Origin of the sequence: Halostagnicola sp. A-GB9-2, from assembly GCF_030068615.1 — an archaeon.
In the GTDB taxonomy this organism is placed as follows: domain Archaea; phylum Halobacteriota; class Halobacteria; order Halobacteriales; family Natrialbaceae; genus Halostagnicola.
In genome coordinates this window covers 1-54,653 of record NZ_JASJOC010000003.1, presented here as the reverse complement: position 1 = coordinate 54,653, position 54,653 = coordinate 1, and the positions used below count along the sequence as shown (strand labels likewise).

The following is a 54,653-nucleotide window of genomic DNA, read 5'->3' as shown; positions in this document are numbered from 1 at the left end:
GCAGCAATAGTTGATGCAACGACAGCTCGCCGCCACCCATGAGTCGTAATACCGAGCTCCGAGAGCGGCTCGTCTCGCACATAACACGCGTAGTAAATGGGAAACACAATAGTGAGAGCGAAGTTTCCGACCAGCAAGAACAGGAGAAGCGACTCAACCGAATCGCTTACCGACTGAAAATAGTAAATACCCCAAAGTGCGAACAATGAGAGAATTGCGACGAGGGTATCAGCGTCCGGTTCGAACCGGACATCTCTCACCGTTGCAATAGCAACTCCGACTCTCGTCTGTAGCGTCTTCGTGGAGAGAAGGCGGGCCATGGAAGTGAATATGGCCGCCATCTAATAAAAGATTAGCAACACGTCTACCACAGCCACGGCGCAATCATGTGAGGGCGACACCGATCGTGCCATCCTCGAGCGGACGAGTACAGAGTGCATCGGATCGCGAAAAAACGAGCCTGTACCGCGAGCCGAGTGGGCGAGCGAGCATTTCACAAAAGCGTGAAGCGTCTCCCGGACGTTTTTCGGAAGCCGTACAGCTCCCCGTCGTCAACGACGACCAATCGATCTTCAAGCACGAACAGCTCGCCCGAGCAACCGACCTCGGTCGGCAGGGACGCTGTCCAGGCCTCCTCGCCGTCGTGGTCGAGGGCGATCAGTCCGCAACGATCCATCCCTTCGGTCGTTCCCTGCACGTAGAGTCGGTCGCTGTCGGCGGCGACATCGCCACGGGTGGTGTAGGCCTCCGTCGTCCAGGAGCGCTCGCCGGTCGACGTATCGATCGCCGAGATCGTTCCACCGGCGTCGAAGGAGGCGGTCTCGCCGACAACGATCGGCTCGCTTGATGCACGCTCGAGCGCCAATCGCTCGCGGCGGTCACCCGAGTCGTCGATCAGCCACAGTTCGTCCTCGTCGTCCGACGTTTCGACCCCAACTAACGCGACGGATCCTGCCGCCTCGAGCCAGGAGGGTGTCGACGGAAGCGAGCGGTCGACGACCACCCCGCCCGCGGAATCGTAGCCGAGGAGGACGGAGGTTTCGGTGCCGTCGTTGTTGGTGTCCTCGTTATCGGCGTCGTCGTTGTCGTTGTTAGTGTCAGTATTGGCGTTGTCGTCGGGATCGCCGTCGTTGCCATCGGAGCTGTCGGTATCGACGGCGACGACCCACACAATCTCGCCACCAACCGCTACGGAGTCGATTTCGTCGAACGGTTCCGCCTCGAGATCGAGTACAAACCGTTCCTCGCCGCTATCCGAATCGAATCCGACCGCCCCGCCTTCGTGAACGCCGACGACGAGGTCGTCCGAAGCAGAGAGGGCGAGCGAGGGACCGTCCCAGTCGGTCGTCCACGCGGTTTCGGCGTCGTCGGTGCTGTTTCCCCCGGAATCGTCGTCGGAGGGGGACCGCTCGAGCGCCGCCACGGTTTCGTCCTCGAGCGAGAAGAAGACCCGCCCGTTCGCGATGCTCGGCACGCCGGTGTACTCGCTTCCCGCGTCGCCGCTCCAGACTGTCGAACCGCTCGAGTCGTAGGCCGTAACGTAAGCACCGTCGACATCCTCGAATCCGCCCGAAGCCGGCTCGCGACCGCTCCGATTGCGGATCCGGAAGAGGTGGGTCCCGTCCGAACGCCAGCGTTCGTTGCTCGAGGAGCCAAAGCCGACGTTGTGTCCCGTCGACTCCTGCCAGTCGAGGTCGCCGCCGCCCGGCTGATAGCCGCAGCCGGCGACGACGGCCGAGGTTCCCGCCGCGATCGCCCCCAATACCTGCCTCCGGGATCGAGTCGCCCGGTCGTCGCTCATCCGGTCACCCCCTCGCGCTCTATGTCGCGAAGGTGCTCGATTCGGTCACTCGTCTTCGGGTGCGTATCCGGGAAGATGTCGGTGCTAATCAGCTCCTTCGAGCCGAAGGCTCGGGACTCGAGCGGCGCGAGGTAGAGCGCTTCGGCCCCGCCGTCGAGGGATCTGAGGTCCTCGTCCGGGAGTTCCGGCATCGTCCCGTCGACCTTCTCGAGCGCACTCGCGAGGGCCGCCGGGGAGCCGGTGATGGTCGCGGCGGCCCTGTCGGCGGCGAACTCGCGCTGTCTCGAGAGGACGCGATAGAGGAGGACGCTCGCGAACCAGAACATCGCCGACACCGCGAGCGTCACGACCGCGCTGACGACGATGACGACGATGGCGACGGCGATCCCGCGACCGTCGCGGTTTCCGCCGGATGTGCCACCGCCGGATCCGAGCAGTCGAAAGAGGCCGTACAGCACGTAAAAGGCCGCGATCGCGAGGAAGTAGGTAATCGTCGGCAGGAGCCAGGCCGTCGTCATCAGATTCGCGTCTCGGTTCGAGAGGTGTGCGAGTTCGTGGGCCACGGTCGCCTCGAGTTCCTCCTCCGAAAGAAGCTCGAGGAGCCCGGTCGTCACGACGATGCACTCCGTTCCGCCGCCGGCGACCGCGAAGGCGTTGGGAACGTCGCTGTTGATGACCGCGACGTCCGGTTTCGGGACATCGGCCTGGGCCGCGAGTCGGGTCACCGTCGCGTGAAGCGTCGGATACGCCTCGGCGTCGACGCGGCTCGCGCCGACCGACTCGAGGACCGCTCTCGGCCCGTAGCGGTACTGGACGACGAGCCCGCCGAGAACGACGACCGTCAGCAAGATCGGGTCGACGTAGAACTCGCCGTGGTATGGGCGCTCGTTCGCCCACTCGAGCAAAGCGATTCCGACCGTGTTCGCGAGAAAGACGAACGTGTAGACGAACGCGAATGGGAGCAAGACGATCAAACAGAGCGCACAGAGCATCCGCAGACGTAACTCGCGGTCGGGCTCGAGACCGGTTTTGGGGGCGAACTGGAGAGACATGGCGAACTGGATCGAGGTCGTACCAGCTACTGGAACCGTCCGGGAAATAAACTTGTCTACGAATAGATGTGACGGGGTCGAACGGTCACGGCTGGTAACGGTACGCACTTTCCGGCTACTAGTTGTTTAAGGTGTACTCCTAAATACGAGTAGATTATCGAATAATTCAGACAATGACTAGCTACTCTCTGCGCCGTAGCGGTGAAAAGCGTGAACACTGACAAACAGAGCCACGCATCCGATGGGAGCCCGTTCCTGACCGATCGGGACAGCCTGCGGACCGTCCACCAGCGCACGACATCTTACATCGAATCACTCGTCGACGAAGCGGGTGCTGACGGCGTCGTCGTCGCGATGAGCGGCGGCGTCGACTCCACCCTGACCGCGACACTCGCGGCCGACGCGGTCGGAAGCGAACGGGTGCTCGCGCTCGGATTACCGTATCACAAGACTGAGCAAGCGGACATGACCGACGCTCGAGCGGCCGCCGAGGAACTCGAGATCGAGTTTCGAGAGATCCACCTCCGGTCGTTGATTGGTTCCTTCGATGAGACGGTCTCGCCCGCTCTCGAGCCGGATCAAGAGTCGATGTCCCGGCCGAACCAGCGCAATCACGCACTCGGGAACGTCGCCGCGCGGATGCGGATGGTATCGCTGTACTACGCGGCGAATCGCCAGTCACGAATCGTTCTCGGAACGGCGAACCGCTCGGAGTCGTTGCTTGGTTACTTTACCAAGTACGGTGACGGCGCTGCCGACTGTTATCCGGTCGGCGACCTCTACAAAACGGAGGTCCGCGCGCTCGCGAGTTACCTCGACGTTCCGGACGAGATCATCGACAAAGAGCCGACGGCCGGGTTCTACGTCGGACAAACGGATGCGGACGAACTTGGCGCTCCCTACGCCGTCATCGACCCGCTGCTGGAGCGCGTCGTCGATCAGGGACAGTTACTCGAGACTGCCGTCGACGAGATGGGTATCGAGCGAGCGACCGCCGAAGAAGTCCTGTCGATGCACGAGGCGTCCGAGCACAAACGCACTGTTCCACCGATGCCCGGAATCGGCGAGCGAACCGAACGGTAGCAAGAAATCGGTTTTGCCAGCGAGCTTAGTCGCTTCCGACCTGATACAGGTCGGTGTTTCGCCAGTAGAACAGCCCCCAGGCCGTCACGAATCCCGCGATCATCCCGAACAACTCGCGAACGAGTTGCCCCAATCCGGCGTCGAGCGTGAACGCGATGACGAACCCAGACGAAACGATCGCACCCAGCAGAATGAAAAACACGTCGCCGAAGATGCTCGCTTTCGAACTCTCCCAGTAGTGTGCACGGTCGTCGTCGTACCAGACGCTGATGTAGATGACGACGACCGACATCGCGGCGATCAGCGTCACGACGAAGTACTCCGGCGGAAGTCCGATCCGCTCGAGGACGAGAATGTTGAAGAAATTCGAGAGAATCGCCATTCCGAACAACCCGATCAACAGCCAACCCCACTGTGGAAGCCGCTCCTTGTCCATACTCGAGAACGTTACCACGATAAAATAATCCTGCCGTTCTCGCGGTTATGTGAAACCGGATTATTCGGCACAGCAGGCGTCTTTTTCGGGTGCGGCTTCCTCGACGCCGTTACCGTCGGCCGCGACCGGTTCCTCGAGTCGGTAGAGACTCTGGCGGGCGTCGGCGAAGTAGATGTCCTCGTCGACGATGCCGATCCCCTCGAGGCGCTCGAGCGCGTAGCGGACCGTCCGGGCAGAGAGCATCGACTCCTGAACGATCTGTTTCTGGGTCAGCGGACCATCGTACTCGAGCACCTTGAAAACGAGTTTGGCACTCGGCGGCAGATCTTCGATTTCCTCTCCGTCGGTCTCTTCCATACTACGATTTGAAAGCACCCAGAGGCTTAAAAGTTGAGCCTTGCTCCCGGAACCAGAGAGTAAGTATACGAGATGGATGCCGCGAAAATTTTGCTTTCAGGCCCTCATACGCCCAACACAGACCTAATTGACTGGTCAGTCAGGGTTGAGCGTGAGATGCAGGTACGGGGAGGAAGTCGTCGACCGAAGGATCGACCGCCCCATCGTCGCCGGCCGATCGTCGACAAATTGGCGCATCAAAAAGCGATGGATAGCCCCGGAACGAGAGCGAGCCATGGACCGTACCCAGTTTGCAACCGTCGAACCGAATGCTCACAAACCAGATTGCCCGCATTCCCGCCAATGCGAACGGCTTTTCACCGACGGCGACAGAGTGCGTCTCATGTCGACGGAATCGATTAGCGACCGATACGAGCACATCCGCTCGATCAGCGTGACGGCGCTGTCGGCCTTGCTCGGGGTCGCAGCCGCGTTCGCCTGTCTCTACCTCTACGGGACGGGAGAAGGCGGGGCAGAAAATCAAGAGGCGCTGTTGGTCGTCCTCGGAGCGATCATTATCCAGTTCCCGCTTATACAGGTGTCTGGCATCTACAACGAGGACGAGTTCGGGTTCAAACACTACCTGTTCATCGGGTTCATGACCTTCGCGTTGTGGTTCGTGACGTGGGGTATCCTGCTCACGACGGAGGTCACGATCTAACGATGGCAGACGATAGCATCGCCGTCGTAGACCTGGACCGATGTCAGCCGGATCGGTGTAACTACGAGTGCAAGAACTACTGTCCGCCGAACCGGACGGGCAAGGAATGTATCACCCTTCGCGGCGAGGAACCCGATCAGGGTCAGCCCGAACAGGTCCGTATCTCCGAAGAGATCTGTCTCGGCGAAACCTGTGGTATCTGCGTCGAGAAGTGTCCCTTCGACGCCATCGAGATCATTAATCTCCCACAGGAACTCGAGGACGATCCGATCCACCGCTACGGGGAAAACGCCTTCTCGCTGTACGGGCTTCCCGCCCCTCAGGAGGGACAGGTCACCGGTATCCTCGGTCCGAACGGGATCGGGAAAACGACCGCCGTCCGCATCCTCGCGGGCGAACTCGAACCGAACCTGGGTCGGTACAACGAGTCCCCAGGTTGGGAGGAGGTTCTCGACGCCTACCGCGGCACCGAACTGCAGGACTACATCGCGGACGTCCGCGACGGCAACGTAACCGTCTCGCAAAAACCCCAATACGTCGACCAGATCCCCGAGCAGTTCGACGGCAACACGCGAGAGTTGCTCGAGCGCACCGACGAACGGGGTGCGCTTGACTACCTCGTCGAACGACTCTCGATCGGCCCGGTCATGGATCAGGCGATCGAGGACCTCTCGGGCGGCGAACTCCAGCGGGTCGCCATCGCGGCCACGCTCGCTCGAGACACCGATTTCTACTTCCTCGACGAAGTCACGCCGTACCTCGATATCGGTCAGCGAGTTACCGCTGCACGACTCACCCGCGAACTCGCCGAGGAGGAGGGCAAATCCGTACTGGTCGTCGAACACGACCTCGCGATTTTGGATCTGCTCTGTGACACCCTCCACGTCGCCTACGGTGAGCCCGGGGCCTACGGTGTCATCACGACGCCAAAATCCGTCCGAAACGGGATCAACGAGTACCTCTCGGGCTACCTCGAGAACGAAAACATGCGGATCCGTCCCGACCAGATCGAGTTCGAAGAACACGCGCCGCGGAACGCGACCCACCGCGACCCGCTCGTCGAGTATCCGGACATGACGAAGTCCTACGGCGACGGCGAGTTCGAACTCACGGTCGAAGGCGGCAAGATCATGGAAGGTGAAGTGCTCGGCATCGTCGGCCCGAACGGGATCGGTAAGTCGACGTTCGCCCAGTTGCTGACCGGCGATCTCGAGCCGACGACCGGGGATGCTGACCTGGATCTGGACATCTCCTACAAACCCCAGTACGTCACCATCGACCAGCACATGCGCGTCGACGTGTTCCTCTCGTCGATCACCGACCAGTTCGGCTCCTCGTACTGGAACACTGAAATCGCCCAGCCCCTGCAACTCGAGCGCATCATGGAACAGAACCTCTCGGATCTCTCGGGCGGTGAACGCCAGCGGGTCGCCATCGCGGCCTGTCTCTCCGACTCCGCGGATCTGTACCTGCTCGACGAGCCATCCGCACACCTCGACGTCGAACAGCGGGTCCAGGCGACAAGCGCGATCCGCCGCCACGCCGAGATGCAGGACGCGACCGTGCTCGTGATCGACCACGACACCTACGTGATCGACCTGCTCGCGGATCGCCTGATGGTCTTCGACGGCGAACCCGCCATCGAGGGCCGCGCCGGGACCCCACAGCCGATGCGCCAAGGCATGAACGACTTCCTCGAGAACCTCGACATCACGTTCCGCCGCGACGAACGGACGTCGCGGCCGCGTATCAACAAACCCGACTCGCAGTTAGATCGCGAGCAGAAACGCGAAGGCGAGTACTACTACTCGGTCTGATCGGCGGCGGTCGACTTGTTTTGGCTCGAGCTGTCGACGACTGGAATATTCATTCTATAGTGGACAAGTTTTTGATGGGTGAGTTTAGTTTCCCGCTTTCAGTTGCCGACTCGGTCAACGGAAGACTGGTTGCGGTCCTCGGAATTACCCTCACGCTCGTCGCGACTATACTTGCAGACTCCGCCGGGCTATCGACGATGGTGCTCGCACTCGGAATCGGTCTGACGATCGCTGGAGCGGTCTGTCTCGCGATCGACTCGTCCGTAATCATCCGTTATTCCGGCGCGTTCGTCTCACTCGTCGCGGCGCAGTTGCTCACCTTCTCCGGAGTCGTTCGTCTCCTGGGTATCCTCGGACTGCTGACGGTCGCTGGCGTCGCTGTGTTCAGTCGGCTCGAGTGAGCCCGCGGCAGCAGCTAGTCTCGAGGATCGGCTACCGAATACGCGACGAGAAAACCGACTAGCGCGAGGAGGAGGCCTGGAATCGCGTACGCGATCGCAGCACTCGAGACGACGACACTTCCTGTCACGCCAAACACTGCACCAGCCGCAGCAGCGACGACGCCGACGAGAATGAACGCGAGCGCGATCGAGACGGTCACGGCGTCGGAATCGCCCTCCTCGACGGGGTCGGGACGTTCCCGCGGATCGACGAGACGCCACGTTGGCCCGGTTTCGGTCTTCTCGAAACGACCGCCCAAGGAGGACTCGAGCAACGAGTTCACTGTCCGGCCCGCCACGCGAGCGGAGCTCGTCCAGAGCCCGTCCCAGCCGGTCGTGTCGTCGTCCTCGAGATCCGCCCGCGTGACGAACACGGATTCGCCGACAAGGTGGCTTACGGAGGCGGCGTCGTAGCCGACGTCTTCGACGATCCGGGCCAAGAGAAACTCCTCGGACCACGGAATCGGCTTCTCGAGCGCGAACGAGGTCGTTCGACCGTGGGGAAGCGCGACCTCGAGACGGACCGTCGTCTCGTCGACCGTCTCGAGGTCTGTTACGCGACCCTCGACGTAGCCCTCCGGCGTCGACATGACGTCGATGCGGCCGAGTTCGTCCCCGAGGTCGCCCCCGTCCGCCGCCTCGGGATCCTCGAGCGGGTTCGGATCGGTGCTCCACCGGCTGGAGTCGGATTCAGTCTCGGTCGAAATTTCGTCGTCTAGCGAGCCGTCGTCCGAGCGGTCGCCCTCGGCTTCGACCTCGATTTCGATCTCCCGCTCGTCGCCGGTCATCGACGCTCACCGGGGTCGACCCCGAGACAGTCGCTACTCACGGCCGCGTCGACCCTCCCGCTCTGCGAGAGACTGGCAGGTATCACGACAGTAGTGTCGAGCGTTCGTAGGACGCTCGAGCCTAAATCCTTGTTCCCTCCGACTGTGGTCTTTGTCTCTCCAGCGGAGGGAAGACGGCTTTCGAGTCGGCCGAGGCTACTCAAGCGTGGCTCGAACGACGCCGAACAGTCCGTCGCCGTGGCCGTCGCGGACGCGTTCGGTTTCGCCGTGCAATTCGGTCTCGGTGGGTTCCTCCACAGACTCGTCGAACACCGTCTGAACCCGTTCTCGAACGACGAATTCCGCGTTCTCGAGCGCACCGCAGACTTCCTCTCCGGTGACGAACTGCGCGTCAGCGTAGAACGGGCCCTCATCCTTGTTCTCCTGGTAAACCTGCCCTAGCGGGCTCGAGCGGTCGAGAAACGCGATCACGAGTTCCCCGTCGGCCGCGAGCACGCGACGGGTCTCTCCAAGCGTATCCTCGATATCGTCGAGGAAACACCAGACGGTGACAAAGAGGATCCGATCGAACGCGTCGTCGCACAGAGGGAGCCGTTCGGCGACGCCTCGAACCGGATCGACGCCGCGATCTCGGGCCTCGAGAAGCGGGTTCCTCGCCGGGTCGATTCCGACCGGAATCTCGAGCGGGTCGGCAAAACGGCCGGTTCCGACACCGACCTCGAGGGTGGTCGGGTCGGCGGGATCGGTTTCGCTGGTTACGTGGGGCGTGTCTTCGGAGAGCACCTGCTCGAGTGCGGCCAGTTCCGCTCGGTACGCGTCTCGGTTCGTCTCGAACCAGGCGTCGTACTCGGCGGTGAGCGTTTCGAAGGGGGCTGTGGCGGGCATCGGTTCAAGAAAGAACGGCAAGAAAGAAAAACGAAGTGTTCGGGACCGAATCGCGATGTCGCGGATCTACAGCGAGAGTGCCTTGAGGCGTGTCCTCGAGATACTTTACTTGACCAACCGCTGGCAGCTTCCACAGAGGTTCTCCTCTTTGATATCGACCTCACGAACCGTCGGCGAGAAGTTCATCACGCAACGGTTGTTGTCGCAGTGTTCGAGGCCGTACGTGTGGCCGATTTCGTGGACGATCTCCTTTCGAACACGGTCCTCGAAGATGTCGGCGGCGCTCTTGTTCGAGAAGCCGCCGTCCGACGACGTCTGGAGCCGGTAGGTCGAGACGACGCTACCGCTACCATCGAGGTAGGCGAGTCCGAAGACGTAGTTTCGGCGTCGATAGAAAAGGTCGTGGGGAGTGATCGCGATGTTCTTATCGCCTCGGCCGGTTCGTTCCGCGAGCTGGATGAACGACTCCGCAGAGTATTGGTTCCGTCCGTCATCGTACGCACCGCTTGGAATCGACTGCGAATCGTTGACCGTAACCTCACAGTCATAGACCGAACGCAACGCTGAGGAGGCCGCCCGCTTGACCTCCGCGGAAACGGATCCAACCGGAACGATATCGACGAGCATGAAAACGACTATGTCCGCAGGTGCCATAAACGTCCCGCCATGGCACACTCTCGTCGGACTCTCGAGGCAATCCGAGATTACCTCTCGAGTGCGGATTGCGTGGTCGAGGTGGGAATTGGCCGACGAACCGATCTGGCGAGTGTACTGGCGAAATCGGGGGTTTCCGTCACTGGAACCGACATCCACGAGCGCGACGTACCAGCTAACGTGACGTTCGTCCGCGACGACATCGTCGACCCTGACCTCGCGGTGTATGATGGTGCGGACGTCCTGTTCGCCCAAAACCTGCCGCCCGAGTTGCATCGACCGACGCTCGAGGTCGCTCGAGCGGTCGACGCGCCGTTCGTCTTTACGACCCTCGGCGGCGACCAGCCAGCCATTCCGGTCGAGCGAAACACGATTCCGGGTGACACGCTGTTCGTCGCCGAGTGAACGTGTGATATCGGCGACAGACACCGACCCAGAACACTTAGGATTCCGTACTGCCGTTCTGGCATATGCTCGCGTTTATCGGCTTTTTCTTCAGTCTCCTCACCGCTCCCGGGGTCGTCGTTCACGAGTTCGCACACAAGAAAGCCTGCGACCTGATGGGCGTTCCCGTCGTCGACGTCGCGTACTTCCGACTCGGGACGCCTGCGGGGTACGTCCAACACGGCGAACCCGACCGCTACCGGCAGTCGTTCGTCATCAGCGTCGCACCGTTTCTGCTCAACACGGCGATGGCGTTCTGTCTGTTCGTCGGGTTCGCCGCGGTCGTGCTCTCGAGTGGCATCCCGGAGGTCGGGGCCAGTCTCGATCTGAGCCTCACGACGACCGAAACCATCGTCGTCGCGCTCGTACTCGGCTGGCTCGGGTTCAGCGTCGGCGTCCAGGCGTTTCCCAGCACCGGCGACGCGAAGACGCTGTGGAACCGATCGCTCTCGGAGTGGCGGCGCTCACCGATCGTCCTTCTCGGAATCCCGTTCGTGATCGTGATCTACGTCGCGAACCTGCTATCGTGGTTCTTCCTCGACGTGCTCTATGCCGTCGGCTTGTTGCTCCTTGCGGCCCAACTCGCGCTGGCGCTCGGGTTCTAAGCCGCGCTCAGACTAACGTTTGCGCGTCGATTCCGAGTTGGCGTCGGGAACCGATCAGTCGGTATCGGTTGCCGAGCCGGGACGATACCGCCGACTCACGGCCTTCCAGTGGCCCGTCCGGAAGAGCCAGTAGTTGATCCCGCCCGGAACGAACGTCTCGAGCAAGAACGCGAGGTAGAGCGCGGCGATGCCGAGCGGCGTCGCCAGCCCCAGCGCAGCCGCGGGAAGGGCAAAGACGTACCGACCGATCAACGAGGAGACGAACGGCCAGCGAGTCGCGCCGGCACCGAGCAAGGCACCGGCCGCCGCGCCGTCGATGCCGAACCCGACTGCGCTGATCGCGCCGATGGCAACGAATATCGCGGCTTGTGTGACTTCGTCGGGACTCGAGACGAAGATACTGGCGATCGGTTCGGCAAACACCACCACGATCACAGCTGCGGTGACGTAGATCACCAGCGAGAGCCGGATGATCGCGCCGCCGTAGGCCTCGGCTTCGTCCTCCTCGTTTGCCCCGAGGTGCTGGCCGACGAGCGAACTCGAGGCCAGGGACATCCCCCAGTTGATGCTGTTGATCAGGCTTCGGACGCGTCTGCCGACCTCGAAGGCGGTGACGATGACCGGGCCGAACACCGCCGTGATCCACAACAGCGGGAAGACGACGATCCCCTGTGCGAGTCGACGACCGATTTCCGGCGTCGAGATCTCCATCAGTTGACGGATGATCCCGACGTCCAGAAGGGGTCCCGTGCGGGTGATCGGAACGGGACTGGGTTCCATCCCCAGCGCGCCGTAGTTCCGCCCGACCATCCCCCACGCGAGGACGACGGTGACGAACCCGGTCGAGAGGGTGGTTCCGATGGCCGCGCCGGCGACGCCCATATCGAAGCCGAAGATAAGGAGCGCGCTGAGAATTACGTTGAGCACCGCGCCGCCGCCGCGGGCCATCATTTCCGTGAACGTGTCGCCGATCCCCGTGTACGTTCGGCTGGCGATCAAGTTGAGCAATTCGAAAAGAATTGCCGGGGCGACGAATGCGAGGTAGACGCTCCCGTGGTGAATCGATTCCGAATCGTTAGCGAGGAGGCCGATCAACGGCTCCGCGAAGAGAAAAAACGCGGCCATAAGCGGTATCGCGAACGCGATTGCCACCAGAACGCTCTGTTTGACCACGATCGACGCGCGTTCGGTCTGCTCGCCGCCGTAATTCTGCGAGACGAGGGTGACGGTGCCGCCCGCGAGGCCCAGTCCCAACATGGTCACGACCTCCCAGTAGGCTAACGCGAACGCGAGGCCCGCGGTCCCCGTCGTGCCGACGGCGATACCGACCATCGCGAGGTCGGCCGTCTGCTTGGACATGATCGCAAAGCCGGTACCGATCCGGGGCAACGCGAGCTCCATCGTCGGACGGAACCGCTCGGTGGAAATGACCCCGAGCCGCTCGAGCCCCCTGGCGATCGCATCGACGACGGTTCCCGCTCGCCTACTCATCACGCGTTCATTTCGGGGACGGAGACTTCCGTTTGCTGGTTCGAGTCAGACCGTTCACAGACGCGAGTTTCAGCCGACCGAATTCGGCGTGCTTTATCACCTCGGGTCCGTTCGACAGCGTATGAACGCAGCCGCCACCATCGACGCCGACGCTGTCGTCCTCGACATCGACGGCGTGCTCGTGGACGTCGAAAACTCCTACCGTCGAGCGATCGTCGAGTCCGTCGAGCGCGTCTACGACCGGAGCATTCGCAATGAAGACATCCAGCAGTTCAAGGACGCCGGCGGGTTCAACAATGACTGGGAGCTCACCGACGCCGCGGCGCTGTACGTGCTTTCGACCGAGGAGGGGTACCGCGACTCGATCGACGAGTTCACGGACGAAATCGCGGCCAACGGCGGCGGCCTCGAGGCCGCAACCGAGGTCGTCCGGGAGAAAATCGGCGCGAACGCCACCCGGCGCGTGAAAGGTCGATGGGATCGCGAGCGGCTTCGGGACGTGTTCCAGCAGCTCTATCTCGGCGAAGAGCTCTACCGAGGCCTCGAGGGCGGCGACCCCGATATCGAAACACGCGGGTTCATCCACGACGAGCCGATGCTGCTCGAGGACGAAACGCGGGACGCTCTGACGGCAGACTACGACGTTGGCGTGGTGACCGGACGTCCGGAAGCCGAAGCCGAAATCGCTCTCGAGCGCGTCGGGCTCGAGATCGGTACCGACGACCGGTTCACAATGGATGATTGGGAGGAAGGAAAGCCACACCCTCGAGCCCTGACTACGCTCGCGGCCCAGTTCGATGCCGAAACCGTGGTCTTCGTCGGCGACACACTCGACGACGTGCGGACGGCCGTCAACGCAAGCGAGAGCGATCCGGATCGCACCTACCACGGAATCGGCGTGCTGACCGGCGGGCTGACGGGAGAAGACGGGCGGTGGAAGTACGACGAAGAAGGTGCGTCGATCGTCCTCGAGTCGATTAACGAGTTGCCGGACGTACTCGAAGGCGAAGACGAATCCTAACAACCGTTTTTCGCGTCGTCCCGTCGAATGTAGAAACGACTGACAGAACGCGACACAATACATAAAGCATTCGCGATACCTCTATCAACAAATGCGAACCGCGCTCAGGATCTTCGTCGTCGTTGGGCTCGTCGTGATGGCTGGTTGTGCCGGGATCGGTATTAACGGCGGCCTCGAGGGGATCACGAACGAGAGCGACGATCCGAACGCGAACTCGGATGCCCCCGACGCGAATCCCTACGGCACGGAGACGCTGACCGTCGCGTACGATGACTCGGCCGTCGAGATGGACAAACGCCACGTCGTCGAGGACTCACTGGAGTACTGGGAAAACAACAGCGAGCAATACGCCGGGTATCCGATTTCGTACGAGCTCAACCAGTCCGATCCGGACCCGGACAAGCACATCGAGTTCGTCAGCGACCTCGAGCGCTGCGGTGAGGCGTTCGATTCGTTCCACATCGGTTGTGCGGACTACGTCACCGAGCAGGCACCCGAGACGGCCGAAATCCGCGTCGAGGCAGGATACACGAACACCACGCTTCGAGAGACGACGAAACACGAACTCGGACACACGCTGGGGCTCGACCACAACGACGAACCGCAGTCGATCATGGCTTCCGAACAGGAGCGATCGATCGACCGGGACACGAGCGTCCAGCTCCGCATCGCAGACGCGTACGACGAACGAAGCGTCGTCCGAGGGATCGAGACGGCACTGGATACGTGGGTCACTCACTTAGAATCGAAGGGCCACGACACGACGACCACCGTCGATGTCGTCGAGGAGTTCGACGGCGACGCGGCAATCGCCTACAACGCGACGGACTCCCGTAACGCGTGCAACGGGGAGTTAGTGTGCCAAACCGACGACACAGACGACGGCGACTTCAAAGTCACCACCGAGTGGATTCAAGAGGACGACCACGAGAGCGTAATGGGCAGCGTGTACGGTGGGTATCACGGGCTCGAGGCCGACGATGCTCCGCCCGAATACCAGCACGAACCCGACAGCTAACGGTACTGCTGGCGTACGAGTTGTCGGACGTGTCGAGACTAGTGAATCAGTCGTCGAGAGTGCAGTGATTTTGCCCAAAGAGGGAGATTTTTCCACTTCGCAGAAAGCCCACGCCCCGCTCGTTTTTTGCCGCCGGCAGTCGTACTGGCCACCAGATGGCAGGCGAATTCACTCGACCCAGCGACGACCTCCCCGGGGAGCCGACCTCTCCCTGGCTCGCGAGTACGCTCGAGGCCAGTTACGGCCCGCTCGAGTCGAACCGCTCGGTCGACGTCGCCGTCGTCGGCGCGGGAATCGCGGGACTCTCGACGGCGATCGACTTGCGGGATCGCGGGAAGTCGGTCGCCGTCCTCGAGCGCGATCGCGTCGCGGCGGGCATCACCGGGAAATCGACGGCAAAGCTGACGAGCCAGCACGGGCTGATATACGATCACCTTCGCCGCGAGTTCGGCCGCGGTGCCGCGAGACGGTACGCGTCGGTAAACGAGCAGGCGATCGACGAGGTTGAATGGAGGGTCGACGAACTCGACATCGATTGCGGGTTCGAACGACAGCCGTCGTATCTCTACGGCGACGACCCGGACGAAATCGAACGGGAGGCCGACGCGGCGACGATGGCGGGACTCGAGGCGACCGAAGTTCGGTCCGTGCCACCGTTCGAACGAGCTTCGGCGGCGCTCCGGTTCGACGACCAGGCGTGGTTTCACCCCCGGCGGTACCTCCTCGGACTGGCCGAGGAATTGCATGGTAGCGGGAATACTCCCGACGAGGGAGTGGGAAACAACGACGACACGGGCGTCTACGAATACACTCGAGTAACCGACGTCGAACCGGGCAGTCCGTGTCGCCTTCGGACAGAGCGGGGAGCCACCGTCACCGCCTCGAGCGTCGTCCTCGCGACGGGCTATCCGATCCTCGATCGGGCGGGCTACTTCACCAGAATGCACCCGAAACGGTCCTACGTGCTGGGCATTCGAATCCGCGGCGAGCCGCCGTCGGGGATGTACTACCGACCCGGCGATCCGTACCGCTCGGTGCGGACCTATCGGAGGAACGGCGAGGAACCGCTGGTCCTCGTCGGCGGAGAGAACCACAAAACCGGGCAGGGCGGCCCGACCGCAGATCGGTACCGGCGGCTCGAGCGCTGGGCGCGCGAGCGGTTCCGCGTGGAGTCGATCGACTACCGCTGGTCGACTCAAGATTACGTGACTGCGGACCGGGTGCCGTTCGTCGGGCGGGCTGGTTTCGCCAGCGAGAACGTCTATGTTGCGACCGGCTTTCGCGGCTGGGGAATGACGAACGGCGTCGCCGCAGGGCGACTGCTCGCCGCGCTGATCGACGGCGAGCGCCCGCCCGAATCCGACCTGTTCGACCCGCTCCGGTTCACGCCGAAGAGCTCCGCGGCGGACGCGATCACCGAAAACGCTGACGCCGCGAGCCAGTTCGCAACCGACTGGCTCCGGACGCTGTTCTCGCCGAACCTCGAGTCCATCTCGCGGGGCGAGGGTCGAGTCATCCGCGACGGCCCGAAACCGATCGCGGCCGCTCGAGACGGCGACGGCGACCTCCACGCCGTCTCCGCGGTCTGTCCCCACACCTACTGCGTCGTCGACTGGAACGACGCCGAGTGTAGCTGGGACTGTCCGTGTCACGGCTCGCGGTTCGCCCCCGACGGGACGGTGCTCGAGGGGCCGGCGACGGAGGATCTCTCTTCTCGAGACGACGATTCACTGTAGCCGGTTCGATAGGCGGTTACTTCCTGACGGCGAGGCCGGGGTAGTCCGCGATTATCCCGTCGACACCCACCTCGGCGAGTTGGTCGAACTGAGTCCACGTCTCGACGGTCCAGACGTTTACCGCTCGACCTTCCTCGCGGGCGACCTCGAGGAGATCGGTTTCCGCCCCGGCGTCCGAGAACCCGGCGTACTCTGTTCCCGAAAGCGCCGTTCCCGCGATCGCGTTTCGCGGCGGGTGGATCGCCTCGCAGTCGTACCGGCGAGCGATCTCGAGGCCGGCCTCAAGGTCGTCCCAGACCAGCGGGGCGGCGGCGTAGGTCGGTCCGATATCGCGGACGGCCGCAATCGCGCCCTCGCAAAAGGACGAAAAGAGGATCTCGCCGGCGAAGGAGTCACAGTCAGCGACGACCCGTTCGACGAACGGCTTCCAGACCGCCTTTCGCTCCTCACGGTCGCTCTCCGGAAGGGACTCGCCGAATCGAAGCGACTCCGTCCCGGGATTTTTCAATTCGACGTTGACGGCCATCGCGTTCGGGACCGCCTCGAGAAACGCCTCGAGCGTCGGAACCGTTTCGTCGGTTCCGAGGACCCTCGCGTCGCGGATCGTCTCGAGGTCAGTCTCCCAGACGAGCCCCTCGGCATCGGTGAGCGGCCGTCCGTCGCGGGTCCCCTCGAGCCGTTCGTCGTGGATCACTACCGGGGTTCCGCAGGCCGCGGGCTGGACGTCGATCTCGAGCATCGACGCGTCGTTGTGCTCGGCGGCGTTTCGCGCCGCGGCGACGGTGTTCTCCGGGGCGACACCGGCGAATCCTCGGTGGGCGATGACGGCGGGTTCGGCCATTGGCGAAACGAACGCAGGCTGTCGTGTTGTATCTAGTCCTCGTCCGTTGGACCGGGTATCCCTCGTTCATTGCACGGAGACTGAAAATACGCGCAAACGTTGAAACGGCTTCGCGTCGAGACCCCATCCATGACGGATAGGACCCTCGCCGACATCGAATCCGCCCTCGAGCGAGCGACGGACCTCGAGACCGAAGCCGCGGTCGACCTTCTCGAGCGCGCCAACCGGGATCTCGAGGAACTCGCGGACGACCCGGACATCGACCAGGAGCACCACCGAGCGCTCGAGAACCGACTCGAGCAACGGGTACGGGAGCTACGGAATCGAGACGCCTACGACGGCGGCGGGTTCGGAGCCGCGATGAATCCCGAGGAGGATGATGCGCCGTAAGAATCCGTGCGGAACGTGACCCGCCAAGAGGGAGAAAAACCGGTTTGAATCGCGACCGATCTCGGCCATCGGATCGAAACGACGCGTTTGATCGCGGAACGGTCAGCCTCCTTTTACGTTCGGGAGTGGAGCAAGCGTGCGTCATGAAGAAACGGGAACTCACGCGGCGGCGGGTGCTACAGGGGGTAACGACCGGAAGCATCGTCCTGACCGGGACGGCCGTCGGAGACGGATCGGGAGTCGGCGGGCGGAACGGACGCGACACAACGGCCGCGCTCGAGACCGATGCCACGAACCGGCAGACCGACACCTCGAGCCTCGATATCGATATCGTCGAGACGAGCGCGCCGGTGAACGCGGGCGAGCATCTCCGGGTGACCGCCGAGATCGAGAACGTCGGCTCGTCGGACGTTCGAGCCGACGTGGATTTCGTCGTCGGCCACGCCGAAGAGCGGCTGGGACGGCGAACGATGACGATCGAGGCCGGCGAGACCGAATCGGTCAATCAGGGGTTCGACACGTATCCAGTCCGGAGCGACGACGAATTCCCGGTTCGAATCGAAATCAACGGGGTCGGAGCCGAACGAACCGTGGCGGTGCACGCGGCGTCGGAGCTCTCGAGCGCGATGCCGAATAGCGAACTCACTGTCCAGCCGGGAACAACGGTGCTGTTCGAGGTCGAGCCCGTCGATCCGGACGAAAGCCACGAGGTGAACTGGTGGATCGACGGCGAGTCCACCGGAGCCTGGATGGGGCCGTGGACGGGCGCGTACTTCGCCGAAGTCGGGCGGTATTTCCACATGCACACGTTCGATTCCACGGGAACGCACGAGGTCGCTGCGTCGGTGGCTCGACGCGGAGAGAGCGGGTTCGGCGGCGGGAACGAAACCTACGCTGCGTACTGGGAGATCGACGTCTCGAGCGGCGGCAAGGGATCGCCGTCGATCGAACGTCGACAACCCGCCGAGGAAATCCTCGAGTTCGCGCCGGACGACGACCTTGAGTTCGAACTCGAAGTGTCTCTGTCGGGGTCGGATCGATCCCTCGATCGCGTCGTCTGGTGGCTGACCCAGGCCGATTCCATCATCGACGTGACCGACCTCTCCGGGACGCTCGATACGGCAACGCTTCCGACCACTGGGAGCGCACTTTGTCACACCTGCCGGGTCAGTCCCTGGATCGTCTGTGCGGATGGCACCACTCGAGAACTAGACGGAGCGTGGATCGTCAATCGAGTCGAGGACGATGGTGCTGACGACGGAACGCTCGAGGTGCGGATCCTCGAGACGAACTCGCCCGTCGAGGCGGGCGGGGTGCTCGAGGCGATTATCGAACTCGAGAACGCCGGCGAGTCGACCGCCTCGGACGAACTCGAGTTTATCGTCGGCCACGATCCGGAGCGGGTCGACACCCAGGCGGTCACCGTTTCGGGCGGCGATACCGGCACCGCCACGCTCGCGTTCGAGACGTATCCGACCAGCCAGGACGAGCAGTTTCCGGTTCGTGTCGTCGGCGCGGACGACGCAGACGAAACGATGGTCGAAGTGATCGCCTGAGCAGCGGCGGGGACAGGGAGACGCTCGACGATCGGATCAACCGGGAGCTAGTAACCGAGTCCGAAGACTCGGTTCGCCGCGAGGGCAAGAAAGGAGACGAAAAACAGGGCCGCCAGGGTCCAGAACGCGACGCCCCAGCCGAACAGGTCGGCGGTGAGGCCGACGCCGAACGATCCGCTCGCACCGAGGACGGTGTATACCGTTCGGACGAGACCGAACCCGGTTCCGCGCTCTTCGGCTGGAAGCGCGTCCATGAACCGTGGATCGATCGCCGCGAAGAAACTCGAGCCGACGCCTGCCAGGGCGACGCCGACGGCCATCGGAAGCAGTCCCGAGCCGAGTACGACCAGCGGTATTCCGACCGCTCCGGCGAGCATCGAACTCCCGATCGCGACGTCCCGTCCGTAGACATCCGAAACACGACCGAGGACGATCTGGCCGCACGCCCGGATGACGAAAAAGACGGAAAAGGCGACGCCGGCCGCCGTCGGCGTGTAGCCGTGAAACGCGACGAGGAACGCGGGGAAAAACGACAACAGTCCCTGAACGACGTACGTTCCGGCCATCGCGATGAGGAGGGGAAACGCGATCGTCGGCCGCGAGACCAGCTCGAGCAGCGAGCGTAACTCGAGGCTATCCCGCAACGGTTCGTCCGGTCGTCGCGGTTCGGTCGGACGGATCCGCCAGACGAACAACACGAAGATCGGGATCCCGACGATCGCGGTCAGCGCGACGGCGGGACGCCATCCGTATCGGACGCCGACCCAGGCCGCCGCGACCGGCGCGACCAGGCCCGCGAGTGGCCCCCCGATCGAATGAAATCCGACGGCGGTCCCGATATCGTCGAACGTCCGAGAGAGCAGCGTCGTCGCGACCGCGTAGTGAAGCCCCGCGACGCCGCCGAGGACGACCGCGGCCGCGACGAACGCACCGTACAGCGGCGACAGCGCGAGCGCGAGGCTCATCACCGTCGTTCCGCCGACGGCGACGAGAACGATCGGCTTTTCGCCGTACCGATCGGCGAGGACGCCGCTTGGAAACTGCGCGAGACCGTACGCGAGCCACATTCCAGTCAGCGCGAACCCGATCAACGTGTTCGTAATTCCGAAGTCCTCGGTGATCAACGGGACGACGGGGCTGATCGCGAGCCGCGCGAAGTAGGTGACGAAAAACGCCAGCATGCACAGGACGAGAACCGTATACCGATACTGCCAGTTCATAGGGGAGAGACTACCTGAGTGACTCGAGCGCGAGCGTATGAGAGTGGTGTTTTCGATGCTCCGCGGTTCGACAGTGAATGCGAGAGTGGCTCTCTCGCCGAGTCGAAAGAAGATCTGTAGAGTCCCCTTCCCAGCCCCGTCGACCCCCGGGTGTGATCTACAATCCTCCGCTTTCGTTCGCCCGGAACCGTGCTGGGACGACCGTCTTCTCGGCGAGAAGTACGATCACAAGTCCGACGAGACCGCCGACTATGACCGCATCGAAGAAAAAGAGGACTCCACCGAGCGCGAGTTCGACTCCGAAAACGAGGACGAAACACAGGAAGATAGCACCAGATACCGGATATTTGAGCGCTTCGCGTCGTTCGGCCGGAATGCGATCGCGAACGAACCACGCGAGCGGCCCGAAGAGCGAAAAGGACGCGATGGCGTACCCGCCGGCCCAGAGCCACACGCTCGAGCCATGGTTCAGCAGATTGGCGACGCTCTGGAGACCGAAGTAGGCCAAACAGCCGACGAGGAAAACGCGGCGAGTGCGGGCCGACACGGAGAGTACCATACGAACAAGTCTTTCCGTCGTCCCAAAATATGCGTCGGGTCACCGAATTCGAACGCCGGTCCGACCGTGATTCCGGCGAGTTCGGCCGACCTCCCACCCTTTTATTCGAGTGCCTCCCCGAGAGGCAGGTATGCGAATCGCGCTACTCGGCGGAACTGGCGATATCGGCGAAGGGCTTGCCTTGCGTTTTGCACACGACACCGATCACGAGATCCTGATCGGCTCTCGAGACCCGGAAAAGGCTCGAGACTCGGTCGAAGAGTACGAGAAACTCCTCGAGGGTCGTGACGTGGAGGCCTCGATAAAGGGATTCACGAACGAAATGGCGACCGATCGAGCGGACGTCGTCATCCTGTCGGTGCCGCCGTACTACGCCGGTGACACCGTCGAGACCGTCGCGTCAAAACTCGACAAGGACACGATCCTCGTCACCCCGGCGGTCGGGATGAAAGGCGACGAGGACGGAATGCACTACCATCCGCCGTCGGCCGGGAGCGTCACCGAACTCGTCGCGAGTCGGGCACCCGACGAAACCCCGGTCGTCGGCGCGTTCCACAACCTCGCGGCGGGCGAACTCTCGAATCTCGATCACGACCTCGATCTCGATACGCTTGTCGTTGGCGAGGGGAACGCCAAGCAGACGGTTACGTCGCTGGCGAGCGAAATCGATGGACTCCGCGTTCTCGACGCCGGGCCGCTCGCAAACGCGGCTGAAGTCGAAAGCATCACGCCGCTGGTTATCAACATCGCCCGCCACAACGAGGAGTTACACGACGTCGGCGTCAAATTTAAGTAACCGTCTCGACAGCCCCAGCGTGTTACGGTAGCGTCGCGGCGAAAATGCCGGCAGGTTCATGCTTCTATTCCTGAGATAATAGTACAGCAAATCGGAGCGATACTTCGGATTACTCCGACGGAGTGCCTTTTCGCTGATCGATGTCGGGGAAATAGTACATCCCAGAAGGCGCCTGTGTACGGGATCAGCGTGTCTCGATCGCTCTCGTCTACCGCGAGCGGGGACGGGAAACGACACTCGAGTGAAAGCAGATACCGGGAGCTCATCGGGCAGAGAGTTCGTGAAAACGGCGAGTTGGGCTTCGTTACGCGCCGGCGGACTCGAGGGCGTCCTCGATATCCTCGCGCTGTGTAACACCGACGAACCGCTCGACGATTTCGTCTTCGTTTTCAATGACGAGTGTCGGGAGCGAACGTACCTGATACTCGTTTGCGACGTCTTGCTGTTCGTCGACGTTTACTTTCTCGACTTCGAATCGGCCCTCCCAGTCTTCCTCGAGATCGTCGAGGATCGGGTCCTGAGTCTTGCATGGGCCACACCAGTCTGCGTGGAAGTCTTTAAGTGTGACAGTCATACCGTTCATTGGCTCTTCCCGCGCGGCGCGCATAAGAGTTTCCCACCAGTGTGGCTTTGCCGTGATCGCCGACGCCGCTCGAGTACGAACGCGTCTGGCCGGTCGAAAGATTTAGTGCCTGGCGGACCAATGTAGACGTATGGATAAAGGACAGAACACAGGCGGACTGATGTCCAGTGCCGGACTTGTCCGGTACTTCGACGCCGAAGACTCGAACGCGATTCGCATCGACCCCAAAACCGTCATCGCGACCGGTGTCATGCTGGGCGTGCTCATCCAGCTGCTCGCGTTCGTCTCATAACGCTGCACTCGTTTTCGTCTTCGATCTCAACCGAGAGACAGCGACGCGTTCCGACGGTTCAGTTCACGTACCGCGGAGTATCGGACAACTCGAACCAGCCACGGTGCGTGACGCGGGATTTTTGTCGGCGGTTCACCTAAGTCGGCCATGTCAGTGGTTGCAGGCGTCATCGCCGTTCAGGGCGACGTCTCCGAACACGCAGACGCGATCAAACGGGCGGGCGACGCCAAGGGCGAGTCGGTCGAAGTTCGTGAAATCCGCGAGTCGGGAATCGTCCCCGACTGCGACCTGCTCGCGATGCCTGGCGGCGAGTCCACGACCATCTCGAGGCTCGTCCACTCGGAGGGAATCGCCGACGAGATTCGCGGGCACGTCGAGGCCGGAAAGCCGCTGTTCGCGACCTGTGCCGGACTGATCGTCGCCTCGAGCGATGCGGGCGACGAGCGCGTGGAGACGCTGGATCTCATCGACGTGACCGTCGAGCGAAACGCCTTCGGACGGCAAAAAGACAGCTTCGAAGCGCCACTCGAGGTGACGGGGCTCGCCGACGACGAGCCGTTTCCCGCGGTGTTCATCCGCGCCCCGGTCATCGACGACGTCGGCAATGCCGAGGTGCTGGCGTCGTGGGACGAAAACCCGGTCGCGGTGCGCGACGGGCCGGTCGTCGGCACCTCCTTTCATCCCGAGTTGACGCCCGACGGTCGCGTTCACGAGTTGGCGTTCTTCGAGAACGATGGCGCAGATGTGCCGACGCTCGAGTGAGGCGGGTGGGCGGCGAGACGGCGGTCGTATCCGGTTCGACTCCAACGGGAAACTCCATTGCAGGCGTACAGACTTTTCCCCTTCGCCTTCATGAGTCGAACTATGAATGCGTCCATCGACGCGGTCCGCGTTGCGGGAACCCAACAGGGACCGGTTCCGGTCCTGATTCTCTCCATCGACGGCGAGGACGATATCGTCCCGATATTCATCGGGTTCAACGAGGCGACGAGCATCGCTCGAGGCCTCGAGGCCGAAGATATCGGTCGGCCATTGACCCACGACCTCCTGCTCGACGTGATGGAGGAACTCGGCGGACGGGTCGACCGAGTCGTCGTCAACGAAATCGAAGAACGTGCGGACGGGCAGGGTGGAACCTACATCGCGGACATCCACGTCGATACGCCCCGCGGAGAGACCGTAATCGACGCCCGTCCGAGCGATTCGCTCGCTTTGGCGGCCCGAACCAACGTCCCCATCGAGGTTACGGAGGCCGTCTTCGAGGACGGCCGAGACGACAGCGAGAAGTTCGCCGAACTTGAAGACATCCGTGACGTTCCCGGTGAATTATAAATGGACGAGACACTCGAGGAGTTGTTCGCCGTTATCGAAGACCGCAAGGAAACGCTACCCGAAGATTCCTACACCGCCTCGCTGTTCACACACGAGAAGGGGGAAAACGCCGTCCTGGAGAAACTCGGCGAGGAGTCGACGGAACTGATTCTGGCCGCCAAAGACGACGACCACGACGAGATTGCATACGAAGCCGCCGATATCGTCTATCACCTGCTGGTGTTGCTCTCGATGAAGGATATGAGCCTCGAGGAACTCGAGGAGGAACTCGAGGCGCGGCGATAGGGGCGAACACCTGCAGAGCGCAGGTTCGAAGTGCGATCGAAGCGATCTGATCCCGCAAATGCCCTCTGATTCGGCGACAACGGATCAGCTCCATCTCTGATCGGTCCAAAGATGATCGACGACCAATAGTATCCTGTATCATGACTGTAATAAATTCAGTGTTTTTGTACCGTTATGTTATAGGAATCACCACAAAACTCATCCCAGATGGCTCAGAGGAACTGTTATGGGATTGTTTGGAGACAACCGGGGCGCGGCCGAGACGACGGCGCAGCTCCCCATTCCGGAATATGAGCATTTTCCTACGGAGACCTATAGCGTCGCGTGTGCCGTAGCGATCTCTCGAGACGACCTGAACGCACTGCGAGCGCTCCTCGAGAACGAAACTGCGACTGCAACTGCGATCGAACAGTCGACGTTCCTTTCTCGAGTGCTGAACGACGAGTTACAGATCCAGCAAACGGAAGCGGATTTCGCGGCGTTCATGCACGAGCTAGTCGAGACGTGGGAGAGCCAGATGGGTAACGAACCGGCGGCCGTGTGGTGGCCGCTCGATTCCGACTGGCGGGCGAAACTGTATCTACAGTACTGTACGGCGAGAGCTGAACACGAGAGCGATGAGTTTGAATTCTCGGGAAACATCGAGCGGGTTCGGACGTTGATCTCCCGTTGTGAAGCGGTCGCGGAGGACGATGCGAAACGGGGAATCGTCCACAAAGACCACATCCCCGGAGAGAAACCCGAGGAGAGGGACTGAAAGCGGGCGATCAGTGACGGACCAACGGGCGCGGAGGCGCGGACTGCTCGAGTGCGAGCCGTCGTTCGTTTCCGCTATCACTCGACGCAAGTATCGTTACTGGTCATCTTCTTCGTCCTCGTCGATATCCGCCAGCGCATCAGCGGCACCGTTCAGGAACGCTTGATTTTCCTCGACGTTGTCCGCAGCGTCGTTCAGCGCGTCGACCGCTTCCTCGGCCGCGTCGCCGAACTCGTCGTCGATCTCTTCGGCTTCTTCCCGAGCCTCGTCGGGAGTACTAACCTCTGCGGCGATGTCCTGACCGAGGAGTTCCTCCGACTGGGCGTTGATTTCGGCGACGACCTGGGCGAAGATGTCATCTTGGAGTCTATCGACTTCGTCCGCAAGTCGGTCCGCTTCGTCTTGGGCATCGTCAGCGGTTTCGGCCGCTACTTCGTCGACTCCCTCGATATCGTCGACGTTCTCGAGTTCAGCGTTGATGGCCTCGACGTTCTCGTTCGTATCGGCGAGTGGACCGTTGTTGACCTCCTCGACCGTCTCGTCGACACCGTTAACCGAGTCGTCGATCGGATCCGCTTCGGGCGCTCCGGTATCGGCGTCGTCATCGTCTTCGGCTGGTTCGTCCTCCTCTTCATCATCTTGGCTGGTATCGTCGACACATCCACTCAGTCCGATCACGGCAACCGGGCCGGATAGTTTGACGAATGTTCGACGTGAAATATAACTATTGTTCATCGACAACTATCAGCATGCCTTTACCGGTATTTACTATAGAGACATTATATGCCATGAATATCCGAAACGGTTCGGACGCCGCTCGAGCGGTCGCAGTTTGAACCGAGAAAGCGAGCGGGAAAGCGCATTGAGCGGACAGGCGACAGGTGCGGTACCGGATGGATATACGTCAGCTGTAACTATGTGAAGATTCTCGCACCCCCGAGCGACGAGAATTTTGAACGACGTACAGCCGACAGTATACCTCGAGATATCGAGTGCCGTGGTCGTCCGGCACCGACGCCGACGAACGATTCTCGCAGACGGGCCTGCTGGGTCGACTATTCGATGCGTTACTCACCACTTGATCGGGCTCTGCCCACGCCGGAGTCAAGAGCAAGTACCGCGACAGCCGAAGCAGGAGGATGGAAACACTGGCCGAGCAATGAGTCCGCGAACGACGGGTCTTCGGGGAGTGGGTCCGAGAGAAAGACGTGAACGGCAGACAGGTCTCTCGACACGTCACACGTCGCAGGGGGCACTCGAGACGCACTCCCGCTACGGAATCAAGATCGAAACGGCGGCAGGGTTCATTGCAGACCTCGAGAAACCGAATAGCGTTTTTCGTCACTTCGACTGGGACGTTACTTCGTATGGGAACTATCGCATCCAATTACCGGAGACGGATAGGTATAAAAAATCCATTCTGATTGGAAGGAGCGATTCGTGCTGTCGGGCTCAGCACTCTACGGATTCATCGGTCTCGTCAGGGTCCTCGTCGGCCTCGTCGCTGTCATCTTCGTCAGCGTCGTCATCAGTTTCGTCGCTGTCGTCGTCGACTTGGTCAACGAGTTCCTGGATTTCCTCGACACTGTCTGCGGCGTCGTTCAGTGCGTCAACCGCTTCTTGAGCGGCAGCGCCGTACTCATCCTCGATGTCTTTAGCTTCTTCACGCGCTTCTTCGGGCGTATCGACATCGTCGGCGATATCTTCGCCGAGGAGTTCCTGTGACTGGGTGTTGATTTCGGCGACGACCTGCGTGAAGATGTCGTCTTGGACGTCGTCAGCGGTACCATCTTCGATCTCGTCGATCGTTTCGACGTCGTCGACGTTCTCGAGTTCCTCGTTGATGTCTTCGACGATCGCGTTGATCTCGTCAACCTCGTCGCCATCGTCGGCCTGATTGCTTGCCCCTACGATCGAACCGACGCCGGCGAACGCAGCCGACGTAATCATAAGGATAGCAAACAGCAGTGCAAGTACCTGGGATTGTTTTATTCGTGACATTTGATCACTTGTCTTCGGTGGCGATCTGCCAACTTCGAAGACGAGAAATTCATTGTGAGATTATAGTATTAAACGGAGATATTGTTCAAAGTTCACATACAGTACAATAGTCCTCCAGTTGTGAGTTCAACAACAGTTAGAATAATCATTATATTAGTTTCTGGAATGGAAGGATACTCATGTTTTTGTGCCAGCACGTTTCGGGCCTAAGCCCCGCGGACGAGATTAGTGAATCACACTCGTCTCGAGTTTGTGAATACGGAACCCTCCGCGATCACAGTCGGTGATGCTGTACTGGTTAGTGAATCTCGATCGGCGAGTTTGAGTCTGACATCAAGTCCGTTCCGCGTAAGACTCCGACCCTCGAGGCGGCGAAACCGAGAGATGTCGAGAGGGTAGTCTAACCGGCGACAGTTTCTGAAATTCGAATTCGAACGCCCTGCCAGCCGAGCTAGTTACTGGACGGAGTGATCTCACCGGGTTGGGTACGATTCCGTTCAAGAACGAAGAGAGTACATCGAGACGCGCCGCCCAACTCACGAGCCGATCGATACAGTACACGATCACTGCTTACAAAACGGTGTGAGTCCTATCGCTGGGCTTTTGAGCCCGTTCAGCTGACCAGTCTCACGAACTCTCCCACTGCTTTCCGACAGTACCGCTCCGACCGGCGTCCAGAACGGGTTTTACTCGGATCTGCTCGAAGCAAAACCTGCGAGTACACCACCGATCGATCCAAATACGAGCGGATACGCCAGTCCGGCGAGCGCAGTCGCAAAGAGCGGTTCGGGACGCATCGCACCGTCTCCCAGGTCGATACTGAAAACGAACAGTCCGATGACGACGAGCGGAAAATAGCCGAGGACGACCATCCCTCCGGCGAGTGCGGCGTCGGTCGACACCTCGAGATCCGAAACGGTGTACGACGCGACCGCTCCGCCGGCGAGGAGCAAGACGAGCACCGGGACGAGATACAGGAAGAGGGAGCTTCCACCATCCGCGAGGACGAAGTTGTGACTCCGTTCGAGCGCTTGGAAGACGCTGTACTGTGGCACCTCGGCGGCGACGTTGTGTGCGTTGTAGAACAACAGGCCGACCATTTCGAACTCGATGGACTCTTCGGCCGCTAACTCGAGTAATTCGGCTTGCTCGTCCGCCCGAATGTCGCCGATCACACCAGCGTAGGTAACGAGATAACCCAGTATCCACGCCGCTGCGCCTGCTAACGCGCCCACGACGATCGACGTTCGTAAATGATCAGTAACGACCATTATCAATGAATGTTGACGGCAATATAAACACATTGTTAAATAGTGTCACACACATTCAGAGTTTATTTATTGTTCGGTAGATCGTATTTTTCAGTCACACGTGTGTTCGTCACGACTTGCATTCGCCCGTGCCAGCTTGATACCCAATCCCCGCGTCGAGTGTGCACGATGGCACTCGAGCAACTCGAGCATGCGGACGAGCATATGCAGGAGTGTATCGACAACTGCCTCGAAGCCGCCCAGGTCTGTGAATGGTGTGCGGACGCCTGTGCGGGCGAGGGAGAGGAGATGGCACGCTGTATCCGACTCTGCCGAGACGTGGCGGATCTGACGACGCTTCACGCGCGGTTTATGGCTCGCAATTCGGGCTATCACCGCGATCTGGCGTCGATCTGTGCCGATGTCTGTGAAGCGTGCGCCGAAGAGTGCGAACAGCATGATCACGATCACTGCCAAGCCTGTGCAGAGATCCTTCCAAAGTGTGTTGAGAGCTGTCGAGAGATGGCCGAGGGCTGAAATCCGACGGATGAGCAAAAAACGATTCAGGCGTTGAGCAGTCCACCGAGTGCACCAGCCAGCGCGCTCTCGAGAGCCATGATCATCGCGAGCAAGGCCGCGAAGACGAAGACGCCGACGCCGAGCAAGCCGCCGATCGGGCCCAACGTGAGTCCGGTGAGCGCTACGATGATCCCAACGAACAGGCCGGCGAGTATGCCGCCGAGCGCCCCTGCGAGCAGGCCGTGCCAGCCACCGCGGAGGAGGCCGCCGCCCGCGATGAAGCCGGCGACGAACCCGCCGATGAGGCCGGCGGCGAGTTGCCCGATTCCGGGGATCGCGAGTCCGACGATCGAGACGACGATCGTGAGTCCGAATCCGATGATGACGGCACGCCAGTTAGTCATAGGGAACGTACGCTCCGGAAGAAAATAAGGACGCGGCCGGATTCTCGAGGTTTCGGTACCCAGGAAAGTGAACGCCAAGGCGACGAACGAACAACGAACGCCCTTTTAGTGTCGAGGCTCTATTGGAGACTATGATTTTCGAAGACCTTCCGACCACGCCAACGTCGGAAGAGCTGATCGACAAGGCGTTCTCCCGGGCGGCCCGCTCGGGCAACGCCAAAAGCGGCCTCGAGGCCCAGCAGTCGATGCTCCAGACGGCGGCGAACATTATGTCCGACAATCTGGAAAACGTCGTGACCGCGTGGCCGGATTTCGAGTACGATGTCAACCCGTTTTACTACGAACTCGCCGACGCGATCCTCGACGTTTCCATCTCTCACTCGGACGGAGACGCCGGACCGACGAACGGCGTCGACGCCCTTCGTCAGAGCCTCTCGCAGGTCGGATGGGCTGGCCGAAAGACCCGAGAGATTCACGAGGAATACCAGTCCCGACTCAGAAAGACTGACATCGACACCGCTCGCAAGCACCGCCAACAGGCGTTCGCCCGACTCGCCGACATCGTCGAACAGGTCGACGAACACCTCCGGCTGATCAACGACGCGCGAAACGCGCTTCGGGATCTTCCCGAGATCAACGCCGACGAACCGACAATCGTCGTCGCTGGCTACCCGAACGTGGGCAAATCCTCGTTCGTCAACGACATCACCAACGCCCGCGGCGAGACGGACTCGTATCCCTTCACGACGACTGGGATCGGACTCGGACACTTCGAACGAGACCACATCCGCTACCAGATCGTCGACACGCCGGGGCTTCTTGATCGTCCTCCACAGGAGCGAAACGAGATCGAATCACAGGCCGTCAGCGCCCTTGAGCACCTCGGGGACTGCGTCCTCGTCTTCCTCGATCCAAGCGGCGAGTGTGGCTACCCACTCGAGTCCCAACTCGAGTTGCGCGAAGCCATCGAGGATCAGTTCGACGAGGTTCCGGTGCTGACGATCGGGAACAAGTCGGACCTGTCGCGGGACGTCGAGGCCGACTACCACATGAGCGTCGAAACCGGTGAGAACGTCGAGACGGTCATCGAGGCCGCGATCGAGGCGATCGATTACGAGCCGGAGTTGCCGTTCGACGGCTGAGGACGTTTCGAACCGATCAGCCCGCGTTTCCGCGACCAATCACTGTTCTCCCGCAGACGCAGATTCGTACTCGACCGGTTCGACGCGAACGTCGATGGCCTCGCCGGTCCGTTCTTCGATCGTTTCGGCGACATCGGCGGCGAACGCCGCGGTGTCCGCATCACCCTCCTCGCTCACCTCGACCGTCACGCTCCGCGGACCGGTGTAGGGCGACATATCGGCGTATTGGGTCTGAACTGACACTGCAGTGAGGTCCTCGTAGCCCGGATCCTCGAGCGTCTCTTCGACCGACGTGGCGACCTCTCGATCGACGCCGACCTGCTGGACAGTCGCGAACCCGACCGAGAGCGTGAGTGCGATGACGATGATCGCGAGCACGCTAGTCGCGATCAGGGATCGATCGAGTTCGCCGCCCGGCGAAGTGCGTCCTCTCGAAGCGTATCCCAGGAGGAGTAACACGGCGAAGACGGCGAGGTTGATTACGACCAACGTGGCGAGCAACAGGACCGCCGTCCCGATGGCGAGTTCGGGCTCGATCCAGGCGATCGAGATTCCCGTCGCGGCGGCCGTCGGAATCAACGCCGCGGCGATCATCACGCCGATGATCGAAGTCGGCCCTTTCGTGGTCAGGCCGATGCCCGCCGACGTTCCCGCCGCGACGGCGACGACCAGCGACAGCATGTTCGGCGCAAGTCGGACGCCGAACAGATCGAGCGCCGGGAGGTCGATCGTCGTCGGAACGAACCCGCCGAATCGAAATCCCGCCGCCAGCGCCGCCGCGGCGATGATCGCGAGCCCGAGTCCGTACAGTTGCATCCAGAAGCTATCCGCGATCATCTTTCGATCGCCGGTCACGGTTCCGACGCTCGCGGTCAGCGCCGGGCCGATAATCGGTGCGATCACCATCGATCCGACGACGATCGCGGGCGAACTGATCAGCAATCCCGCCGTCGCGATCAGCGCGCTCAAGATCATCAATGCCGCGTACGATGCGGTGTCCCTGCTCAGGTCGCGAGCCTTCGTCCGGAGCTCGACGGCCGTCATCGGCTTGTAGTCCCCGGCGTACTCTCTCTCGAGCGTCTCCGACGTTTCGGTCATCGCCGTTTCGCCGCTGGCGACCACGGTGTAGTCCGTAACATCGACCTCGACCGCCTCGAGCACGTCGAGCACGTCGCCGACCGCGTTGCTCGGCACCGGAATTTCGAACATGACGAGGTCGTCGTCGACGATCGGAACGACGGTGAACGTGAACTGCTCGTCCTTGAGCGCCGCTCGGGCGGCGTCTCGGCGTTCTTCCGGAACGGTGACGTGAACGAGGCGCACGCAAAACACCCCGGCGCGTGGAACAAAAAGAGGACGGCCTGTGTACGCCGATATTCGGTCGTTCAGTCGGGAAACAGAATATTGGACACTCCCGAGCCGCTGTTTACATCGTCCGAGAGCAAACTCAACGCTCGGCGACTTCGACGTATCGGATTTCGACACCGACGGGTTCGTCCACGTGCTGATTGATCCGTTCGTGGAGTTCGTCCACTAACTCCGGAGCCGTCTCACCCGGCGGACCGCCGATCGTTACGATCACTCGTTCAGGGCTCAAGAACGGGTAGTTGTCGTCCATCACCACCTCGAGTTCGAGCATCTGGTAGGCTTCGTACTCCTCCTGATCGAGGAGGAGTTCGACTTCTTCTCGAGTGTTCTCCTCGAAAGTCCCGGCGGAGTAGGAGGCGTACGTGATCCCGCCGAGGAAGACGCCGAACAGGAGGACGATGATGACCAACCCCGCCACTCGACGCCTGACCCGCTGTTGTGTCGGGCCGAGTTCGAACAGGTTCTCCGGACGATAACCGGCGTACCAGAGCGTCACCAGTCCTGCGAGGTTAACCGAGAGGACGTTGACGAACACGAGCACCGTTGATCCGATCGCAGCTGACGGCTGGCCCCACGCGATGGCGATCCCCGCCGCCGCGGCCGGCGGGATCAACGCCGCGGCGATCATCACGCCGACGAGCGCGACCGAGATACCCGTCGAGATCGAGACGATCCCGGCGACACCGGCACCGAGAGCAACCGCCAGCGAAAGCAGGTCCGGCGCGAGCCGCTCGGAAATTTCGTCGACAGCAGAGATGTCGAGCCCCGGCGGGACGATGTTCGTCACACGAACCGTCCAGGCAAACACCGCGGCCGCCCCGATAGCCAGAAGCACGCCGACGAGTTGATACTTGATACTCTTGAGGAAGAGGTCCTCCTCGTCGAGAACGGAGCCAACACCGGCACCGAGCGCCGGTCCGATCAACGGTGCGATCACCATCGATCCGACGACGACGGCGGGAGAGTCGAGTAACAATCCCGCCGTCGCCACGACTGCACTCACGATCGTCATCGTCGCGTAAACGCCGAACGTGGGCGTCAGCGACTCCGCTTCGGCCTGAAGCTCCTGTCTCGAGATCCGATCCGATTCGACGTCCCCGTTTTCGTACTTCTCTCGTAAGGACTCGAACCGGCGAGAGATGACCGTCTCCGCGTCAACGACGACCGTATAGGCTTCGTCGTCGAACCCCTGATCCTGTAACGAATCGAGAACCGGTTCGACCGCCGCCGAGGGGAGCGGAAAGTAGACGACCGCCGTGTAATCGCGGTCGCTCGTCTCCTCGTTGACGACGTAATCGATCCCCTGATCATCGAGCGTCTCGAGGATAGTTTGTCGTTGGCCTGTCGGAACCGTCAACTGTACGAGCCGCACACCCGTATCTCGTCCCCCGGTGTGATAATTCCAGTGTTCGAAAATGACAGACGGGGAGACGAAGAGTCGGTCGGTCACTGATACTGCCGGCTGTAACTATGTGAAGATTTTCGCACCACCGGGCGACGAAAATCTTGAACGACTTACAGCCGGCAGTATGAAAACCGGTAGTTGCCCGTTCGGTCGAACCGCCGTCGCGGCCCTTATTACTCGCCGCCCTCGTACGTCAGGTATGTTCGAAAACCGTCCGAACTGCGACGGCGAAGTCGCACTCGTCGGGCGCTCTAACGTCGGGAAGTCCACGCTCATGCGGGAGTTGACCGGCCACTCCTTCGATACCGGCGGCAAACCCGGTGTCACCCGCTCGCCGAATCACTACGACTGGACGGCCGAGAGTTTCGTCCTGACGGATCTCCCCGGATTCGGATTCATGAGCGGCGTCGAAGAAGACCACCGCGAGCAGATCAAGACCGATATCGTGCACTATCTCGAGGAGTACGCCGACAACATCCTCGTCGCGATACTGGTCGTCGACGGGAAGAGCGTCGTCGACATTATCGACCGCCACACTGGGCCGGATTCGATCCCCTACGACGTCGAAATGTATCACTTCCTGCAGGATCTGGGGGTGCCGACCGTCGTCGCCGTCAACAAGATGGACAAGGTCGACGACCGCGACGAGCGTCTTAACGAACTCGCCGACCGGCTCGGTCTCTACCCACCGTGGAAACAGTGGCAGGACACGATCGCGCCGATCAGCGCCAAGCGCGAACAGCTCGATCCGATGCTCGAGGCCGTCCGAACGCACCTCCACGAGCAGGAGCGAGACGACCTGTTCAAGTTTTTCTAGAACCAAAGGTTTGCTCTGCGGGCGCGGCTGCGCCGCGCCCGCGGCAAAATCTCGAGGGAGCACAAAGCGCTCTCTCGGACCGGGCGATTCCTTCGGTATCGCTTGCAGCCGGACGCCAGCGCCGCCCGACGACCTCGCGGAATCTTCGATTCCGCTTAGCGTTGATGAAAAGCACCGGAAGACGTTCCGGCTCACGACGCTCGCGGTGAGTGCCAAGTATGGGCCTGCCCTCCCCCGTTGAGCGAACGCATCGCGTTCGCGAGGTCGTCGGTACGAAGTCGTTCGAAACGGCGTCGCCGTTTCGTGATGCCACAAACCTTTGATTTGTGAGCACGCCGACTGCTCGAGGGACCAGCGGCCTCACTGCTCGGAAGAGCTTGCTCTTCCGCAGGGTTGCACGGCTCTCGTCGTACTCGAGCCGTGCGCCCGGCCATCGAGCCGTGGGCTGTGAGAATTGTCGAAGGTCGCTCGAGTCCGGCCCTCCAGAGCCTGAAAGGGTTTTACCGATCGGATAGAGCCACAGCCGCCGAATTAACTATTGAATAGTAATAGTATCGAAAAGGAGTGTCTCTCGTATGACGGTTAGGGGGAGCTATCGAAGCGAACACAGCGACTGGGGAGACCGGCGAACGATCACAGAACGGTGCCGAACGTCGGCCAGAAATGGGACCGGCGATTCCTCGAGTGTGGACCGTGGCACGATTACGTGTGGGAGTGGGTTCGCTCAAGGGGAGCACCGATGACGGGCGTCAGTCGTCGAGGCTTCTGTCGGATCGGGTCGGTCGGATCGCTCGCGCTCGCCGGGGCAAGCCTCGAGATCGGGTCGATCGTCGGCTCCGCTGTCGCCGAGGGAGAGGATACCGAAGACGACCACAACGGCCGCGTGGTCTTCATCTACGACGATAGCTGGCGCGAGGACTGGACCGATACGTTTCCCGTCCATCAGGACGAGGGCGTCCCCGCCTGCTGTGCGGCGGTGACCGACTACGTCGATACCGGCTGGGGACTCCTCCCGGAGCACCTCCGCGAGATGGAAGCCGAAGGCTGGGAAATCATGTCCCACACCGCGAGCCACGGCGCCGTCGGGAACCTCTATCTCAGGGAAGCGGCCGAACCCGGCGACGAGAAGGTCTATCTCAATGGGGACTTCCTCGAGAACCGCGAGGACGCCGAAATCGTCATCAGCGACGGCGATCGGACGGTCGAAAACGTCATCGCCGGCGGGGGGAGCGACGACACGGGCACGTACATCGACCTCGAGGAACCGGTCGGCGACTCGTTCGAGCCCGAAAACTCGTTCGCACGCTTTTCCGACGAGATTGTCCATGAAGAGGTGGTCGGCTCGAAGGAAGAACTCGAGGAGATGGGGTTCGAGATCGACCACTTCGTCTCGCCGTTCGGTCGGAGCGAAGGGCTCGTCGACGAACTCGTGCAGGAACACTACGCCGGGTTCGCAAACCGGGGCGGTGATGGTCTGAATCCGGTCAACGGGCTCGATCCGCACGAACTGGGTCGGACGAGCATCGACGGGAACGTCCAGGGCCGAGAAGAAATCGAGGAGTTCTACGACGAAGTCGTCGCGGGAGAGTACCTCGGCATCGTCGTCGGCCACAGCCAGTTCGACGAGACGACGCCCGAACGCGTCCGCTTTGCGATCCAGGAGGCGAAGGCGCGGGACCTCGAAATTGTAACGCTTCGGGAAGCGTTGACCGATCTCGGTCACGGACGGGCGAACGGGAGCGGAGCGGGGGGCAAGAACGAATCCGCCGACGAGAGCGAGGGGGGAAGCGAAACGGGCGGCGACGGGACGGAAGCTGACGATTCGGCATCGGACGACTCGCCGTCGAACGAATCCGCAACCGCCGGCGAGCGCGCCACCTCGGCCGTTCAAGACAACCGAACCTCAATTCTGGCGGGAACCGGCATCCTCGCGGCGGTCGGAGCCGCGGGGGCCGCGGCCTATCGACGACTCGATCGGTAGCACGGTCTCGAGCGGTAGCACGGTCTCGACAAAGCAGGCTCGCGGACAGTACACCCTCGAACGAAGCGAACCGAGCGAGCACACGTTCGCGAGACAGGGGCGATCTCTCGAGTCGCTACACCACTCGGTTGGAGAACGCCTCGCCGCCGTCCAGTCGGTCGACGTTTTCGCGGACGATTTCTCCGACGTCGAGGACGTAGTCCCGAGTGAACGCCGCACAGTGTGGCGAAACGATAACGTCATCCAGTTCCCAGAGCGGTGACTCCTCGGGCAGTGGCTCGGTTTCGAACACGTCCAGCGCCGCGCCCGCGATTTCGTCGGCCTCGAGGGCGTCGACCAGCGCGGGTTCGTCGACGACCGCGCCGCGGGCGACGTTGACGAGGTAGGCGTCCTCGCGCATGGCGACGAACGCGTCGGTGCTGAAAAGATGGTGCGTTTCGTCGGTCAGCGGAACGGTCACGATCACGAAATTCGTCTCGGAAATCGCCTCGAGCAGGTCGTCGGTCGCGTACATATCGTCGAACGCTGGGAGCGGCTCCGCCGATCGGCGAACGCCGGTCACGCGGACTCCGAGCGATCCCAGCACGTCGGCGACTCCGGTTCCGAGGGTTCCGGTTCCGACGACGCAGGCGCTGGTTCCCGAAAGCGTGAAGGCTTCGTCCCACTCCGGACGGTCCCAGCGGCGATCCCGTTTGTTCGCGGCGTAGTCGTGAATCCGACGGGCGAACGCGAGCAGGTATCCCGCGACCGTTTCGCCGACGGACCGACCGTGAATTCCAGTGCTGTTGGTCAAGATCACGCCCTCGGCCTCGAGCATCTCGAACGGAAAGCGATCCACGCCGGCCTGAATCGAGTGGATCCACTCGCACTCGAGCATGGCGTCGTGGTACTCGAGCGTGACGACGGCATCGTAGTCGGCGATTTCGTCGTCACCGATGGTCGCGACCTCGAGCGGAAGGTCCTCGAGATGCTCGACGAGTACGCGGGCGGGAAAAACGGCACTGACCGATTCGTGGACGCCGAGTCGGTCGAGATCGAATTGCATGGCCAGAGCTACAGACGGCTCCGTGTTCAAGGTTTCTGCGATCGAGGGCGACTCGGGAGTGACACGAGTTACACGCAGGAACGACTCTCGAGTTCGGAAACGACGGCGGCTCGGGAAAATTCCTCGTCACAAGGGGCTCGGAGGGGGTAACTCTTCGTCACGGCCGCCGCCCGAACGTTCGGGCCCGGAAGGTTTCGGTCTGTCGCTTTCCGTGCGTTCGACGAGCGCCGAGTCGTGTCACGCTGCGGAGACGGCCGGACCGATCCGAACGTCGAGCGACTTACGGCCGACAGTATCAGCCGAACTCGGTCGCCTCAGTTCGTCCGATCCCAGTCCGTAACTTCGTAGAGTGCGTTCGTCACCGTTCCGTGTTCGGAAGCGTGGGGTCGACCGGGTGCGTCGTCGTAGCCGTAGTCGAAGATCCGGTTCCGATTGAGCGTGAGTTTCGTAAATTCCGGCTGGAAGAGATCGAACAACTCGAACCGTTCCTCGAGCTCGGGGAACCGTGCCTGGTAGCCCAAAATTGCGTCTCGAGCGTGGGTCCAGAACTGTTCCTCGGGATACTCTTCGTTCTCTTCGAGAACGTCCGCGACGTATCGAAGAACGCAGACGAACAGCCCGCAGAAGATGAACTGACAGAGCCCCTCCGGCGGTTCCTTCCGGAGGACGTCGTGCAACTCGTCGGGGAGCGACTCCAGCTCGGGAAGGGGTTGGTCGCTCACGTTTACGTCGTCGGCGAAGTCCTTGACCGCCAGTCGAGAGGGAACGCCGTCCTCGACGACGAGGATAGTGTTCTGGCCATGTGGCGAGAAGACGGTGCCGTAGCGGTAGAGAACGTGCAGGAGCGGCGGCAAAACGGTGCCGAAGAACTCGTCGAGCCACTCGTCGAGAGTGAGCGCCGACCGATCGACCAGTCGCGAGAGATAGGGTTCGCCCTCGCCGTCGACGTGCATCAGCGACGAGAGCGTGATCGCCCGCTCGTCGTCCTCGAGGAACGTGTAGATGGATTCGCGCCACACCGCACCCAGCAATTCGTGGTACTGGTACGGCGAGCCGTCGATGTCTGCGAAATCCGCGTGGTCGTAGTTGATGCCCGCGATCTCGCCCGGAAGGATCAGTCCTTGGTCCCGAAGGAAGTCGTCCTCCTCGTAGACGCTCCGGAGATATTCGGTGACCGTCGGCGCGAGTTCCGTTCGGTCGCCGGGGAGGCCGCGCCAGACGAGCGTGTTGAGTATCCGCATCGGGACCTTCACGTGGTGTTTCTCCTTGTCGTCGATGTTGACGAACGTTCGCACCGACTGCTGCGGGAGGTATTCGTCCGGCCCCTCGCCGAGGGGCACGATGTCGTCGGCCGCGATGTGGTCGGGAAACAGCGGGACGATGCTGTTCTCCCACTGCCAGTCGTGGACCGGAAGGAAGTAATAGGCGTCAGGGTCGAGCCCCTTCGAGACGAGCCGCCGCGGTCGAAGACGAGCGTCTCGAGTCCGTACCGTGCAGCGAACACCGCGGCTGCGAGTCCGGACGCGCCGCCGCCGACGACGGCGACGTCGTACGTGTCCCGAGACGGGTTTCGATCGCTGGGTCGAGAATCATCCATAGTGAGATACGCTTGGGAGGTATCGGTTCATCTCAGAACTCCCCGTTTACGATATCGCTCACTCGCTGGCGGTCGAACAACTCCTCGTCGACGTCGTAGAGTTGTTGGGCCGCACGCTCGGTCAACACGAGGTTCGTGATCGGACCCTGATAGAGTCCACCGCCGCGGTACACGTCGCCGTTCTGAACGGCGGTAAGGCTGCTCGCAACGTTGTGGGTTTCCATGTCCGCCACGATTTCGTCCTGAAACTCTTCGGCAGTCTGCTCTTCGCGCCCGCGGATCAGGAGGACGTCGGGATCGATCTCGAGCAGGTTCTCGTAGTCGATCTGGCCCCGCGAGTCGTGGAAGTCTTCTAACCCTCCTTCTCCCAACGCGTCGCGAACGCCCAGATCGTGCCACTGTTTGAAACTCGTTCCCTTATCGATGGTGTAGGGGTAGTACGAATCGCCATCGGCCGGCCACAAGATTGCGACTTCGGGGGACTCGTCCGCGGGAACGACGTCGTCGATCGTCGCCTGGAACTCGTCGTGAAGGTCGGCGAACGCTTCGTAGCGCTCCTGTTCCTGAAACACTTCTGCGAGTTTCTCGAAAGCCTCGTACAGCGAAAGGTACTCGTAGTCCTCGTGCCACGTGTAATCCCTTGAGAAAATACTGTTACCGAAGAACGGAGCGATAGCCTGTTCGACTTCCTCGATGTCATCTTCGTCCCACCCTTCGTATCGGTTCATGAGGAAGTTCGGGTCTATCACGTGCACATCGACATCGTGTTCGAAGAACACTTCCCTATCGGCCCCGGACTCTGAGAGAGCTATCATATCGCTTTTGTCGACGCTCACCCCGGGAATTTCGTCGTAATACTGGGTATGAAACCGCTCGGTGAGCCAGACGCCTTCGGGCGGATCCTGGCCGAGGGCTATCCCCATGTCAGCCCAACTTCCGTTATTTCCCATCCACGTCTCGGGCACCGAGTCGAACTCGACGGTGCCGACGGGCTCCATCGTCACGGAATAGCTTTCGCTACCGTCGGTATCGCCGTTGCTATCGTCACCGGTTATACAGCCTGCGGCGACGCCCAATCCGGCAACTGCCACGCTCGATCGGAGGACGGTCCGTCTCGTCCAGTGATTGTCGTTGGCCATCATATTTTAGGCTTGCCTAAAAATTGAAAAGTGTTTCGATACTGCCTCTATTCACTGACAGGTTGAACCACCCTCGAACGAGAGAGTTCGTCTGAGAGAGGGTGGGTCGATGGCAATGACCCACAACGTTGAACCGGGATCTGCGGAGCTGACAGCGGTACGGAATCGTTCCCGTCCGATGGGCCGCTTCGTCTCAGCGAGCGTGGAGAAGGATTCGATTATGGCGAGCCGACGAAACGCCGGAATACGATCCCGACGAGACCGACTTTGTTGACGAGGAGCGCTTCTGGAGACCGGGGGCAAAGGATCGGAGCGGGGATTAGCCTCGAGAAACCGATGATCGAACAGCAGTGTGGCACCGATTATCGGCCGTCACAACGCCCGGAGCTCCGCAACGACCGACTCGACGTCGACTCGCTCGAGAACCCCGCGTTCGGAGACGTACTCGCTCGCGCAGTCGGCCGGCGTCACGTCGAAAGTCGGATTCAGCACGTCGATCGACGCGTCGCCGCCATAGACGGCGTCCCTCGAGCCGGACTCGATGTTGACCTCCGAACGAGTCGAGACCTTGTCCGTCGCGGCGACGACCGAGACGGGAACGCCTTCTCGAGCGGCCGCGAGCGCGATCGAGCGCGTGCCGGTCTTGTTGACCACGGAGCCCTCGGGAAGGATCGTATCGGCACCGACGAGGACGCGGTCGACCTCCTCGCGTGCGAGCACCGATGCGGCCGCAGCGTCGGTATGGAGCGTCACCGGTACCTCGTTCGCGAGCGTTTCGGCGACGGCGACGCCCTCGCGGGCTGGCCCTGATTCAGCGACGAAAACGCGCGAGGGTGAGCTGCTCTCGAGCGCCTCGAGGACCGTCCCCGAGCGCGAGAGGGTCAACACCGTATCGCCTTCGATCAGTTCGGCGGCGGTCTCGGCAGCTCCGCGGTCGGCTTCGACCGCGCGATCGATGCCGGCTATCGTCGACTCGAGGATTGCGACAGCGTCGGCTTTCGAATCGTCCGCGACCGGCTCGTCAGATTCAACCTCCGTCGTGGCACCCGCCATCGCTCTGTTCACCCGGTTTCGCAGGACGGCCATCGAGGGGCGGCTCTCGAGCAGACGCCGAGCGAGTTCCGCGAGTTCGTCCCGTTCTTCGTCGGGGTCGACACCGACATCGTCGCGCTCGCCGATTAACAAGCCCGCACGGTCCCGAAGCACCTCGAGGGCGCGAATCGAGAGGAAGGCAGCGCCGTGCTCGTCGTCGGCGGCGACCGACCGAACCGAAGGCGCGACGCGCTCGTAGGCTTCCCAGAGCTTCGGGACCGTCCCCCGTCCATCGATGCCAGCGATCTCCGACGGAATCGTTTCCGTTCCGTTCTCGAGGGCGAGCGCGACCGGCGGCGAGACCCACTCGAACTCCTCGTGTTCCTCGCTCAGTTCGACCGCCCTCGACTCGCAGTCGAACAGGTACGGGTGGACGACCCACTCACGCACGAGTTCCTCGTCGGTCACCCGCAGTTCGCGCCCTGCACGGACCAGCGAGACCTCGTCCTCGAGGCCCGTTTCTTCGGCGATTTCGACGCGAACCTGCTCGTCGGGATCGCCTTCGGCGAAGCCCGAGACGCCGCCCCACTGCCCCGTGTAGGTTCCGACGGCATCGCTACGTCGTAACAGAAGCACCTCGCCCCGGTTTCGAAGGAACGCGGTAACGACGTGACTCGTCTCGCTCTCCTCACCCTCATCGCTCCCAGCTCTCGAGTCGGCCATAGGTGATCGAAGGCCGGCCTCGAGGGAAGGCGTTTCGGGACTACCGCAGCGACGAGTTCGATACCGACGCCATTCTCCGATGACGGTGCGTTTTTGCCGTGGCTCACCCTCTCACCAATATGGACCTACACGCAGTGACGGATCTGCCCGAAATCCGTCCCGGCGACGACATCGCCGAACTCGTCGCTGATCGGGCCGCCCTCGAGGCCGGCGACGTGCTCACCGTCGCGAGCACGATCGTCTCGAAGACGGAGGACCGAGCCGTCGACCTCGAAGAGTTCCCCGTCAGCGGTCGCGCAACCGAGATAGCCGACCGACTCGAGGGGATTACCGGCGAGCAGAAGGATCCGCGGTTCGCACAGGTGGTGCTCGAGGAGAGCACCGAATTACTGATCGACGCGCCGTTTCTCCTGACCGAAACCCGGTTCGGGCACATCTGTGTGAACGCGGGGATCGACCGCTCGAACGTGCCGGATAACGACGTTTTGCTTCTGCCCAAGCGGCCGGCCGAAAGCGCCGAACGCATTCGTTCCGGGCTCGAGGACCGGGGCATCGAGGACGTCGCCGTTATCGTCACCGACACCTGCGGACGGCCGTTCCGACACGGTCAGCGCGGGGTCGCGCTCGGGTGGGCAGGCATGCCCGCGAGCCGAGACTGGCGCGGCGAGGAGGACCGCGACGGCCACGAACTCGGCGTCACCGTCCAGTCGGTCGTCGACGAACTCGCCGCGGCGGCGAACCTGGTGACCGGCGAAGGCAACGGCGGAACCCCCGCCGTGGTCGTCCGAAACTGGGACTTCGGCGACCACGCGGGAAGCGACGAACTGTTCCGATCCGTCGAGGACGATCTGATCCGTCAGGCGCTTCGCGGATGGAGGTTCGACGGATGAGTGATCACAGCCAGAACGACCGAACCCAAAACGGCTCCTCGAGCGACGAAAACGGAAGCGACGGCCCGACTTGGGGGATCGAACTCACACCCGAACACCCGCCCGAACGGATCGCCTCCCTGGCGGCACAAGCCGAAGACGAAGGGTTCGGCGTCGCGTTCACGAGCAGTCACTACTTCAACCGCGATCCGTTCGTCGCCTGCTCGAAGATCGCCGACGAGACAGACGAGATCCGGATCGGACCTGGGGTCGTCAACCCCTACGAAACCCACCCCGTCAGGCTCGCGTCCCAGGTGGCGACTATCGACGAGGTCAGCGACGGCCGCGCGGCTTTCGGCGTCGGTGCCGGCGACCGCTCCTCGCTCGCGAATTTGGGGATCGATCGCGACCGCCCGCTCCGGCGCGTCCTCGAGACCTTTGACATCGCTCGGGAGCTCTGGGCGGGCGAAACGGTCACCCACGAGGGGACCTTCACCGCCAGAGACGCCTCGCTCAACCTCGAGCCGCCATCGGAACGGATCCCCGTCTACGTCGGGGCCCAGGGGCCCCACATGCTCCGAATGAGCGCGAAACACGCCGACGGCGTCCTGATCAACGCCGCCCACCCGGCCGACCTCGAGTGGGCGAGCGATCAACTCGAGCAGGGACTCGAAGACCGTCCCGACGAACACGGCGCGTTCGAATCGCTCGCGTTCGCCAGCGTGAGCGTCGCCGGCGACGAGAAGGCGGCACGAGAAGCGGCTCGTCCGCCCGTCGCATTTATCGTCGGCGGCGCGGCAGACCCGGTACTCGAGCGCCACGATATCGATCAGGAAGCGGCGAGAGAGGTTAGCGAGGCCTTAGAGCGCGGAGACCTGCCCGAGGCCTTCGATCGCGTGACGCCCGAGATGGTCGACGTTTTCTGCATCGCGGGAACGACCGACACGGTCGCCGAACGGTTCGAGGCGGCCCTCGAACACGTCGACGGGATCGTCGTCGGCTCGCCGCTCGGGCCGGATCTCGAGGACGCGGTAGGACGGGCGAGCGAAGCGCTCAGGCGAGCGGACGGAGCGTAACGGAAAACAGCACAAACCGGCCAACGGCGCTAATTTGCGGTGAAAAGATTGCCGACGGCACCGAGGGTCAGCGCGCCGAAAATCCCCAGGCTGGCGATAATTATGAGCGTGCCCATCGCGACGAGCAACGGCGCGACCCCATCACCGAGCGCGACATCGGTGAAGAGTTCGTTCATCTCCGTGATGTTGTCCACGATGACGTTCAGTGGTACGGCGGTGTCCATACGTGGGAGTTGTCACCGATGATACTTGGCCGTGCCGATCCGTGACGCGGTACTCATTCGAGGGGAAATCACCTGCCCCGCCAGTGATCTACCTATCCGCCGCGAGCTATCTCCCAACCCGTCGATCCTCGTCGGAGCCGTTAAGCCCCGGCACTCCGTATCTCCAACCGTGACAGAGGACGCGACACTTTCGGCGTTTCAGGATTCAGAAGACGACGCGGGTGCCAGCGAAGGGCAAGCGGATAGCAGCGAGGACCGATCGGACTCCGGCAACTCGGAAGCCGTGTCCGAACCCGACGCTAACGCGGCGGAGCGAACCGACGCGAACGCCGACATCGATCCGGCCACCTCGACGTACGTCTGGGGGACGTACACCTGCGACAGCTGTACAGAGACGGTCGCTCGAGCCTGGCGCGAAGGAGATGGACTCGTTTGCCCGACCTGTAAGGATTGGTAGCGAAACCACGAGACGACGCCGGTTTGGGGACACATTCCGGAAAATACTGCTGGTTGATCCCGAACATTTATGCTATAGTCGTTGCTCTTTACGTCTGCAATGGCGAAAGGCACGGTCGAATTCTTCAACGACACAGGCGGTTACGGCTTTATCGAAAGCGAGGACGCGGACGAAGACGTATTCTTCCACATGGAAGACGTCGGCGGCCCTGACCTAGAGGAGGGTCAGGAAGTCGAGTTCGATATCGAGCAAGCAGATAAGGGCCCGCGCGCGACGAACGTCGAGCGCCTGTAAGCGCCCGAAGAAGGGGTATCGTTTTTCAAGTACTCACCCACCGAAGAGCAACGCATCCGGTGTCGACACGAGTAATTGACAGCTCCGTGGTTCTCCGAGGATCAGTTATATCAAGATCGACGTGGATTCGAATCTTACCGCGAAGACAACGTCCACAGGCCTTGAACAATGTCCGCCGGATCTAACCTGATTGTCACAAAACATATATTGGTGAACGATAGATACCCCACAAATAGCCGATCGAAATAGGTCCTCGTATTCGGTCACCGCACCCAGTTATCCATGACTAACACAAACACGACAGCCAGACCAGCTAGCGACCACTCGTCACCGAACCCCCTCCCGGTCGATACCGTTAGCACGCTCTCCGAAGAAATCCACGACAACATCAGCCGAGTGATCGTCGGCCACGACGAGGCCATCAGTCACGTCGTCACGGCGATACTCGGCCGCGGCCACGTCCTCCTCGACGACGTTCCCGGCGTCGGCAAGACAATGCTCGCCCGCTCGATTGCAACCTCTGTCGATTGCGAATTCAGCCGAGTACAGTTCACACCCGACTTGCTTCCGACGGACGTCACGGGCGTAAACGTATTCAATCAGAAGACTCGAGAGTTCGAGTTTCGGCCCGGACCCGTTTTCGCTAACATCGTCCTCGGGGACGAGATCAACCGCGCGCCGCCGAAAACGCAGTCCTCGTTACTCGAAGCGATGGAAGAGGGGCAAGTCACCGTCGACGGGACGACGCGACAGCTGCCGAACCCGTTTACCGTCATCGCGACCCAGAACGCCGTCGAGCCCAATCGAACCTACGACCTGCCCTTCGCCGAAGTCGACCGGTTCATGAAAAAGCTCCACCTGGGATACCCCGACCCGGACGAAGAATCGGAGATGCTCGGCCGAACCGTCGGTCAGCACCCGATCGACTCGCTCGAGGCCGTCACGGATCTGGAGACGATCGTTCGGGCGCGTGAAACGGTCGCCAACGCCACCGTCGAAGCGCCCGTTCGCGAGTACGCGACTCGTCTGGCCGGCTACACGCGCGAACACGCACACATCGGCATCAGCCCCCGTGGGACGATTTCGTTGCTCCAGGCGGCACAGGCCCACGCAGTCAGTCAGGGACGGGGATACGTCGTGCCGGACGACGTCAAGCACGTCGCTCCGGTCGTCATGAGCCATCGAATCAAAACGACCGATCGAGAGCGGGACGGACGGTCCGTCGTCGAAGACGCGCTCGAGAGCGTCTCCGTTGAATGAGACCGACACGTCGAGGCGTCGGCGTGGTCGCCATTCTGGCGTTTTCGTTCGCCATGGCGTGGCAGTACGGTCCCCGCGCACTAAGTGCGATCATCTTTCCGCTGTGTATCGTGAGCCTCGTGGCGGTCGTCACGACGTACCGTGCCGAGAAACCGGTCGTGAACAGAACGCCGATCAACGCGGGCTTTATCGGCGAACAGCGGACGGTCGAAACCCGTATCGAGCCGAACAACCCGGTCTCAGCAACCGTTCACGACGCCGTCGACGAGACAGGCGGTCTCACGGATACCGACGACTCGAACCGAGCGGAGACGACGATTTCCACGGAGCATCGCTTTCGGTACGACGTTCGACTCGAGGCTCGAGGCGAACACGACGTCGGACCGATCTCGATTACCATCACGGACCTGCTCGGACTAATGAAACGGCGGTTCGAAGACGACCAGACGACATCGATACTGGTCTTTCCCCGCATCTACGATCTCAGCGAAGGGTCGAATAGCGACCTGCAGATGCTCGCGGACGCCGCCGGCGTCGCCAGCCGCGAGGAGTTCGACCACCTTCGAGAGTACGTTCGGGGCGACTCCCTGCGGGACGTCCACTGGAAATCCGCCGCGAAACGATCCGACGGCGAACTCGTCGTCAAGGAGTTCGTCGACGACGAGGATCGTGGCTCGGCCTCGATCGCCGCGGAGTGTATCCCCGGCCGAGAAGACGAGTTGGCCGCCGCAGTCGCCAGCGTCACGACCTACTTGCTCGAGCTAAACGTCTCGGTCGGCGTGACGCTTCCCGACGCAACGCGGCCGCCGTCGACCGGTGAGGAACACCACCGCGACGTTTTGGGACTGTTGGCCCTCGTCGAGGCCGGCGAACTCGACGACCAAACGAAAACCGACGCCGACGTCCTCGTCCAATCCGACGCGAACGGGACAGTCGTGCTTGTCGACGGCCACGAGATCCCCTTCAACCGACTGCGCGGGAGAGCAGGTAGTGGACGGACGAATACGGCAGGGGGTCGCCACTCTCCCGAATCTCTCGGGACGGACGCCCAATCGGAGGTGTCCCCGTGAGCTCACGATCGAAGCGAGGAGTCACGTCGGTCGACCTGGATGGGACGGTCGGACCGCGGGCATTCCGAATCGTCGCGCTCGGCGGCATCGGGATTCTGACGGCATCGTACGTCAGAGTGTTACACCAGGACGTCACGTCGGTCGTCGGTGGTACGGAAACGCTGTTTGCCGTCGTCGCCGCGATGCTGGTCGCCGCGACGGTACTCGCGTATACGATTCGACCGCGAACGGCGATACTCGCGGCAACGGTGGCGGCGGCCGTCGGGTTTTCGTACTACCTGAACGCGGCGGGCGTCGAACTCGGCGTCGCGATTTCGGCGTGGGACGCCCTCCTTTCGGACGCGATCACACTCGCGACTGGGCTCCCGATCCTCAGAATGGTCGAAGCGGGAACGTGGGCGCTCGGGTTTGCACCGGGCCCCGTCTTTCTCTCGTGGTATCTCGCGATGCGAGAGCGGTACGTCTGGAGCGTCGTTCCCGGCGGGTTTGCCCTGCTATTTCTGGTTCTGACCGGAAACGCGGGAATTACCGTCACCATGCTTGGGACCTTGGGTGCGATCACGGCGGTCGCCTTCGGCGAACTCGCCCACCGCGACGGATCGATCGCGCAAGCGGATATCCTCGCAATCATATTCGCGCTGATGATCGCCCTCTCGCTGTCGGTCACGGTTATCCCCGGCGGAGACAACGGTGGACCAGTCTTCATCGACAGCGACGGTCCACAGACCCTCGAGGGGACGATCGACTCCTCGCCTGGCCACTCGGGGATCGGGGGACAAGTCGATCTCTCACCGGAAGTGCGGTTTACGGCGGAATCCGAACGGGCGAGTTACTGGCGCACCGGCGTCTACGATCGCTTTACCGGCGATGAGTGGGTCCGAACCGGAGAGACCAGCGAGTACGACGGCAGCCTCGAGTCACCGCCGGGCGACTACGAGACGGTCGAACAGGAGATCGATCTCGAAACCGAAATCGGGACGATGCCGATGGCGGCCCACCCGCTCTCGGTCGAAGGGAGTGGGATCGGGGTCGCCGAAGTCACGGACCACGGGCAGATCCACCCGGTGGAAACGCTGCTCGAGCGCGACGAGTACACCGTCGAAAGCGCAGTCCTCGACCCGGAGCCGAACGAACTCCGAACCGCCGGACGGAACTACCCGGACGAAATTCAAGCTAGCGAGTACCGCCAGACGCCGGAAGACACCTCGAGCGAGTTCGAGGATGAAACGGCCGATATCGTCGAACACGCCGACAACCCCTACGAAAAGGCGGTTGCGATCGAATCACACCTCCGGTCCTCCAAGGACTACTCGCTCGACGTCGAAAAGCCCTCGGGCAACGTCGCGGAGGACTTCCTCCTCGAGATGGACGAGGGCTACTGTGTCTACTTCGCGACGGCGATGACACAGATGCTCCGCTCGGAGGACGTTCCCGCGCGGTACGTCACCGGCTACGCAGAGGGACAACAGGTCGATGACGACGAGTGGGTCGTTCGAGGATTAGACGCCCACGCCTGGGTCGAAGTCTACTTCCCCGGTCACGGCTGGGTCGAATTCGAGCCGACGCCGCCGGGCGACCGTCAGGACGCCCACGACGACGTCCTGCAGGATGCACGCGACGAGGGACAAAGCGGTATCGACACCGAGCAGAGCGAAGATATCCCGCTCGAAGAGGAAGAAGAAGAGGATCCAGACGGCGATGGTCCCGACGAGAACGGAACCGAAGATCCGGACGAGAACGGATCGGAGGACGGGACCGAATCCGAAGAGCGAAACGAATCGAACGGAAACGAGAGCGGTCCCGATCCCGACGACAGCGGTGGAACGGATACCGAATCCGAAGACGAGGAATCCATACTCCCGTCGATATCGTTCGAAGACGCCGTAATCGGGCTCTCCCTGGTGGTCGGACTCGTCGCAGGGATCCGCCGGAGCGGCGTCGGCTCCCACGTGAGCCGGACGGCTCACCTCTACTGGCACGGCTCCCAAGATACCCCGGCGGCGGACGCCGAACGCGCCTACAGACGACTCGAGATTCTCCTCGAGCGAACGTATCGGCCGCGACGAGAGAACGAATCGGTGCGCGAGTACCTCGCGACGCTCTCGGAGACTGACGAACTGGATCCGCGCATCGACGAAGTCGGTAAAACGTATGAGTTAGCCAAGTACAGCGGAGATATCAGCCGAGAACGGACTGACGAAGCGATCGAACTGGTCGACGAACTGGCGCGTGAACGACTCCCAGTGATCGGCAATTCGACCGATGCGTGAATCGACCACTGAAAAAGAACCACACGAGGGAGGGAAGGTCCCGATAGTGTTTAATATGCTGGTTTCGTACGGGCGAACGTAATGTCGGAAGTCTGCTCGACGTGCGGGCTGCCTGATGAGCTTTGCGTCTGTGAAGACGTCGCCAAAGGTCAACAGCAACTCACCATCCGCATTGACGAGCGCAGATACGGTAAGGAGGTAACGATCATCCAAGGATTCGACCCCAAAGACGTCGACCTCGACAGTCTGTCGTCGGATCTCAAGTCAAAATTCGCCTGTGGCGGCACAGTCGAAGACAGCCAGATTGAACTACAAGGGAATCACTCCGGTCGCATCGAGGATTTCCTTCGGGATCGCGGCTTCAACGTCGCATAGGATGATCTGAGACGACTCCCGAACCCACGACAGCCCGTATCGCTTCACTATCGCCCCCGTTTTCTCCGTAGAGACCGACCCGAACAGCGCGGCGACCGGCCCGAACAGCACAACGACCGACACTGGCAGTACTGCTATCGGAAGTACCGAATTACGACCTCAATCAGAACGGTGATTCGGTGCTCTGTGTCGATTCGTTGGGTGACTCCTTCTCCGAAACGAGGCCGTACTTTAGCCCGTACTCCTCGAGACCGCCCTCCATACTTTCGACCGTCGCATCGGCGCTTCCTTCGTACGAGCCGATAAGATTGGCGGCCTGCACGCTCGCCTTCCCGTGCGGGCAGACGGTGACGATACGTTCCGCTTCCTCGAATTCCTCTATACGTCCCGAGAGTTCGTGGAACGGAACGTTTTCGCTGCCGGGGATGTGGCTGTGTTCGAAACTTCGCTCGTCGCGGATATCGACGATCCGAACGTCAGCGTTATTCTCGAGAAGTTCCTTGACCGCTTCAGTGGAGATTTCGCCGTCCATTTGCCCGGTTGTTAGACCTCGGGCTGAATAAGACCACGGGTCGCCCCCGATGTCGACATCGCCGGCAACACCACCGACCGCCTCAAAGCAATCCGTCTTCGCGGGCCAGCAACAGCGCGCTGATCGTCGAATCGTTCGCGGGTTGCTCGCGGGCCCGCTCGAACGCCTCCTCGACCGGAAGCGACGTCACCTCGAGAAATTCGTTGGAGTCGAGTTCGGTTTCTCCCGGAACGAGTCCGTCCGCATAGACAACGGCACGGTCGTGATCAAGCACACCCGTCGCGACGGCGTACTCCTGGAGAAGTACGGTCGTCGAGGGCTCGAACCCGGTTTCTTCCTCGAGTTCTCGCGCCGCGGCTTCGGTGTAGGACTCGCCGTCTTCGACAATCCCCGCGGGCAACTCGAGGTGGTGCTCACGAATCGCCGGGCGGTACTGCTCGACGAAGAGAATCCGATCCCCGTCGCCCGCCGAATCGGTCGATCCGACCGCGGTTCCCGTTACCTTGGCGACGACGACGACCGCCGGCGGCAGTTCCGCCCAGTAATAGCGCTTCTCGGTTCCGTCGGGCTGTTCGACCAGATCGTATCCCCCCTCGTACCAGCCCGTCTCGTACTCGGCCTCCCGCTCGATAACGTCCCACTCGTCCGGGACAGTCGGTTCGCGTGACTCGTCTGCGTCGGTCATCGGACCCGAATGGGGTCCGGAGTCGGTAATAGGTGCCGCTTTGGACGCTTCTCGAGCGGTCCGGTAGCGACGAACCGGGAGCTTACAAGAGATCGCGATACAATCGCCCGAACGCCTGTCGCCGGAGCGTCGCAACCGCCGCGTCCTCCTCGTCCTGAAACGTTGCGGCGACCGCCGAGCCGTCGGGGCCGGCGTGCCAGACAACGTGGTCGACAGACTCATGGCCCGTTTCCGTCACCTCACCGTCGTACTCCTCGAGCCAAGCCGTATACTCCTCCCGGGTGCCGACACGGACCGAAAGCATGCTGGCGAAGAGGGCGTCTCGAGCCGTCTCGACGACCTCACTGGAGACGCGTTCCTGATACTCCTCGCGGTCAAACTCCATCGCCTTGGCAACCTCTCGGACAACGGTCTGTGCCGCAGGACCGATGCTCTCGTAACGTTCGCTCGCATCAGCAACCGAATCGGGGGAAAACGAACCCGTCGTGTGCATAGTAGGACTGATGAGACCGGGCGATTACAGGGTTTCGTTGTCCGACTCCGTGGCCGTCTCCGAGAGCTCACGATCCGACGACTCCGCGGACGGATCGTCATCCGAAGTTCCCTCGCTCCCATCCGACGACTCGTACAGTTTTCGAGTCAGCTCCCGAGCCTCCTCAAGAGCCCCCTGAGCCTCCGGACTCGGCTCCTGTGTCGTCGATCCACGACCCGGCTGACGGGACTGTGCGGCCAGTTCTGCCTCGAGCGACGGCGACTGTCCGTGATCGGTTCCCTGTTTGATCTCCGGTGTCTCAACCTCGGATGCATGCTCGGTAACGATCTCGGCGAGCTCGTCCGGTCCCCGTTCGTTCCAATTGGGTGCGTAGGTTTCGAGCCACTCGAGATGATCCTCTCGACCCAGTGAGGCGGTCACTGCGAAATGATTCGCGAGGTGGACACCATCGGCTTCCTCGGTCCCACAGACTGGACAGGCGTATCCCATACCGGCGCGTACGGTAGCCAACGGTAAAATCACCTCGTCTCCGAATCAGCCACGCTTCAACTACTCAGTCGCTCGATCCAATCGAACGAGATGGGGAACCACCGTTCGGAATGTGACGTTCTCGCCACCCGCGAGTGGCAAAACCACGATTGTAGATTCGGCGGCATCTTCGATCAGGAACCACGGTCCACTACCCATCGAAAGGTGGATTTGTCCGATACTACTCGAGTTCGCAAATCATGACGATGGCATCCTCGTCGTTCTCGTAATAGTTCGGTACGCGTCGAAGTGGATCGAATCCGAAGGTCCGATAGAGGCGTCTCGCACCGCCGTTAGATGGTCGGACCTCGAGTTTGATCGAGTTTGCATCGTACGTACCGAGTACGGAGAGCGCTCGGGTGAGCAACGCCGAACCGACTCCCGAGCCACGATGGTCGGGATGAACGGCGATATCCTTGATGTGACCCAGATTGCGGCCGTAGTTCGGCGTAACATCGGAAACGACGTAGCCGACAATCGACCGGTTTTCGCCAATCGCGACCAGAAACCCCGGCTCGCCGAGAAACGTTTCGAACGCATCGTAGGGCCACGGTTGGGAAAACGACGCGTTCTCGATCCGGACAACGGCAAGGAGGTCGGCCCGTTGTGCCCGCCGAATCGAGAGGCTGTCTCCCCCCTCTGGAACAGGGACCGTCATGGACGAATCTATCACACCGAACCATAAAAACGAACCGTCGGGCAAATCGGGAGGCTGCTCCCGGGTTCGGACGTACTCGAGTCGGCGAAATTCTAACTCTCGGTATCTTCCGCTTCGACTCGTTGGGCGTGCTCCTCGAGATCGGCCGCCAGCGCTCGAGCCTGATCGGAACCTAACTGCAGCTCCACCATGTGCGCCGGGAAGTGCTCTTCCGCTCGGTTATCGAGTTCGACCTGCAACAGAACATCGGCCGGATCCGTGCGATCCGTCGTCGCGTCCACCACGGCAACCGATTCCGTTTCGAACTCGTATCCAGTTGCGACCGCATCGACGTAATCTAACGTCGTGTACGCAGTAACGGACATCAGGCGGTTTGTCATAGCCCGAGTATCACTTCGAATCCACTTAGCCACCGCGGCTTCGGTCGACGCCTCGAGTCGTGTTGTGAACCCTCGGCAATCTACAACAGATCGTCGCCGTTACAGTAAATATCTGAGTAATAACGTAATAACCACACCCGTTCCTAGATCTCTATCGATCGGACAGGAAACAACAATTGATGACGAGGTGCTTGACCAAAATCGCAGTACCTGACGGCATTCTCCCCCGTGGGACGAAACCGAGATACCGGCTATCCTTTCCGCCATAAGCGAGTACGGGTATCGCTTGCACCCGAGGGCGAACTTATGGGCTTGTCGAACAAACGAATGGTTATGATACGCGTTTCGCGAACTCGAGTCGGCAGACGGCAGCACGTTTCGGCCGATGTCGCACCGGAATTACACCAGACAGAGGGACAACATGACTAAAACAGAATGTGCGACTGAACCGGTAGACGATGATGAACGCGACGACAGTCACCTCGACGACGTTGAGGTCGGTGCGGGCTGTACGGAAATCTGGGAACACCTCGCCGAGGAACGCGACGAGTGAGACGTATACCGGAACAAGAGCTTTTTGGCGACTTGCTCCCTACTATGTGGTCATGAGCGATAATCGGCGCGGCGATCAACCATCGGAAGAAGCTGGTCAATCAGTGCCAACAGATCGGAAATCACCTGTTGGGGCACCAGTCATCCGTGGTGACGAATCGGTTGCCGGAAACCGCGCCCGCAAAGCTGTCCAATTCGACCCTGATGACCCCGAGAGCCTCGCCGACGCAGCCGAGACTGTCAGACAGTTCGCGGCCGGGAACACCACGGGAGATCACCTGTATATGCTTCGCGGAGCGGCCGCATGTGCGGCCCTCGTCCGCGGCGAAGGATCGTACAAGGCCGCCGCGGAGCGTGCACGCGATGGAATCGACGAAACGACCTTGAGCGAGGACGATGCCGAACCCGAAACCGCTACCGTTTCGTTTATTCGAAAATGGGCTCGCGTTCACGATCTCCCCCGATCGGTACGTCGGCAGGTCGCCCTCGGACAGATCGCACCAACCGCGGCCAAACACATCGCACGCGTTTCCGGCGAATCTCGCCTCCTCTTGGCGTGGGCCACACTCGACGGCGAACTCACTGTTCGACAGGTCAGAAGCGTCGCGAGCGCCGTCAACGATGACACCCCTATCGACCGCGCCCTCGCCCAGTGCGACGTCCAATTGGGACACCTCGAGCTCAGCCTCCCACCGGTAATCTACCGCGACCTTCGACAACAGGCGTCTCTCGAGGGCAGGCCCCCCGGAGAGATCGTCTCGAATGCGTTAGAGCAATACCTCGAATGAGATTCGTCCGGTAATTCTCCATCGAATTCACCATCGGAGAAAGAAACGTTTAACCACTACTCGCCGATAGTACAAGACACAGGGCCGGTAGCTCAGTTTGGCAGAGCGTCTGGCTTTTAACCAGACGGTCGCGTGTTCAAATCGCGCCCGGCCCGCTTTTGCTCCGAGTAGTTACTCGAGGAGCGAAGCCGCCACGAATAATTTACGGAGACTAGGCCCCTTGCCAGACCTCCCCGATGTTTTTGATTCGTTGTTTCCGTGTCTTCCGAACACGATCCAGCCGCTGAAATCAGCGGAAAAGTGAACGTAGCTCTGTTCATCTCTCTGGACTACAATAACGGAACTATCGTGATTTAGTTGATAATCGACTGTTGATTTCGGAGTAGGGAAAGTATATCCAATACTGAAAGAATAGAGAAATACCATATTTATCGTCCGGAACACACTGTATTCCTTAGATCGACAGTCTCAGATGAACGTCGACGAAGGGGAGGACGATTTAAACCGACGGTGGGCGCTCACTGATTTGACACCGTAATCCAGATCTTCCGCTCGCAACGAAGTGTTTTTGGAAAAGCCAAGGGCCGGATTTGAACCGGCGGTGGGCGGCTCTGCAGGCCGCTGCGTTCGGCCGGACTCTGCCACCTTGGCGCAGATAGTGGTAGACGAGTTGCGCGCATAACGGTTACGGTCCCCGACGGCGATGCGACGTGAAGGCTACGCTGTCGGTACTCGAATACGAAATAGCGAAACCTCAACCAGAGTTCCCACTGGTTGAGG

At 61.5% G+C, this 54,653-nt stretch carries 60 protein-coding genes, 2 tRNA genes and 2 pseudogenes (1 of these 64 running past the window's edge); 32 read left to right on the top strand and 32 right to left on the bottom strand.

The genetic code is table 11. The features are described from left to right. The 3 genes from QNM96_RS08720 to QNM96_RS08710 all read right to left on the bottom strand — a co-directional run. Window positions 1-320: the 5' end (the start) of a hypothetical protein gene (locus tag QNM96_RS08720; RefSeq protein WP_283835748.1), read on the bottom strand. 430 nt of this gene lie to the left of the window's left edge; only the first 320 of its 750 coding nucleotides appear in the window; the start codon lies at window positions 318-320; the stop codon falls past the left edge of the window. A gap of 173 nt (window positions 321-493) precedes the next feature. Beyond that, window positions 494-1,801 (bottom strand): PQQ-binding-like beta-propeller repeat protein, encoded by a 1,308-nt coding sequence (locus QNM96_RS08715; protein ID WP_283835747.1) that lies wholly within the window; start codon window positions 1,799-1,801, stop codon window positions 494-496. Next, window positions 1,798-2,853 (bottom strand): M48 family metalloprotease, encoded by a 1,056-nt coding sequence (locus tag QNM96_RS08710; RefSeq protein ID WP_283835746.1) that lies wholly within the window; start codon window positions 2,851-2,853, stop codon window positions 1,798-1,800. The genes QNM96_RS08715 and QNM96_RS08710 overlap by 4 nt, the downstream gene beginning before the upstream one ends. A gap of 210 nt (window positions 2,854-3,063) precedes the next feature. Here QNM96_RS08710 and QNM96_RS08705 point away from each other — a divergent pair, with 210 nt between their 5' ends. Next, entirely contained in the window at window positions 3,064-3,936 is an 873-nt protein-coding gene (locus tag QNM96_RS08705; RefSeq protein WP_283835745.1) for an NAD+ synthase, read from the top strand. Between the two features lie 25 nt (window positions 3,937-3,961). Here QNM96_RS08705 and QNM96_RS08700 read toward each other — a convergent pair whose 3' ends face one another. Together QNM96_RS08700 and QNM96_RS08695 are read right to left on the bottom strand one after the other, a co-directional pair. Then, a complete protein-coding gene (locus QNM96_RS08700; RefSeq protein WP_283835744.1) occupies window positions 3,962-4,372 on the bottom strand; it encodes a hypothetical protein in 411 nt (136 codons plus the stop codon). 60 nt (window positions 4,373-4,432) lie between these two features. Continuing rightward, window positions 4,433-4,729, bottom strand: coding sequence for a helix-turn-helix domain-containing protein (locus tag QNM96_RS08695; protein WP_283835743.1), 297 nt, complete (start codon window positions 4,727-4,729; stop codon window positions 4,433-4,435). A gap of 382 nt (window positions 4,730-5,111) precedes the next feature. Here QNM96_RS08695 and QNM96_RS08690 point away from each other — a divergent pair, with 382 nt between their 5' ends. From QNM96_RS08690 to QNM96_RS08680, 3 genes are all read left to right on the top strand, one after another. Next, window positions 5,112-5,429, top strand: a complete 318-nt coding sequence (locus QNM96_RS08690) for a hypothetical protein (RefSeq protein WP_283835742.1) — start codon at window positions 5,112-5,114, stop codon at window positions 5,427-5,429. A 2-nt stretch (window positions 5,430-5,431) separates the two neighbouring features. Then, the gene (locus QNM96_RS08685; protein ID WP_283835740.1) at window positions 5,432-7,246 is read left to right on the top strand and encodes a ribosome biogenesis/translation initiation ATPase RLI; all 1,815 of its coding nucleotides are present in this window, start codon (window positions 5,432-5,434) and stop codon (window positions 7,244-7,246) included. Between the two features lie 74 nt (window positions 7,247-7,320). Further along, window positions 7,321-7,647 (top strand): hypothetical protein, encoded by a 327-nt coding sequence (locus QNM96_RS08680; RefSeq protein WP_283835738.1) that lies wholly within the window; start codon window positions 7,321-7,323, stop codon window positions 7,645-7,647. A gap of 14 nt (window positions 7,648-7,661) precedes the next feature. Here the strand turns inward: QNM96_RS08680 and QNM96_RS08675 are convergent, their stop codons facing one another. The 3 genes from QNM96_RS08675 to QNM96_RS08665 form a co-directional block, all read right to left on the bottom strand. Continuing rightward, on the bottom strand, window positions 7,662-8,474 hold the full coding sequence (locus tag QNM96_RS08675; RefSeq protein WP_283835736.1) for a hypothetical protein: 813 nt from the start codon (window positions 8,472-8,474) through the stop codon (window positions 7,662-7,664). Window positions 8,475-8,669: 195 nt separating this feature from the next. Then, window positions 8,670-9,359 carry a class I SAM-dependent methyltransferase gene (locus tag QNM96_RS08670; protein ID WP_283835734.1) on the bottom strand — a complete coding sequence of 230 codons (690 nt, stop codon included), beginning with the start codon at window positions 9,357-9,359 and terminating at the stop codon, window positions 8,670-8,672. 105 nt (window positions 9,360-9,464) lie between these two features. Next, window positions 9,465-9,986, bottom strand: a complete 522-nt coding sequence (locus QNM96_RS08665) for an archaemetzincin family Zn-dependent metalloprotease (RefSeq protein WP_283835732.1) — start codon at window positions 9,984-9,986, stop codon at window positions 9,465-9,467. A gap of 39 nt (window positions 9,987-10,025) precedes the next feature. On the opposite strand from QNM96_RS08665, the gene QNM96_RS08660 reads away from it, so the two are divergent. Together QNM96_RS08660 and QNM96_RS08655 are read left to right on the top strand one after the other, a co-directional pair. Further along, window positions 10,026-10,418: a UPF0146 family protein gene (locus tag QNM96_RS08660; protein ID WP_283835730.1), complete on the top strand. Its 393-nt coding sequence runs from the start codon at window positions 10,026-10,028 to the stop codon at window positions 10,416-10,418. A 65-nt stretch (window positions 10,419-10,483) separates the two neighbouring features. Further along, a complete protein-coding gene (locus QNM96_RS08655; RefSeq protein ID WP_283835728.1) occupies window positions 10,484-11,062 on the top strand; it encodes a metalloprotease family protein in 579 nt (192 codons plus the stop codon). Between the two features lie 54 nt (window positions 11,063-11,116). Here QNM96_RS08655 and QNM96_RS08650 read toward each other — a convergent pair whose 3' ends face one another. After that, window positions 11,117-12,553 (bottom strand): MATE family efflux transporter, encoded by a 1,437-nt coding sequence (locus tag QNM96_RS08650; protein WP_283835725.1) that lies wholly within the window; start codon window positions 12,551-12,553, stop codon window positions 11,117-11,119. Between the two features lie 139 nt (window positions 12,554-12,692). On the opposite strand from QNM96_RS08650, the gene QNM96_RS08645 reads away from it, so the two are divergent. From QNM96_RS08645 to QNM96_RS08635, 3 genes are all read left to right on the top strand, one after another. After that, a complete protein-coding gene (locus tag QNM96_RS08645; RefSeq protein ID WP_283836355.1) occupies window positions 12,693-13,574 on the top strand; it encodes a TIGR01548 family HAD-type hydrolase in 882 nt (293 codons plus the stop codon). A gap of 91 nt (window positions 13,575-13,665) precedes the next feature. Then, on the top strand, window positions 13,666-14,592 hold the full coding sequence (locus tag QNM96_RS08640; RefSeq protein WP_283835723.1) for a matrixin family metalloprotease: 927 nt from the start codon (window positions 13,666-13,668) through the stop codon (window positions 14,590-14,592). Window positions 14,593-14,747: 155 nt separating this feature from the next. Further along, window positions 14,748-16,328 carry an FAD-dependent oxidoreductase gene (locus QNM96_RS08635; protein ID WP_283835722.1) on the top strand — a complete coding sequence of 527 codons (1,581 nt, stop codon included), beginning with the start codon at window positions 14,748-14,750 and terminating at the stop codon, window positions 16,326-16,328. 16 nt (window positions 16,329-16,344) lie between these two features. Here QNM96_RS08635 and QNM96_RS08630 read toward each other — a convergent pair whose 3' ends face one another. Further along, window positions 16,345-17,169 (bottom strand): glycerophosphodiester phosphodiesterase, encoded by an 825-nt coding sequence (locus QNM96_RS08630; protein WP_283835721.1) that lies wholly within the window; start codon window positions 17,167-17,169, stop codon window positions 16,345-16,347. A gap of 129 nt (window positions 17,170-17,298) precedes the next feature. Here QNM96_RS08630 and QNM96_RS08625 point away from each other — a divergent pair, with 129 nt between their 5' ends. Both QNM96_RS08625 and QNM96_RS08620 read left to right on the top strand, forming a co-directional pair. Continuing rightward, window positions 17,299-17,559, top strand: a complete 261-nt coding sequence (locus QNM96_RS08625; RefSeq protein WP_283835720.1) for a hypothetical protein — start codon at window positions 17,299-17,301, stop codon at window positions 17,557-17,559. A 143-nt stretch (window positions 17,560-17,702) separates the two neighbouring features. Continuing rightward, window positions 17,703-19,115: a hypothetical protein gene (locus QNM96_RS08620; RefSeq protein ID WP_283835719.1), complete on the top strand. Its 1,413-nt coding sequence runs from the start codon at window positions 17,703-17,705 to the stop codon at window positions 19,113-19,115. A gap of 47 nt (window positions 19,116-19,162) precedes the next feature. Here QNM96_RS08620 and QNM96_RS08615 read toward each other — a convergent pair whose 3' ends face one another. Together QNM96_RS08615 and QNM96_RS08610 are read right to left on the bottom strand one after the other, a co-directional pair. Continuing rightward, on the bottom strand, window positions 19,163-20,335 hold the full coding sequence (locus tag QNM96_RS08615; RefSeq protein ID WP_283835717.1) for an MFS transporter: 1,173 nt from the start codon (window positions 20,333-20,335) through the stop codon (window positions 19,163-19,165). Between the two features lie 157 nt (window positions 20,336-20,492). Then, window positions 20,493-20,894 carry a hypothetical protein gene (locus tag QNM96_RS08610; protein WP_283835716.1) on the bottom strand — a complete coding sequence of 134 codons (402 nt, stop codon included), beginning with the start codon at window positions 20,892-20,894 and terminating at the stop codon, window positions 20,493-20,495. 130 nt (window positions 20,895-21,024) lie between these two features. On the opposite strand from QNM96_RS08610, the gene npdG reads away from it, so the two are divergent. Next, window positions 21,025-21,690: an NADPH-dependent F420 reductase gene (npdG, locus tag QNM96_RS08605; RefSeq protein ID WP_283835715.1), complete on the top strand. Its 666-nt coding sequence runs from the start codon at window positions 21,025-21,027 to the stop codon at window positions 21,688-21,690. A gap of 304 nt (window positions 21,691-21,994) precedes the next feature. Here the strand turns inward: npdG and QNM96_RS08600 are convergent, their stop codons facing one another. Next, window positions 21,995-22,264 (bottom strand): thioredoxin domain-containing protein, encoded by a 270-nt coding sequence (locus tag QNM96_RS08600; protein WP_283835713.1) that lies wholly within the window; start codon window positions 22,262-22,264, stop codon window positions 21,995-21,997. 139 nt (window positions 22,265-22,403) lie between these two features. On the opposite strand from QNM96_RS08600, the gene QNM96_RS08595 reads away from it, so the two are divergent. The 5 genes from QNM96_RS08595 to QNM96_RS08575 all read left to right on the top strand — a co-directional run bounded on the left by QNM96_RS08595 (window position 22,404) and on the right by QNM96_RS08575 (window position 24,939). Beyond that, the gene (locus QNM96_RS08595; RefSeq protein ID WP_283835711.1) at window positions 22,404-22,565 is read left to right on the top strand and encodes a preprotein translocase subunit Sec61beta; all 162 of its coding nucleotides are present in this window, start codon (window positions 22,404-22,406) and stop codon (window positions 22,563-22,565) included. A gap of 147 nt (window positions 22,566-22,712) precedes the next feature. Beyond that, window positions 22,713-23,327, top strand: coding sequence for a pyridoxal 5'-phosphate synthase glutaminase subunit PdxT (gene pdxT, locus QNM96_RS08590; protein WP_283835709.1), 615 nt, complete (start codon window positions 22,713-22,715; stop codon window positions 23,325-23,327). A 102-nt stretch (window positions 23,328-23,429) separates the two neighbouring features. Continuing rightward, window positions 23,430-23,897, top strand: coding sequence for a bifunctional nuclease family protein (locus tag QNM96_RS08585; RefSeq protein ID WP_283835708.1), 468 nt, complete (start codon window positions 23,430-23,432; stop codon window positions 23,895-23,897). Next, complete coding sequence (gene hisE, locus QNM96_RS08580) at window positions 23,898-24,182, top strand: phosphoribosyl-ATP diphosphatase (RefSeq protein WP_283835707.1); 285 nt, start codon at window positions 23,898-23,900, stop codon at window positions 24,180-24,182. Window positions 24,183-24,408: 226 nt separating this feature from the next. Then, window positions 24,409-24,939: a hypothetical protein gene (locus tag QNM96_RS08575; RefSeq protein ID WP_283835706.1), complete on the top strand. Its 531-nt coding sequence runs from the start codon at window positions 24,409-24,411 to the stop codon at window positions 24,937-24,939. 96 nt (window positions 24,940-25,035) lie between these two features. On the opposite strand, the gene QNM96_RS08570 is transcribed toward QNM96_RS08575, so the two are convergent. The 3 genes from QNM96_RS08570 to QNM96_RS08560 all read right to left on the bottom strand — a co-directional run bounded on the left by QNM96_RS08570 (window position 25,036) and on the right by QNM96_RS08560 (window position 28,211). Next, on the bottom strand, window positions 25,036-25,617 hold the full coding sequence (locus tag QNM96_RS08570) for a hypothetical protein (RefSeq protein WP_283835705.1): 582 nt from the start codon (window positions 25,615-25,617) through the stop codon (window positions 25,036-25,038). A 774-nt stretch (window positions 25,618-26,391) separates the two neighbouring features. Next, window positions 26,392-26,940, bottom strand: coding sequence for a hypothetical protein (locus QNM96_RS08565; RefSeq protein WP_283835704.1), 549 nt, complete (start codon window positions 26,938-26,940; stop codon window positions 26,392-26,394). 686 nt (window positions 26,941-27,626) lie between these two features. After that, the gene (locus QNM96_RS08560) at window positions 27,627-28,211 is read right to left on the bottom strand and encodes a hypothetical protein (protein WP_283835703.1); all 585 of its coding nucleotides are present in this window, start codon (window positions 28,209-28,211) and stop codon (window positions 27,627-27,629) included. Window positions 28,212-28,379: 168 nt separating this feature from the next. On the opposite strand from QNM96_RS08560, the gene QNM96_RS08555 reads away from it, so the two are divergent. After that, on the top strand, window positions 28,380-28,727 hold the full coding sequence (locus QNM96_RS08555; protein WP_283835702.1) for a four-helix bundle copper-binding protein: 348 nt from the start codon (window positions 28,380-28,382) through the stop codon (window positions 28,725-28,727). A gap of 26 nt (window positions 28,728-28,753) precedes the next feature. On the opposite strand, the gene QNM96_RS08550 is transcribed toward QNM96_RS08555, so the two are convergent. Next, entirely contained in the window at window positions 28,754-29,113 is a 360-nt protein-coding gene (locus QNM96_RS08550) for a DUF5518 domain-containing protein (RefSeq protein WP_283835701.1), read from the bottom strand. Between the two features lie 131 nt (window positions 29,114-29,244). On the opposite strand from QNM96_RS08550, the gene QNM96_RS08545 reads away from it, so the two are divergent. Beyond that, complete coding sequence (locus QNM96_RS08545; protein ID WP_283835700.1) at window positions 29,245-30,255, top strand: GTPase; 1,011 nt, start codon at window positions 29,245-29,247, stop codon at window positions 30,253-30,255. Window positions 30,256-30,294: 39 nt separating this feature from the next. Here QNM96_RS08545 and QNM96_RS08540 read toward each other — a convergent pair whose 3' ends face one another. Both QNM96_RS08540 and QNM96_RS08535 read right to left on the bottom strand, forming a co-directional pair. Continuing rightward, window positions 30,295-31,578 (bottom strand): DUF389 domain-containing protein, encoded by a 1,284-nt coding sequence (locus QNM96_RS08540; protein WP_283835699.1) that lies wholly within the window; start codon window positions 31,576-31,578, stop codon window positions 30,295-30,297. 124 nt (window positions 31,579-31,702) lie between these two features. Further along, window positions 31,703-32,995: a TIGR00341 family protein gene (locus tag QNM96_RS08535; RefSeq protein ID WP_283835698.1), complete on the bottom strand. Its 1,293-nt coding sequence runs from the start codon at window positions 32,993-32,995 to the stop codon at window positions 31,703-31,705. A gap of 232 nt (window positions 32,996-33,227) precedes the next feature. On the opposite strand from QNM96_RS08535, the gene engB reads away from it, so the two are divergent. Together engB and QNM96_RS08525 are read left to right on the top strand one after the other, a co-directional pair. After that, window positions 33,228-33,845 (top strand): GTP-binding protein EngB, encoded by a 618-nt coding sequence (gene engB, locus QNM96_RS08530; RefSeq protein WP_283835697.1) that lies wholly within the window; start codon window positions 33,228-33,230, stop codon window positions 33,843-33,845. A 739-nt stretch (window positions 33,846-34,584) separates the two neighbouring features. Next, window positions 34,585-35,826, top strand: coding sequence for a polysaccharide deacetylase family protein (locus tag QNM96_RS08525; RefSeq protein ID WP_283835696.1), 1,242 nt, complete (start codon window positions 34,585-34,587; stop codon window positions 35,824-35,826). A 115-nt stretch (window positions 35,827-35,941) separates the two neighbouring features. Here QNM96_RS08525 and ddh read toward each other — a convergent pair whose 3' ends face one another. The 5 genes and pseudogenes from ddh to QNM96_RS08500 form a co-directional block, all read right to left on the bottom strand. After that, window positions 35,942-36,871 carry a D-2-hydroxyacid dehydrogenase gene (gene ddh / locus QNM96_RS08520; protein WP_283835694.1) on the bottom strand — a complete coding sequence of 310 codons (930 nt, stop codon included), beginning with the start codon at window positions 36,869-36,871 and terminating at the stop codon, window positions 35,942-35,944. A 314-nt stretch (window positions 36,872-37,185) separates the two neighbouring features. Continuing rightward, window positions 37,186-38,328 (bottom strand): annotated as a pseudogene (locus QNM96_RS08515) (IucA/IucC family protein); the annotation flags it as partial. Continuing rightward, window positions 38,301-38,468, bottom strand: a pseudogene (locus QNM96_RS08510) (FAD-dependent oxidoreductase); the annotation flags it as partial. The pseudogenes QNM96_RS08510 and QNM96_RS08515, both read right to left, overlap by 28 nt. A 32-nt stretch (window positions 38,469-38,500) precedes the next feature. Next, complete coding sequence (locus QNM96_RS08505) at window positions 38,501-39,607, bottom strand: ABC transporter substrate-binding protein (protein ID WP_283835692.1); 1,107 nt, start codon at window positions 39,605-39,607, stop codon at window positions 38,501-38,503. Between the two features lie 372 nt (window positions 39,608-39,979). Then, complete coding sequence (locus tag QNM96_RS08500) at window positions 39,980-41,362, bottom strand: initiation factor 2B (RefSeq protein ID WP_283835691.1); 1,383 nt, start codon at window positions 41,360-41,362, stop codon at window positions 39,980-39,982. A gap of 119 nt (window positions 41,363-41,481) precedes the next feature. Here QNM96_RS08500 and QNM96_RS08495 point away from each other — a divergent pair, with 119 nt between their 5' ends. Continuing rightward, window positions 41,482-42,252, top strand: coding sequence for a coenzyme F420-0:L-glutamate ligase (locus QNM96_RS08495; RefSeq protein WP_283835690.1), 771 nt, complete (start codon window positions 41,482-41,484; stop codon window positions 42,250-42,252). Further along, the gene (locus QNM96_RS08490) at window positions 42,249-43,307 is read left to right on the top strand and encodes a 5,10-methylenetetrahydromethanopterin reductase (RefSeq protein WP_283835689.1); all 1,059 of its coding nucleotides are present in this window, start codon (window positions 42,249-42,251) and stop codon (window positions 43,305-43,307) included. The genes QNM96_RS08495 and QNM96_RS08490 overlap by 4 nt, the downstream gene beginning before the upstream one ends. Window positions 43,308-43,336: 29 nt before the next feature. Here QNM96_RS08490 and QNM96_RS08485 read toward each other — a convergent pair whose 3' ends face one another. Beyond that, window positions 43,337-43,531 (bottom strand): hypothetical protein, encoded by a 195-nt coding sequence (locus QNM96_RS08485; protein ID WP_283835688.1) that lies wholly within the window; start codon window positions 43,529-43,531, stop codon window positions 43,337-43,339. 169 nt (window positions 43,532-43,700) lie between these two features. Between QNM96_RS08485 and QNM96_RS08480 the strand changes: the two genes are divergently transcribed. From QNM96_RS08480 to yciH, 6 genes are all read left to right on the top strand, one after another. Then, window positions 43,701-43,988, top strand: a complete 288-nt coding sequence (locus QNM96_RS08480; protein ID WP_283835687.1) for a hypothetical protein — start codon at window positions 43,701-43,703, stop codon at window positions 43,986-43,988. Between the two features lie 99 nt (window positions 43,989-44,087). Then, window positions 44,088-44,282 carry a cold-shock protein gene (locus tag QNM96_RS08475; protein WP_283835686.1) on the top strand — a complete coding sequence of 65 codons (195 nt, stop codon included), beginning with the start codon at window positions 44,088-44,090 and terminating at the stop codon, window positions 44,280-44,282. A gap of 282 nt (window positions 44,283-44,564) precedes the next feature. Further along, window positions 44,565-45,542 (top strand): MoxR family ATPase, encoded by a 978-nt coding sequence (locus tag QNM96_RS08470; RefSeq protein ID WP_283835685.1) that lies wholly within the window; start codon window positions 44,565-44,567, stop codon window positions 45,540-45,542. Beyond that, window positions 45,539-46,612, top strand: a complete 1,074-nt coding sequence (locus QNM96_RS08465; protein ID WP_283835684.1) for a DUF58 domain-containing protein — start codon at window positions 45,539-45,541, stop codon at window positions 46,610-46,612. Before QNM96_RS08470 ends, QNM96_RS08465 begins: the two co-directional genes overlap by 4 nt. After that, the gene (locus QNM96_RS08460) at window positions 46,609-48,882 is read left to right on the top strand and encodes a DUF3488 and transglutaminase-like domain-containing protein (protein WP_283835683.1); all 2,274 of its coding nucleotides are present in this window, start codon (window positions 46,609-46,611) and stop codon (window positions 48,880-48,882) included. The genes QNM96_RS08465 and QNM96_RS08460 overlap by 4 nt, the downstream gene beginning before the upstream one ends. Window positions 48,883-48,963: 81 nt before the next feature. Further along, window positions 48,964-49,257 (top strand): stress response translation initiation inhibitor YciH, encoded by a 294-nt coding sequence (yciH, locus tag QNM96_RS08455; protein WP_283835681.1) that lies wholly within the window; start codon window positions 48,964-48,966, stop codon window positions 49,255-49,257. 163 nt (window positions 49,258-49,420) lie between these two features. Here the strand turns inward: yciH and QNM96_RS08450 are convergent, their stop codons facing one another. The 6 genes from QNM96_RS08450 to QNM96_RS08425 all read right to left on the bottom strand — a co-directional run bounded on the left by QNM96_RS08450 (window position 49,421) and on the right by QNM96_RS08425 (window position 52,533). Next, on the bottom strand, window positions 49,421-49,789 hold the full coding sequence (locus QNM96_RS08450; RefSeq protein WP_283835680.1) for a rhodanese-like domain-containing protein: 369 nt from the start codon (window positions 49,787-49,789) through the stop codon (window positions 49,421-49,423). Window positions 49,790-49,871: 82 nt separating this feature from the next. Then, complete coding sequence (locus QNM96_RS08445) at window positions 49,872-50,474, bottom strand: NUDIX hydrolase (protein WP_283835678.1); 603 nt, start codon at window positions 50,472-50,474, stop codon at window positions 49,872-49,874. Window positions 50,475-50,556: 82 nt separating this feature from the next. Further along, a complete protein-coding gene (locus QNM96_RS08440; RefSeq protein ID WP_283835677.1) occupies window positions 50,557-50,967 on the bottom strand; it encodes a DUF5809 family protein in 411 nt (136 codons plus the stop codon). Window positions 50,968-50,991: 24 nt separating this feature from the next. Then, window positions 50,992-51,456, bottom strand: a complete 465-nt coding sequence (locus QNM96_RS08435; RefSeq protein ID WP_283835675.1) for a DUF5810 domain-containing protein — start codon at window positions 51,454-51,456, stop codon at window positions 50,992-50,994. Between the two features lie 220 nt (window positions 51,457-51,676). Beyond that, window positions 51,677-52,153, bottom strand: a complete 477-nt coding sequence (gene rimI, locus QNM96_RS08430) for a ribosomal protein S18-alanine N-acetyltransferase (protein WP_283835674.1) — start codon at window positions 52,151-52,153, stop codon at window positions 51,677-51,679. Between the two features lie 92 nt (window positions 52,154-52,245). Next, window positions 52,246-52,533: a DUF6360 family protein gene (locus QNM96_RS08425; RefSeq protein ID WP_283835672.1), complete on the bottom strand. Its 288-nt coding sequence runs from the start codon at window positions 52,531-52,533 to the stop codon at window positions 52,246-52,248. A 421-nt stretch (window positions 52,534-52,954) separates the two neighbouring features. On the opposite strand from QNM96_RS08425, the gene QNM96_RS08420 reads away from it, so the two are divergent. The 3 genes from QNM96_RS08420 (at window position 52,955) to QNM96_RS08410 (ending at window position 54,028) form a co-directional block, all read left to right on the top strand. Further along, window positions 52,955-53,086, top strand: a complete 132-nt coding sequence (locus QNM96_RS08420; RefSeq protein WP_283835671.1) for a hypothetical protein — start codon at window positions 52,955-52,957, stop codon at window positions 53,084-53,086. Between the two features lie 52 nt (window positions 53,087-53,138). After that, entirely contained in the window at window positions 53,139-53,873 is a 735-nt protein-coding gene (locus QNM96_RS08415) for a hypothetical protein (RefSeq protein WP_283835669.1), read from the top strand. An 81-nt stretch (window positions 53,874-53,954) separates the two neighbouring features. After that, a tRNA-Lys gene (locus tag QNM96_RS08410) sits at window positions 53,955-54,028 on the top strand. Window positions 54,029-54,448: 420 nt separating this feature from the next. Here the strand turns inward: QNM96_RS08410 and QNM96_RS08405 are convergent. After that, window positions 54,449-54,524 (bottom strand) — tRNA-Cys (locus QNM96_RS08405). Window positions 54,525-54,653: the final 129 nt, after the last annotated feature.

Excerpts from the sequence above, each read along its gene's own strand:
- QNM96_RS08680 (WP_283835738.1), top strand. The coding sequence starts at position 7,321 with ATGGGTGAGTTTAGTTTCCCGCTTTCAGTTGCCGACTCGGTCAACGGA.
- QNM96_RS08495 (WP_283835690.1), top strand. The coding sequence starts at position 41,482 with ATGGACCTACACGCAGTGACGGATCTGCCCGAAATCCGTCCCGGCGAC.
- QNM96_RS08420 (WP_283835671.1), top strand. The coding sequence starts at position 52,955 with ATGACTAAAACAGAATGTGCGACTGAACCGGTAGACGATGATGAACGC.
- QNM96_RS08490 (WP_283835689.1), top strand. The coding sequence starts at position 42,249 with ATGAGTGATCACAGCCAGAACGACCGAACCCAAAACGGCTCCTCGAGC.
- QNM96_RS08710 (WP_283835746.1), bottom strand. The coding sequence starts at position 2,853 with ATGTCTCTCCAGTTCGCCCCCAAAACCGGTCTCGAGCCCGACCGCGAG.
- QNM96_RS08435 (WP_283835675.1), bottom strand. The coding sequence starts at position 51,456 with ATGGGATACGCCTGTCCAGTCTGTGGGACCGAGGAAGCCGATGGTGTC.
- QNM96_RS08630 (WP_283835721.1), bottom strand. The coding sequence starts at position 17,169 with ATGGCCGAACCCGCCGTCATCGCCCACCGAGGATTCGCCGGTGTCGCC.
- QNM96_RS08450 (WP_283835680.1), bottom strand. The coding sequence starts at position 49,789 with ATGGACGGCGAAATCTCCACTGAAGCGGTCAAGGAACTTCTCGAGAAT.
- QNM96_RS08675 (WP_283835736.1), bottom strand. The coding sequence starts at position 8,474 with ATGACCGGCGACGAGCGGGAGATCGAAATCGAGGTCGAAGCCGAGGGC.
- QNM96_RS08545 (WP_283835700.1), top strand. The coding sequence starts at position 29,245 with ATGATTTTCGAAGACCTTCCGACCACGCCAACGTCGGAAGAGCTGATC.
- QNM96_RS08445 (WP_283835678.1), bottom strand. The coding sequence starts at position 50,474 with ATGACCGACGCAGACGAGTCACGCGAACCGACTGTCCCGGACGAGTGG.
- QNM96_RS08670 (WP_283835734.1), bottom strand. The coding sequence starts at position 9,359 with ATGCCCGCCACAGCCCCCTTCGAAACGCTCACCGCCGAGTACGACGCC.
- hisE (WP_283835707.1), top strand. The coding sequence starts at position 23,898 with ATGGACGAGACACTCGAGGAGTTGTTCGCCGTTATCGAAGACCGCAAG.
- QNM96_RS08525 (WP_283835696.1), top strand. The coding sequence starts at position 34,585 with ATGACGGGCGTCAGTCGTCGAGGCTTCTGTCGGATCGGGTCGGTCGGA.
- QNM96_RS08615 (WP_283835717.1), bottom strand. The coding sequence starts at position 20,335 with ATGAACTGGCAGTATCGGTATACGGTTCTCGTCCTGTGCATGCTGGCG.
- QNM96_RS08660 (WP_283835730.1), top strand. The coding sequence starts at position 10,026 with ATGGCACACTCTCGTCGGACTCTCGAGGCAATCCGAGATTACCTCTCG.
- QNM96_RS08440 (WP_283835677.1), bottom strand. The coding sequence starts at position 50,967 with ATGCACACGACGGGTTCGTTTTCCCCCGATTCGGTTGCTGATGCGAGC.
- QNM96_RS08600 (WP_283835713.1), bottom strand. The coding sequence starts at position 22,264 with ATGACTGTCACACTTAAAGACTTCCACGCAGACTGGTGTGGCCCATGC.
- QNM96_RS08585 (WP_283835708.1), top strand. The coding sequence starts at position 23,430 with ATGAATGCGTCCATCGACGCGGTCCGCGTTGCGGGAACCCAACAGGGA.
- QNM96_RS08685 (WP_283835740.1), top strand. The coding sequence starts at position 5,432 with ATGGCAGACGATAGCATCGCCGTCGTAGACCTGGACCGATGTCAGCCG.
- QNM96_RS08425 (WP_283835672.1), bottom strand. The coding sequence starts at position 52,533 with ATGACAAACCGCCTGATGTCCGTTACTGCGTACACGACGTTAGATTAC.
- QNM96_RS08655 (WP_283835728.1), top strand. The coding sequence starts at position 10,484 with ATGCTCGCGTTTATCGGCTTTTTCTTCAGTCTCCTCACCGCTCCCGGG.
- QNM96_RS08595 (WP_283835711.1), top strand. The coding sequence starts at position 22,404 with ATGGATAAAGGACAGAACACAGGCGGACTGATGTCCAGTGCCGGACTT.
- QNM96_RS08665 (WP_283835732.1), bottom strand. The coding sequence starts at position 9,986 with ATGCTCGTCGATATCGTTCCGGTTGGATCCGTTTCCGCGGAGGTCAAG.
- QNM96_RS08485 (WP_283835688.1), bottom strand. The coding sequence starts at position 43,531 with ATGGACACCGCCGTACCACTGAACGTCATCGTGGACAACATCACGGAG.
- engB (WP_283835697.1), top strand. The coding sequence starts at position 33,228 with ATGTTCGAAAACCGTCCGAACTGCGACGGCGAAGTCGCACTCGTCGGG.
- QNM96_RS08715 (WP_283835747.1), bottom strand. The coding sequence starts at position 1,801 with ATGAGCGACGACCGGGCGACTCGATCCCGGAGGCAGGTATTGGGGGCG.
- QNM96_RS08475 (WP_283835686.1), top strand. The coding sequence starts at position 44,088 with ATGGCGAAAGGCACGGTCGAATTCTTCAACGACACAGGCGGTTACGGC.
- QNM96_RS08565 (WP_283835704.1), bottom strand. The coding sequence starts at position 26,940 with ATGTCACGAATAAAACAATCCCAGGTACTTGCACTGCTGTTTGCTATC.
- QNM96_RS08575 (WP_283835706.1), top strand. The coding sequence starts at position 24,409 with ATGGGATTGTTTGGAGACAACCGGGGCGCGGCCGAGACGACGGCGCAG.
- QNM96_RS08700 (WP_283835744.1), bottom strand. The coding sequence starts at position 4,372 with ATGGACAAGGAGCGGCTTCCACAGTGGGGTTGGCTGTTGATCGGGTTG.
- QNM96_RS08695 (WP_283835743.1), bottom strand. The coding sequence starts at position 4,729 with ATGGAAGAGACCGACGGAGAGGAAATCGAAGATCTGCCGCCGAGTGCC.
- QNM96_RS08610 (WP_283835716.1), bottom strand. The coding sequence starts at position 20,894 with ATGGTACTCTCCGTGTCGGCCCGCACTCGCCGCGTTTTCCTCGTCGGC.
- QNM96_RS08625 (WP_283835720.1), top strand. The coding sequence starts at position 17,299 with ATGACGGATAGGACCCTCGCCGACATCGAATCCGCCCTCGAGCGAGCG.
- QNM96_RS08500 (WP_283835691.1), bottom strand. The coding sequence starts at position 41,362 with ATGGCCGACTCGAGAGCTGGGAGCGATGAGGGTGAGGAGAGCGAGACG.
- pdxT (WP_283835709.1), top strand. The coding sequence starts at position 22,713 with ATGTCAGTGGTTGCAGGCGTCATCGCCGTTCAGGGCGACGTCTCCGAA.
- QNM96_RS08560 (WP_283835703.1), bottom strand. The coding sequence starts at position 28,211 with ATGGTCGTTACTGATCATTTACGAACGTCGATCGTCGTGGGCGCGTTA.
- ddh (WP_283835694.1), bottom strand. The coding sequence starts at position 36,871 with ATGCAATTCGATCTCGACCGACTCGGCGTCCACGAATCGGTCAGTGCC.
- QNM96_RS08505 (WP_283835692.1), bottom strand. The coding sequence starts at position 39,607 with ATGGCCAACGACAATCACTGGACGAGACGGACCGTCCTCCGATCGAGC.
- QNM96_RS08555 (WP_283835702.1), top strand. The coding sequence starts at position 28,380 with ATGGCACTCGAGCAACTCGAGCATGCGGACGAGCATATGCAGGAGTGT.
- npdG (WP_283835715.1), top strand. The coding sequence starts at position 21,025 with ATGCGAATCGCGCTACTCGGCGGAACTGGCGATATCGGCGAAGGGCTT.
- rimI (WP_283835674.1), bottom strand. The coding sequence starts at position 52,153 with ATGACGGTCCCTGTTCCAGAGGGGGGAGACAGCCTCTCGATTCGGCGG.
- QNM96_RS08690 (WP_283835742.1), top strand. The coding sequence starts at position 5,112 with ATGTCGACGGAATCGATTAGCGACCGATACGAGCACATCCGCTCGATC.
- QNM96_RS08550 (WP_283835701.1), bottom strand. The coding sequence starts at position 29,113 with ATGACTAACTGGCGTGCCGTCATCATCGGATTCGGACTCACGATCGTC.
- yciH (WP_283835681.1), top strand. The coding sequence starts at position 48,964 with ATGTCGGAAGTCTGCTCGACGTGCGGGCTGCCTGATGAGCTTTGCGTC.
- QNM96_RS08415 (WP_283835669.1), top strand. The coding sequence starts at position 53,139 with ATGAGCGATAATCGGCGCGGCGATCAACCATCGGAAGAAGCTGGTCAA.
- QNM96_RS08620 (WP_283835719.1), top strand. The coding sequence starts at position 17,703 with ATGAAGAAACGGGAACTCACGCGGCGGCGGGTGCTACAGGGGGTAACG.
- QNM96_RS08465 (WP_283835684.1), top strand. The coding sequence starts at position 45,539 with ATGAGACCGACACGTCGAGGCGTCGGCGTGGTCGCCATTCTGGCGTTT.
- QNM96_RS08635 (WP_283835722.1), top strand. The coding sequence starts at position 14,748 with ATGGCAGGCGAATTCACTCGACCCAGCGACGACCTCCCCGGGGAGCCG.
- QNM96_RS08470 (WP_283835685.1), top strand. The coding sequence starts at position 44,565 with ATGACTAACACAAACACGACAGCCAGACCAGCTAGCGACCACTCGTCA.
- QNM96_RS08640 (WP_283835723.1), top strand. The coding sequence starts at position 13,666 with ATGCGAACCGCGCTCAGGATCTTCGTCGTCGTTGGGCTCGTCGTGATG.
- QNM96_RS08650 (WP_283835725.1), bottom strand. The coding sequence starts at position 12,553 with ATGAGTAGGCGAGCGGGAACCGTCGTCGATGCGATCGCCAGGGGGCTC.